Below are 56533 nucleotides of genomic sequence, written 5' to 3'. Positions count from 1 at the left end.
GACTGGACCGTCCGCGAGCTGCCGACCGACTGGACCCGTCCCGGCGTCTCGTCACCGCTGCCGCAGTGCCCGACGGACTGGACCCCGCGGCAGATCCCGACGGACTGGACCCGGTCCTGAACCCTGCCCGGTGACCGGCACCCGTGCCGGTCACCGGGGTTCCGGTTGCGCACGCCGCCACAACGTCGCCGCGCCGAGGGCGGCCACCACGCCGATCGCCCCGGCCCCGGCGACGACCCCGTGCGGCGCCGCGCGTTCGGCCGCCAGCCCGGCCAGCACCACGCCCAGCCCCTGCGACACCCGCAACGCCGTCAAGGCGAAGCCGAACGCCTGCGCGCGCTGGGTGTCCGGGGTCAGCTGGACGAACGTCGTGTTGGCGATGAGGTTGTACGAGCTGGCCACTCCGGACAGCGTCAGCAGCGCCAAGGTGGCCCCGAGGTCCGGCCGCAGCGCGCACCCCAGCAACGCGGCGCACGCCAGCACCGCCAGCGGCCCGAGCAGCCGGCCGCGCCGCTCGGCGGGAATCCGCGCCAGCGCGGCCATCCCGATCACGTTCCCCAGCGCGTACGCCCCGAGCAGCAGCCCGACGACCACCGCGCCGCCGCCGAGCTCCGCCGCGTACGGCGCCGCGATCGCCTCGCCCGCGATGTAGATCCCCGACACGCACCCCAGCGCGACCAGCGCGAGCCGGCGCCGGTCGCCGGCCACGACCGTGAACCCCGCCCGCACGTGCTGCCACCAGCGGACGCCCGAAGACTCCCGCGGTGGCCGGGACCGGACGCCGGTGACCAGGAACAGTGCCGAGGCCGCGAAGCTCGCCGCGTCCGCGAGCAGGGCGCCGCCGGTGCCGATGGCCGCGACCAGCAGCCCGCCGAGGGCGAACCCGGCGACCTGGCCGGCCTGGACGAGCATCATCAGCAGGCCCATCCCGGGCACGAACGTCTCACCCGGCAGCACCTGCGGCAGCAGTGCGGCGCGCGCGGAGTTCCAGACGGGGTTGAACAGCTGGACGCCGATGAGCAGGGCCGCGACCGCCGGCAACGGGAGGCCGGGCAACGCCATCACGGCGACCGCCAGCGCGCGCACGACGTCGGCCAGGACCATCACCGCGCGCGGCGGGTGGCGGTCGGCCAGCCCGGACAGCAGCGGCCCGCCCACGAGGTCCGGCAGGAACGTCAGCGCGTAGGTCAGCGCCGCCCAGCCGGGCGAGTTCGTCCGGTCGTAGACGAGGATCGACAGCGCGACCCGCGCGAGCTGGTCACCGGTGACCGAGACGAGCTGGGCGGAGAACAGCGCCCGGAACTCGGCCACCGCCAGGACGTCCCGGAACCCCACCGCGCGCGCCACCATGGGCACCCACGGTACCTCCGCGGGTGCTCAGCGTGAACGGCCGTTAGGAGGGCTCGCAGGTGATTTTCGGCTGCGGGTTGTAGCGGACGTTGCGGGTCGATCGGCTGACCTCACGGCCGGTCGCCGCGTCCTTCAGCACTCGGGTGTCGCTCGTGGTGAAGCCCGGCGCGCCGTTGGACGCGTGGCAGTTCTCCGCCGGGCCCGGCTTGGTCGGCGGGTCGGTCGGGTTGGAGCGGCCGCCCGGGATCGACTCGACGGTGTAGCGCTTGGTGCCCCACAGCTTCACGGTGATCGACGACGGCGACCAGATCGTCTGGATCGCGATGCCGGTCGGCGAGTCGTTGGTGAACTTGATGTCGATGACGCTGGCGCCGTTGGGGTTCTGGAACACCGTCGCCTCGCGCGCGGCGGGGTAGCGGCTGATGTAGTAGCTGTGTTCCTTGTGCCCCGCGTCCTTCATGCCCGAGAAGTACGACGCGTTGTACAGCGTCGTCGCGAACTGCGAGATGCCGCCGCCGACCTCGCGCGCCGGGGCACCGTTCTCGATCACGCCGGCCTCGACGTAGCCCTGCGGCTTGCCGCGCGGGCCGGTGAACCCGTTGAGGCTGAAGGTTTCCCCGGGCTTGACGATCGCGCCGTTGACCTTCTGGGCGACGACGCGGATGTTGGTGCCGGAGTCGGCCGCGAAGCCGCCGGTGGTGAACTCGCCGACGACCTCCTTGACGCCCAGCTGGTTCGCCTGCTCGGTCGTCACCTTCGCCGGGCTGTCCTTGTAGACCGCGGCGACCTCGCGGCCGTCGGTCTTCTTGAGGACGTCGGGCAGCGGCTTGAGGCTCGGGTCCCAGTCGATGGTCCGGCCGTCGGTGGACGGGTCGACCGTCGGCTTGCCGCCTTCGAAGACGATGGTCGCCTCCTTGCCCTCCTTCTCGGTGGACTTCAGCTGCGGCCCGGCGGCTTCGGCGATCTTGCCGTTGTCGATCTTCGGGGTCAGCCCGCCGCCGTCGGCGGGCTCGAAGCTCAGCGCCGCGGCGATCGCGTCCGGCTTCACGGTGGCGTTCTTGCCGTCGCCCTTGACCACCAGCGGGCCGGAGACGGCCGGGCGCGCGAACTGCTCCAGCGCGGCCTGGACGCCTTCGGGCGTGGTCCGGACCGGCGTGCTGGTGACGGGCAGCGCCAGGGTCTCCCCGCGCGCCCACTTCTCGACGACGGCGGCCTTCGCGGCCTCGACGTCGAGCTTCTGCCCGGGCTTCGGCGCGACGGCGACCGGGTTCGTGCCCTCGAACTTCACGGTGCCCTCGGCGGGCTCGCGGTCGACTTCGCCGCGGAGGCTGTCGAGGGCGGCGGCGAGCTTGGTTTCGTCGGCGTGGCTGACGACGCCGACCTCGCGGCTGGAGAACAGCGACGCGAGCCGCGTGAACGGGTTCAGCGGCTGCTCGCCGGCCTGGTCGAGGGTCTGCGGCCAGTCGAGCTTCAGCCCGGCGATGGTCGGCGACAGCGAGCCCTGGACGTCGCCGGCCGTCACGGCCAGCGGACGGGTGAGCCGCGGCTCGATCTGCCCGCGCAGCTCCTGCTCGGCGGCCTGGCGGTCCATCCCGCCGACGTCGATCCCGGCGACGGTCACCCCGCGCGGGACGCTGCCCTGGCTGACCAGCAGGTCGATGCCGTAGATCGCGACGAGCACGGCGAAGGCGCCGCCGGCGATCAGCCCGGTCTTGCGCAGGTTGATCCGCCGGGCGAGCTTCTGGGCCGGGGTGAGGGCCGGTTCCGGCTCGGGCCGGACGACCGGCAGGACGTCCGTCTGCTCACCGTGTGACTCGGGCCAGCGCGGTTCGTACGGCAACTCTCCACCCCTTCAACGCGGCACCGGATCGCGCCGGTGACGACGTCAGCGTACGGGGCACCCGGACAAGCCGTACGACTCGCCCTAACGGGGGATGAACCGGTCACGTCCGGCGAACGGACGGGGTACTCAGCGGGCGTCGGGTTCGGGATTCGCGCCCGCCCGGGCCAGGAAGTCGAAGTCACAGCCTTCGTCGGCCTGCGTGATGTGCTCGCTGTAGAGCGCGCCGTAACCGCGCTCGAACCGGGGCGGCGGCGCCACCCACGACTCCCGGCGCTTCGCCAGTTCCTCGTCGGGCACCTCGAGCCGCAGGACCCGCGACGGAACGTCCAAGGTGATCAGGTCGCCGTCGCGGACCAGCGCCAGCGGGCCGCCGACGTGCGACTCCGGCGCCACGTGCAGCACGCACGCGCCGTAGCTGGTGCCGCTCATCCGCGCGTCGGAGATCCGGACCATGTCGCGGACGCCCTGCTCGAGCAGGTGCGCGGGGATCGGCAGCATCCCGTACTCGGGCATCCCGGGACCGCCGAGCGGCCCGGAGCCGCGCAGCACCAGCACCGAGTCCGCGGTGATCGCCGGGTCGTCGATCCGCTTCTTGAGGTCCGGGTAGTCCTCGAACACCACGGCCGGCCCGGTGTGCGTGAGCAGGTGCGGTTCGGCGGCGATGTGCTTGATCACCGCGCCCGACGGCGCCAGGTTGCCGTGCAGCACCGCGACCCCGCCCTCGGCGGCCAGCGGGTTGTCCCGCGGCCGGATGACGTCGTCGTCGTGCACCTGCGCGGCCGAGAGGTCCGCGCCGAGCGTGCGGCCGGTGACGGTGGGCCGGTCGAGGTGCAGCAGGTCGGTCAGCCGCGACAGCAGCCCGGGCAGGCCGCCCGCGTAGTAGAAGTCCTCCATCAGCCACGTGCCGCCCGGGCGGATGTTCGCCAGCACCGGCACGCGCCGCGCGAGAGCGTCGAAGTCGGCCAGCGAGACCGGGATCCCGCTGCGCCCGGCCATCGCGATCAGGTGGATCACGGCGTTGGTCGACCCGCCCAGCGCCAGCACGGTCGTGATCGCGTCGGCGTAGGCCCGCTTGTCCAGGACCTGCGTGATCGTCAGGTCCTCCCAGACCATGCCGACGATCCGCGCGCCGCTCGCCGCGGCCATCCGGTGGTGGGCCGAGTCGACGGCGGGGATCGACGCGGCGCCCGGCAGCGTCATGCCGAGCACCTCGGCGGCCGACGTCATCGTCGACGCCGTCCCCATCGTCATGCAGTGCCCGGGCGAGCGCGCGAGGCCGCGCTCCAGTTCGGACATTTCGGCGTCGCCGATCAGCCCGGCGCGCTTGTCGTCCCAGTACTTCCACATGTCGGTGCCGCTGCCGAGGACCTCGGTGCGCCAGTGCCCGCGCAGCATCGGCCCGGCCGGGACGAAGATCGCGGGCAGCCCGGCGCTGGCCGCGCCCATCAGCAGGGCCGGCGTGGTCTTGTCGCAGCCGCCCATCAGGACGGCGCCGTCGATCGGGTAGGACCGCAGGATCTCCTCGGTCTCCATCGCGAGGAGGTTGCGGTAGAGCATCGGGGTCGGCTTCTGGTAGGTCTCCGACAGCGTGGCCACCGGGAACTCCAGCGGGAAGCCGCCGGCCTGCCAGACGCCGCGCTTGACCTGCTCGGCGCGTTCGCGCAGGTGCATGTGGCAGGGGTTGATGTCCGACCACGTGTTGAGGATGCCGATGACCGGTTTGCCGAGGTGCTCTTCCGGGTTGTAGCCGAGCTGGCGGCTACGGGCGCGGTGGCTGAAGTTGCGCAGTTCGTCGCCGCCGAACCACCGGTGGCTGCGGAGCTCCTCGGGTGCTTTCATGCGATCCAGTATGGCATCTGATATATGATCTCGGGGGCCTGGTTGAATGGACTTCGACACGATGTGAGGGAGCACCATGACGGGGACGTTCAGCCTGCCCGCCTCCCGGACCGAAGTGGTCCTGGAGGAGATCCGCCGCGGCATCCTCACCCGCGAGCTGGTGCCCGGCCAGCCGCTCGTCGAAGCGGAGCTGGCCGCGCGGCTCGGCGTGTCGAAGACGCCGGTGCGCGAGGCGCTCAAGGTGCTCTCCAACTCGGGCCTGGTCACGTTCAGCCCGTACAAGGGCGCCTCGGTGGTCCTGGTCGACGCCGAGCTCGCGAAGTCCGTCTACGACGTGCGGATGGTCCTGGAGCCGGAGGCCGTCCGCCGGACCGTCGCCCAGCACGACACCGCCCTGCTCGACGACGCGGCGGAGGCGCTCAAGGAGGCCTCGACCGCCATCGCGGACAAGGACCAGGCCGCGCTGAGCCTGCTCAACCGCCGCTTCCACCGCGCCCTCTACCGCGGCTGCGGCAACCCGCTGCTGGTCTCGATCCTCGACGACCTCAAGGACCGCGCGGCGCTCATCAGCGTCGTCGGCTGGGAGGCCAACCCCAGCTGGAAGAAGGAGTGGACCGAGCACAAGGCCGTCCTCGCGGCGGCCAAGAAGGGCGACGCCGACGGCGCGGCCGCCCTCCTGCGCGACCACATCGGCGGGTTCCTGGACCGGGTCCTCAAGGCCATCGGATGAGGCTGCTGCTCATCTCGGACACCCACGCCCGCGCGCTGCCGGAGCAGGTGTGGGCCGAGGTGACCGCGGCCGACGTCGTCGTGCACGCGGGCGACTGGGTCGAGCCGGATCTCCTGGACGAGCTGGAAGCGCGCGGCAAGCGGCTGATCGGTGTCCACGGCAACAACGACGGTGCCGACCTGCGGGCGCGGCTGCCGGAGATCGCCCGGGCGGACCTCGACGGCGTGCGCCTGGCCGTGGTCCACGAGACCGGCGCGAAGCAGGGCCGTGAGCAGCGGTGCGACGCGCAGTTCCCGGACACCGACGTGCTGGTCTTCGGGCACAGCCACATCCCGTGGGACACGACGACCCCGGCGGGCCTGCGGCTGCTCAACCCCGGTTCGCCGACCGACCGCCGCCGCCAGCCGTTCTGCACCTACCAGACGGCCCGGATCTCGCAGGGTGCGCTGGTGGACGTTGAGCTGCACGAACTGCCCCCGAGGGGGTAGACAGGTCCCATGGAGCCGGCATGGGCGTTGCGGGAGATCGCGTTCCAGCTCGAACGCGCGGGAGAGCCGACCTACCGCGTGCGCGCGTTCCGGAACGCGGCCGCGACCGTCGACAAGACCGATGCCGGGCAGCTGAAGCAGCTGGCCGAGAACGGCACGCTGACCTCGCTGCCCGGCATCGGGAAAGCCACCGCCGGCGTCATCGAGGACGCGCTGGCCGGCCGCGACCCCGCGTATCGGGGCAAGATCGTCGAGAAGGAGCTGCCTTCCGGCGAGCCGCTGCGCTCGGCGTTGCGCGGCGACTGCCACACGCACTCCGACTGGTCCGACGGCGGCAGCTCGATCGGCGAGATGGCCGTCGCGGGGCGGGAGTTGGGCCACGACTGGATGGTGCTGACCGACCATTCGCCGCGGCTGACCGTCGCGAACGGCCTTTCGCCGGACCGGCTGCGGACGCAGATGCAGATCGTCGCCAAGGCCAACGAGCTGATGGCCCCCTTCCGGCTGCTGCAGGGCATCGAGGTCGACATCCTCGACGACGGCTCCCTCGACCAGGAAGAGGAATTGCTGGGGGAGCTGGACTTCGTCGTCGCGAGCGTGCACTCGAAGCTGCGGATGCCGGCGCGGGACATGACCCGGCGGATGCTCGCCGCGGTGCGGAACCCGCACGTCCGGGTGCTGGGGCACTGCACCGGACGGCTGGTCGTCGGGAAGGGCCGCCCGCAGTCCGAGTTCGACGCCGAGGCGGTGTTCACGGCGTGCCGCGAGAACGGTGTCGCGGTGGAGATCAACTCGCGCCCGGAACGGCTCGACCCGCCGATGAAGCTGCTGCGCCTGGCCGCGGAGATCGGCTGCGAGTTCGCCATCGACAGCGACGCGCACGCACCGGGCCAGCTCGACTGGCAGGGCTACGGCTGCGAGCGTGCGATCGAGGCGGGCATCGGGCCGGAGCGGATCATCAACACCCGCACGGCGGAGGAACTGCTCACCCGCTGATCTCGATGACGGGGTGTCTCGCCGGATCGAGCCAGCGCAGCAGGACTTCGAGGTCGGGCTTCGGGATCGCGACGCAGCCCGCGGTCGGCCTGCCGTCGGCGACGTGCAGGAAGAACGCCGAACCGGCGCCGGGGACCACGGGGTCGCGGTTGTAGTCGATGACGACGGCGTGGGCGTAGGCCGGGCCGGCCGCGCCGAGGTTCTCCCCGGCCGTCTCGTCGAACGGGCAGGTGCCGGCAGTGCCGGAGAAGTGCGTGTTGTAGCAAGGGGAATCGACGTCGGACACCCACCAGTCGGCGGTGGTGACCCGGCGGTAGGGCAGCCGGGTTTCCACCGGCTCGGTGCCGAACGCCTCGGTCAGCGGCCACACGCCGGCCGGGGTGTGCGCGGTCGACTCACTGGCCCGGCCGACGCCGTCGCGCCCGATCCACGCGGGGATCGGGCCGAGCACACGGATCCGGCCGGTCGCGGTGCGTTCCCAGGCGGTGAGGACGGCGGTGGCCGCCGTCGCTTCGTCCGCGACGACGGCCACCACCTGCCTGCTCATCAGTTGATCGTGTACGAGTCCCCGTAGACCTTCCACTTCAGCGGGGTGTGCAGGTCGAAGTTGCCCGCGTTGAGGAACACCAGCTGCTCGGTGTCGACGCGGGAGGTGTCGGCGTGCGCCTCCTCCTGCTTCATGATGACCTTGCGGGCGTCGAAGAACGCCTTGAGGTAGGTCGTCTCGTTGCCGCCCTGCGCCGGCGTCTTCGCCTTCTTCATCGCGGCCTTGCGGATGCCGCCGAAGCTGTCGGAGCTGTCGCCGGGGCCGTGCATGACGATGGCGTCGTAGTAGGCGAACTGGCCGAGGTTGCTCAGGCCGTCCGACTTGCCCTGGCTCACCGCCGGGTTGAAGTACACGCGGTCGCGTTCGCTGTTCTGGGCGTTCTGGAACTCCGTGGTGGCCGCGGCCTGCTTCCACGCGCTCTCGAACGCCGAGCCGAGCCCGCTGTGCGAGTCGGTGCCGTTCACCTTGCGCAGCGCGGGAAGGTACTTGGCGAGCGGGTTGTTCGGGACCGAGTTCGTGTACGCCTCGACGAGCTCGAGCATGTCGCCGGTGCCGGAGCAGAACCCGATGATGCCCGCGGTGTAGCCGCGGCCGTCACCGATGTCCTCGATGTACTTGTACTGCGCTTTCCAGTCCAGCGAAGAGTTTTCCGCGCTGGAGACCAGCTTCATCGCGATCTCCTTCTTCGCCGCGACCGAAAGGTCGCCGACGGCGAGGGCGTTCGCGCTGGTCGCGGCCAGTGGAGCGGGAGCCGCGGTGGAGAGTGCGGGGGTGGTGATCACGAGGGCGGCTACCGAGGCCGCGCCGAGCGCGCCGATGAGAACCGGCCGCAACTTCTTGCTCATGGGAAACCCTTTCCGCGGGGGCGGCCGTGGGGGAGCACGGCCCTTTTCGAAATGGTGCTGCGGCGTAGCGCCACGGTAGCGAAGGGTGAAGGGCTTCACAAGGGGCGGAAGATGTTCACGTTCCTGAACAGCGCGTTTCCGTCCTCAAAGGACTCGGATTCGGCAATTAGGTAAATCCGGGAAGGGAAAGCAGACTATTTCGCCGGGATCAGCGGCCGCCGGCGAACAGGCGGATGACGTCGGGCAGGACGTTGACCGGGATCGTCGGGTCGATCGCGCGCTGGACGCCGAGGCCGATGCCGAGGCTCAGCAACGCCGTCGCGGCCTCGTCGGGCGGCATCGGGAGCGTGATCCCGAACCGCTCGGCGTACCCGGTGAGCAGGCCGGCGATGGTGTCGCGGATGGCCTTGTCCCGCGCGGCCAGCTCGGCGCGCACGTGCGGGTTGCGCCGGGCGTTCGTGGCGAACTCGACTTCCAGCGCGGTCCACGCCTCGTCGCCGATGCTGTGCTCGGCCCAGGTCTGGAGCGCCGCCAGCAGCCCGTCCATCCCCTCGGCGCCGACGAGCGCCCCGGCGACCAGGGCGACCTGCTCGTCGTGGATCCGGTCGAGCACCGCGAGGCAGAGCTCGTCCTTGTTGCGGAAGTTCGAGTACACCGCGCCCTTCGAGTACCCGGCCTCGTCGGCGACCTTCTCCAGCGACGTCACCGAGTAGCCGTCGCGCAGGAAGAGCTGCTTGGCGGTCTCGATGAGCTGTTCGCGGGTGCGCGCCTGGCTTTCCGCGCGGGTGAGTCGGGCCATGCGACCACTCTAGTCAGGTGTGGAATCGGGGTACCGTCAGTATTGAGATACTGCTAGTCTCCGAAAATGGAACAACGCCACTTCGCGGTCCTCGTCGTCGGTGCCGGGGCGTCCGGGCTGGGTGCGGCCATCCGGCTGGGCCAGGCCGGCGTCGACGACCTCGCCGTGCTGGAGAAGGCCGACGCGCTCGGCGGGACCTGGCGCGACAACACCTACCCGGGCTGTGCCTGCGACGTCCCGTCCGCGCTGTACTCGTACTCGTTCGCGCCGAATCCCGGGTGGACGCGGGCGTTCGCCGGGCAGGCCGAGATCCGCGCGTACCTGGCGGACACCGCGTCGCGGTTCGGGGTCACGTCGAAGATCCGCTACGGCATCGAAGTGACGCGGGCGCAGTGGACCGGTTCGGTGTGGGAGCTGGAGACGACCCGGGGGCCGTACACCGCGCGGATCCTGGTCGCCGGCACCGGGCCGTGGCACGAGCCGCTGATCCCGGACCTGCCGGGGCTCGCGGACTTCCCGGGCGAGGTCTTCCATTCGGCGCGCTGGAACCACGACTACGACCTGGCGGGCAAGCGGGTCGCGGTGATCGGCACCGGCGCGTCGGCGGTCCAGTTCGTCCCGCGCATCGTCCCGGAGGTGGGGCGGCTGCACCTGTTCCAGCGCACGGCGCAGTGGGTGCTGCCGAAGCCGGACCACCCGGTGCCGGGCGTCGAGCGGTTCCTGCTGCGGCGGTTCCCGGCGCTGCAGCGGGCGTTGCGCGGCGCGGAGTACGGGGCCATGGAGACGCTCGGGTTCGGGTTCCGGCACCCGTGGCTGCTGCGGCAGGTGCAGAAGATCGGGCTGGCGCACCTCCGGCTGGCGGTGCGCGACCCGGCGCTGCGCCGCGCGTTGACCCCGGACTACACGCTCGGCTGCAAGCGGCTCCTGATGTCGAACACCTACTACCCGTCGCTGACCCGGTCCCATGTGGACGTTCATCCGACGGCGGTGCGTTCGGTGTCCGGCAGCCGGGTGATCGGCGCGGACGGGTCGGTGTCCGAAGTGGACGCGATCATCTTCGGCACCGGCTTCCACATCCTCGACATGCCGGTGTCGTCCCGGGTGTTCGACGCGGACGGCCGCAGTCTCGACGACCACTGGAAGGGCAGCCCCCAGGCGTACGCGGGGACGACGGTGGCCGGGTTCCCCAACCTGTACCTGCTGCTGGGCCCGAGCTTGGGGACGGGTCATTCGTCGGCGTTCATGATCCTGGAGGCCCAGCTGCGGCACACGGTTTCGGCGGTGACGCGGACGTTGGGTTCGGGGTGGGGTTCGGTTTCGGTGCGGGCGTCGGCTCAGGAGGCGTTCAACGCGGAGGTCCAGGCGGCGCTGCCGGGCACGGTGTACCAGTCCGGCGGGTGTTCGAGTTATTACACGGACGTCAATGGGCGCAACAGTTTCAGCTGGCCGTTTTCGACGGGACGGTTGCGGTCGCGGGTGGGTTCGTTCGACGAGAGCGACTACGAGATCGGGAGGGTCCATGCGGTATCCGGCGATTGAGGTCCGCGGCGCGGTGGTCGCGATCACCGGCGGCGCCAGGGGGATCGGCCGCGCGACGGCGGCGGAGTTCGCCGCGCGCGGGGCGACCGTATGTGTCGGTGACCTCGATGCGACCTCGGAGGTGCTCCCGCTGGACGTCACGAACCGCGAGTCCTTCGACGCGTTCACGGCGGCGGTGACCGAGCGGTTCGGGCGGATCGACGTCCTGGTCAACAACGCGGGCGTGATGCCGCTGGGTGACTTCCTCGAGGAGCCGGACTCCGTGGGCCGCACGACCCTGGACGTCAACGTGCTGGGGCTGGTGCACGGGCTGCGGTCGGTGCTGCCGGGGATGATCGCGCGCGGGCGGGGGCACGTCGTGAACGTCGCGTCGATGGCCGGGAAGATCCCGCTGCCGGGGATGGCGGTGTACAACGCGAGCAAGTTCGCGGCGGTCGGCCTGACGGCGGCGGTCCGGCGCGAGTACGCGGCGTCCGGGGTCAGTCTCAGCGCGGTGCTGCCGAGCGCGGTCCGCACCGAACTGGCCTCCGGCGTACGGCTGGGCGGCGCACTGCCCACAGTGGACCCGGAAGACGTGGCCAAGGCGATCGTCGGGACGTTGAGGACCCGCCGAGCGGAGACGGCGGTCCCGAGGTGGCTCGCCGGCTGGGACCTCCTGGCCGCCCTCGTCCCGGAAGGCTTGATGACCCTCGCCCGCAAGGCAATCGGCGACGACCGTGCGCTGACCGAGCTCGACTCCGCTGCCCGGGCGGCGTATGTCCGGCGTGTCGGGGAGCAGGTTCAGTCCCACTCCCAGCACATGCCGTAGACCCCCGGCTGCGCGTCGAGCACCGCGATGTGGCTCGTCGAACTCGGTCCCACCGGGAGTTCCGGCCGGTCCGGCGCCGGCGAGCCCTCGTGCGGCCGGTGGTAGCGGTAGCACCGCACCGGCACCGCCGCCGGGTCGAAGCACGCCTGCAGGACGATCTGCCGGGCCGGGGCGCGCACGCCGAACTGCAGGTAGCTCGTCTCCGGCGGCGTTCCGTCATAGCCGAACTCGAAGTCGAACACGTACGTCTCGCCCGCCCGCAGCGGGTAGTCGAAGCGCAGCTCCAGGGCCACCAGCTCGGAATCCGCGTCGCGGCGGACGCGGCCCGGGCGGCAGCAGTGCGCCGACCGCAGCACCGGCTGGTGGCCGCCGCCGTCCTGGGGACGGAAGAACGACACCCAGCGGTCGACGCCGTCCGCGCGGCTGGTCACCACCAGCTCCGTGCGGACCGACCGCTCGGTGCGGTCCGGGCCCAGCGTCGCCCGCTGGTGCACCGACGCCAGCGCCAGCCGCGCGTTGCCGTCGAGGTCGATGCCCTCGCACGAGGCCAGCTCGGTCGGCTCCGAACCCAGCGCGCTGGCCAGGCTCACGCCCCCGGGCCACAACGCAGCGGAGCGCACCCGCGGCCGCGTGACCAGCGCGGTCAACGTGTCCGCGGGCAGGCCGAGGCAGCCTTCCGCGACGCCCACCGCGTGGAGCGAACGGTGTCCTTCGGGGTGCCGCCGGCCGCGGCGCCAGTAGCTCAGCGTCGCCAGGCTGACCTGGGCGCCGCGGCCGGCCATCCGCCGCTGCAGGGCCTCCAGGCTCAGCCCCCGGTGCCGGATCGCCAGGTCGAAGGCCACCTCGAACGGTCCTTCCCGGATCGCTGCGGCGACCGCGGTGTCGTCCTCGGGGAACGCTTCCATTCGGGTAAGCATGAATACCGGACGCATCCGGCGCAACGAGGCCTGCCACCAAAGTAGGGGGCAGGCCTCGTCGGGGGGATCAGCCGAGCGTGACCGCCGTGTCGTCCACGGCGAACGACGTCTGCAGCGACTGGTCCTCCGTCCCGGCGAACTTCAGCGTGATCGTCTGGCCCGCGTACGAAGACAGGTCGAGCGTCTTCTGCGCGTACGCCGAGTTCCGGTCGAGGTTCGAGTACGTCGCCAGCGTCGTCGAGCCCGCGGACACGACGAGCTTGTCGTACGCGACGTTCTCGGTCTCCGCCGTCCACACGCGCAGCCAGAACGTCAGGCTCGCCCGGCAGCCGGCGGGGATGGTGACCGCCTGCGAGAGCGTGTCCGTGTGCGCCGAGCCCCAGCCGCCGAGCCAGGAGTCGTAGCTGCCCGAGCGCGCCGGCGCCTGGCTGCCCCACTGGCCGATCGTCGCGTTCGGGTCGGTCCACGACGCCTTGCCGGACTCGAAGCCCGGGTTCTGCACCGGCTGGCCACTGCACCCGCCCGGGGGAGGCGTGGTGGTCGTCGGCGGGGTGGTGGTCGTGGTCGGCGGCGTCCCGCTGCACGTCGGGTCACCGGACTGGGCCGGGACGCTCACCGCGTTCCACGCCGCCTTCACGGCGTCGAACTCGGCGCAGCTGTCCGGGTACAGGTTCTTCGCGGCCTGCAGCGTCCACGTCCGGTACCGCAGGTACGAGCTGCCGGACGTCTTGAGCTGCACGGCGCCGTGCATGATGTTGATCGCCTTGCGGATGCCGATGCCGGCCACCGTGCTGTTGTTGCACGTCGAGCTCGCCGGCTGCCCGTTGGTCGGGTTGCTGCCCTCGGCGAGCAGGTAGAACCAGTGGTCGCCGGGCCCGGCCGCCTTGTGCACCTCCGCGTTCGGCGTGGAGCTGGAGTAGCAGTTCGGGTCGCCGACCTTCGACGGGTCGTACATGTACCGGATCGCGCCGGTGCCGACCAGGTTGACCTCTTCGCCGATCGCGTAGTCGGGCGGGTCGTACTGCGACGGCTCGTTCGCGTAGAACTCCGTCGCCGTGCCGAAGGTGTCGGCGATGAACTCCTGGGTGCCGCCGCCGGAGAAGCCGCCGGAGCCGGAGTAGTCGTCGATGCCGTGGCCCATCTCGTGGCCGAGGATGTCCAGCGAGCCGACCCACTCGCCGCTCGGGTTGTGCCCGAGGTTCACGTACGCCGGGCGCGAGTTGTAGTAGTACGCGTTCTCGTCGTCGAGGCCGACGCGGATCTTCCACGCGCCGCCGTTGCCGGTGAAGCCGTTGCGGCCCACCCACTCCGAGAGCATCTTCTTCTCGGTCTGCGCGACGAACAGCGCGTCCGCGCAGCCGGTTTCGATGTTCGTGCCGGTGCCGTTGCCCCAGCTGTCGTCCGGTCCGGTGAGGACGGTGTCGCTGCTGTAGTTGCGGCAGTCCAGGTTGGCCGTGTTCGGGTCGGCCATCGAGTACGTGCTGCCGGACTTCGTCGTGTTCAGCGCCAGCGGCGACGGCCCGTTCCACTTCCCGGTGCCGGTGCCCGCGGCGACGTGCTGCACGGTCCGCAGCACGCGCCCGTCCACGGCGTCGACGTAGACGCTCAGGCTGCTCGGCTCGCCGTGCTCGTCGGTGCCTTCGACGTTGCTCTCGTACGCGAGCCGCCCGCTGCCGTCGGCGACCACGACGAGCTTCCCGCCGGGCAGGCTCTTCGGCCCGCGGACCTGCCGGCGCGCCACGGCTTCGGCCTGCGCGGCGGTGAGCTTCGCGCCGTGGACGTCGAGGTCGCCCAGGGTGTGCTGCTGCGCGACGGAAGTGGTCTTCACGGTGCCGGCGGCGTCGGTGGCGATGACGAGGTCGCCGCCGATCACCGGCAGGCCGTCGTAGGTGCGGTCGTAGACGACGTAGGACAGGCCGGCCGCCGAACGCACGTCACGCTGGACGAACTTGTCGTGCGTCCCGGCGAACAACGCGGCCGGCCGGGCGTTGACGAGCCCGGCTGCCGCGCTAGTGGCGTTGGCCTGGGCCTGCGCGGCGGACGGAGGTGGCTCGGGGGCGGGCTGCGCGGGCGCGGCGACGGCGATGCCGACCACCACCATGCCCGCCGCCGTCGCCCCGCCGAGCGCGGCGAACCGTTGCGGCAATCTCATGACGCTCCTCGGGAAAACGCGATGGGGGAAGGGAGAACCCGATCGACGCTAACCGCGGCCGAGGAGCGGCAGAAGATTCATCACAGCGGCAAACTTTCACGCCGCGGCACTGTGAAAGCGTGAAAGTCAGAGGGTCGCGAACCGCATCCCCGCTTTGGTGAGCCGGTCGATCAGCGCGTCGCCCATCGCCGTCGCCGTGGTCACCTGGCCCGCCGTTTCCGGGAGGTCGTCGGTCGCGAGGCACAACGCCGATTCCGCGAGCATCTTCGCCGTTTCGTCGTAGCCGGGATCGCCGCCGGACACCTCCGTCACGACCCGCGAGCCGCCACCTTCGCCGATGAACCGCACCGAGAACCACGACCGGGCACGGCGTTCGGGGCTCGGGCCGTCGCCGGGGGCCAGCAGCCGCGAAAGCCCGCGCCGTGCGGGCGGCACCTGGGCGGCCGCGAACAGCGCGCCGACGCCGAGCGCGCCGCCGGCCAGCACCGGCAGGTGCTTGACCGCGGCGAAGTGCCGGTAGGTGAAGTCCGGCCCGTAGCGCTCGGACGCGGCCGCCGACCGGCGGACGATCTCGGGGTCGATCGTGGGCAGCGGCACCGCCCACCAGCCCGCGTCGGCGACCCGGTGCGGCCGGCCGAACGGCGCCCGCGAGAACCGGCCGGCGGGCCGGGGCTCGGCGGCCGTGCGCTCCTTCGCGACCCGCGCCCCGGCCGGCAGCCGGGACATGATGGTCAGCGCGCTGAGGAACGTCCCGCCCGAGGGCATCCCGCTGGCCCGGACGTAGCCGTCGACCTTCAGCGGCACGCCTTCCGGCAGCTGCTTCACGGTGAAGTACGCGCCGAGGTCGTGCGGGATCGAGTCGAACCCGCAGGCGTGCACCAGCCGCGCGCCGGTCTCGCGGGCCCGCCGGTCGTGCGCGAGGTACATCCGGTCGACGAACTCGGGCTCGCCGGTCAGGTCGACGTAGTCGGTGCCGGCCGCGGCGCAGGCGGCCACCAGCGGTTCGCCCTGCGTCAGGTAGGGGCCGACGGTGGTGATCACGACTCTGGTGGCCTCCGCGACGGCCCGCAGCGACGCCGGATCACCGGAGTCGGCGACCAGCAGGTCGAGGCCGGCGAACCGGTCGTCGATCTCCGCGAGCCGCGCCCGGACGGCTTCGAGCTTGCCGCGGTTGCGGCCGGCCAGGGCCCAGCGCAGGTCCGCGGGCGCGTGGCGGGCCAGGTACTCGGCCGCCAGCCCACCGGTGAACCCGGTGGCGCCGAACAGGACCACGTCGTGCGCGCGCATGTCTCCTCCAGGGGACGTCGACGGCGGACGCGCCCAGGTTACCCGCGAGTCACATCCGGCACCGATGTCGATGACGCCCGCCACACCGCGGCGTCGCTTCCGGTCGCCGATCCCGTGGACGGCCGCCGCGGGGGATTTCCGGTCGCCGGCGCGGGCGACGGTTGCGGTGATCCGGCGGGTCGTGCCGGCCGGCGCCTCGCTTCCCGCCGCTGATCCGGCCGACGCTCGCCCCGGTTACTTCCGGTCGCCCGTGTAAACGACCGCCGCCGCGACCGCGGCCACCCCGGCGACCACGTCCGAGATGCGGCGCGGCAGGCCGTGGTGGGTGTCCTCCATCCACGCGCGCACCTGCGCCCGGCCGAGCTCCGGCCGGCACAGGTCGTCGACCCCCGCCGTCCACGCCAGCAGCGCCAGGCACGCCGCGTGCGGGTCGGGCCGGTCGACGCCGAACACCGCCGCCCGCGCCTTGCTGCGGGCCGCCGTCGAGACGAGCAGGTCCTCCGGCGGGTAGCGGTGGCGGCGCCGCAGGAGCATCGGGGCCTGCCGGACGAGCCCGAGCGCGACGAGGTTCCCGGCGGCGACCGACGGCAGTTCCCCGCGCAGGTGGTCCACCCAGTCGCGCACGCTGTGCGTCCCCGTTTCCGAAACGATTTCGGAAAACACGTGATCGGCCGTCGGAATACCCGCGGGCCGTCCCGCGATCGCGCGGACCTTCCGGTTCTCGACCGTGATCCGGTCGGTGAAGAGCAGGTCGCACAGCGCCGCGCCGGCGAGGCCGATGCCCAGCGACGTCCGGCTGAGCGACGGGCGCCCGGTGAACTCGTCGTGCCCGAGGAAGAAGAAGGAATCGACCAAGGTGAGCCGGCGCATGACGGAAAAGGGCCCCCTGGGCGGTCGCGGTGAGGATGCCGAAGATAGCGGTCCGGCCTCGCGACGCTTTCGGTGCCATCACGTTTTACCCCGAACGGACGTACCGCCGTCCCGCGCGCACCCCCTACTCTGGGGCGCCGCGCCCAAGATCACCTACGGGCGCGGGGGAAGGTTCATGGGTACCCAGTCACCGGGGCGCGGCCTCGGGAAGCGGCGGCTCGGCGCCGTCCAGATCGTCTTCTTCGTCGTCGCGGCCGCCGGTCCGCTGTACGCGATCGCCGGCGGGGTCTCGGCCACGTACGGGGTGACCGGCAGCATCGGCGTGCCGTTGTCGTTCGTGCTGCTGGCCCCGGTCCTCGCGCTGTTCGCCGTCGGGTACGCCGCGATGAGCCGGTACGTGACGAACGCCGGCGCCTTCTACCCCTATGTGGCACACGGGATCGGGCGCTCCGCGGGCACCGCCGTCGCCTACGTCACGGTGCTCGCGTACAGCTGCATCCAGACCGGCATTTTCGGCTTGTTCGGCCTCTCCTTTTCGACCTGGCTGAACGCGAAGTTCGGGTGGCACCTGCCGTGGTGGCCGGTCGCGCTGCTGATGGTGCTGGTCGTCGGCGCGGGCGGTGTGCTGCGGATCGATCTCGACGCGAAGGTGCTCGGCGTGGCGCTGGGCCTCGAGGTCGCGGTGCTCGCCGTCCTGAACTTCGCGCTGTTCAGCCACCCGGCCGGGGGCTCGGTTTCGTTCGCCCCGCTGACGCCGTCGAGCCTCTTCACGGCCGGGGCCGGCGCCGTTCTCGCGTTCTCCATCGCGGTTTTCCTCGGCTTCGAAGGCGCCGCGACCTACGGCGAGGAGTCCCGCGACCCGCGCCGGACGGTCGGCCGCGCGACGTACGCCGCGATCGGGCTGACCGCCGTCCTCTACATCGTCTCCTCGCTCGGGATGGCCGTCGCGACCGGTCCGGACGACATCGTCGAACGCGCGGTCGCCGAGGGCCCGGGCCTGCTGTTCGGGCTCGGCGGCCGGTACGTCGGCACGGCGTTCGCCGACACGGCGTACGTGCTCTTCCTGACCAGCCAGTGCGCCGCCCTGCTGAGCCTCCACAACGCCGTCGCGCGGTACTTCTTCGCGGTGGGCCGGGAAGGGCTGCTGCCGGAGGGCTTCAGCCGCACCAGCAAGCGCACCGGCGCGCCGATCGGCGGCTCGCTGGTCCAGACCTCGATCGGCATCGTCGTCGTCGCGCTCTTCGCGCTGGCCGGGCGCGACCCGTTCACCGAACTGTTCACCTGGACCGGCGTCACCGCTTCGACCGGCGTCACGATCATCATGATCGCGGTGTCGCTGTCGGTCATCGGGTTCTTCCGCCGCCGCCCCGGGCAGGAGACGTGGTGGCGGCGCGCGGGCGCGCCCGCGCTCGCGGCGGTGACGCTGACCGCGGTCCTGGTGCTGATCATCGCCGACTTCGATGTCCTGCTCGGCTCGGCGGGCACGGTCCCGCTGCTGCGCTGGGGCCTGCCGGGGTTGCTGATGCTCGCCGGGCTCGCCGGCTTCCTGCGGGCCGAGGCGCTGCGCACCCGGCGACCGGAGGTCTACGCGGGGATCGGCGGCCCGCTGCGCGAGGGCGAGCTCGTGGAGGCGCGGCGTGCTCCGGCCTGAGCCGTTACCGGCGGGTACAGTGCGCGTTCGAACGCGAGGAGGAAGCCCGTGACCGAACGCTTCGGCAGCTACCAGAACGAGCTCTACCTGCAGGGACTCGGTGGGGTGCTGCCGCCGTGCTCGACCGACGCGACGAAGCTCGAAGCGTCGGCCCGCGAGGTCATGGCGCCCGGCCCGTTCTCCTACGTCGCGGGCTCGGCCGGCTCCGGCGCGACCGCCCGCGCCAACCGCGAGGCGTTCGACCGCTGGCGCGTCGTGCCGCGGATGCTCACCGGCGCCACCGACCGCGACCTCTCGACCACAGTGCTCGGCACCCGGCTGGCCGCGCCGGTGGCCGTCGCGCCCGTCGGCGTCCAGTCGATCGTCCACCCCGACGCCGAGTCCGCGACCGCCCGCGCCGCCGCCTCGACCGGGCTCCCGTTCATCCTGTCCACGGCGTCGTCCACCGGCATCGAGGCCGTCGCCGAGGCCAACGGCGACGGCCCGCGCTGGTTCCAGCTGTACTGGCCCGGCGACCCGGACGTCTGCGCGAGCCTGCTGGCCCGGGCGAAGGCGGCCGGCTACACGGCGCTGGTCGTCACGCTCGACACGTGGACGCTGGCCTGGCGGCCGTCCGACCTGGACCAGTCGTACCTGCCGTTCCTGCAGGGCGAGGGGCTCGCCGTCCCGTTCACCGACCCGGTGTTCCTGTCCCGGCTGGAGAAGACGCCGGAGGAGGACCGCGGCACGGCGATCCTGACGTGGATCGGCATGATCACCGGCACCGACCGGACGTGGGACCAGCTGCCGTTCCTGCGCGAGCACTGGGACGGCCCGATCGTCCTCAAGGGCATCCAGCACGTCGCCGACGCACGCCGCGCGGCCGAGGCCGGAATGGACGGCATCGTCGTGTCGAACCACGGCGGCCGCCAGGTCGACGGCGCGATCGGCGCCCTGGAAGCGCTGCCCGGGATCGTCGCGGCGGTCGGCGACCGCCTGGAGGTGCTGTTCGACTCGGGCGTCCGCACCGGCGCGGACGTGCTGAAGGCGATCGCGCTCGGCGCGCGGGCGGTGCTGGTCGGCCGGCCGTGGGTGTACGGGCTGGCGCACGCGGGCGAGGACGGCGTCCGCCACGTCCTGCGCAGCCTGCTGGCCGACTTCGACCTGACGATGGGACTTTCCGGCCACCGCACCCTCGCCGACCTGGGCCCGGACTCGCTCCAGCGGACGTGAGGTAACAAAACGGGAAAACCGGGGACTTCGGGGAACCCGGCCGCTATCGTTCGAGTCCCATTGCGGGCCGTCGGGGCGGCCGGCTTCCCGGTTTTCCTTTCCTGTTGGGGGTTTTCCATGTCCATCATGGTGCGCATCGGTGCGCTCTTCGCGTTCCTCGGCTTCGGCTCGCTCGTCCTCAGGCAGCTCGGCCGCACGTTCATCCTGATCGAGTGGGCCGACGACATGCAGCCGGTGTTCGGCATCGCACTCGGCGTGGGCGGTCTGGTGCTGATCGCGGCCGGGCTGCTGCTCGGGCGGAAGAAGTCCGCGCCGCAGCCACAGCAGCAGTTCGCCCAGCAGCCGCCGGCGCCGGGTGGGCAGTTCCCGGGTCAGCAGCCCTACCCCGGCGGCCAGCCGCAGCAGCAGTACCCGGCCCAGCAGCAGTACCCGCAGCAGCCCGGCCGGCAGGGCTGAGCTCGGCCTCGACGGCCCCGCGCCACCCCGGTGCGGGGCCGTCGGCGTGCGCCCGGTCACGCGGCGGGGATATTGGGAGGCCCGCGTCGTCACGCACGGCTATCCTCGGACCGAGCATGTCCACGTCATCCCCTTTCGAAGCGCTGCGTGCGCGCCTGCCCGAGCTGATGCCGCGCGACGAGCACCGGCTGCGCCGGCGGCTCGACGGCGCCCGCAAAGCCCGTGATCGCGACGCCGCCCTCGCGCAGATCTCCGCCGACATCGACAAGGCCGAGCTGCGCCTCGCGTCGCGCCGCGAAAGCGTGCCCAAGATCGAGTACCCCGAAGAGCTGCCGGTCAGCAAGCTCAAGGACGAGATCGGCGCGGCGATCGACAAGCACCAGGTCGTGATCGTCGCGGGGGAGACGGGCTCGGGCAAGACCACCCAGCTGCCGAAGATCTGCCTCGAGCTCGGCCGTGGCATCCGCGGCCAGATCGGCCACACGCAGCCGCGGCGGCTGGCCGCCCGCACGGTCGCCGACCGGATCGCGAGCGAGCTGAAGACCGAGCTGGGCGACGCCGTCGGCTACAAGGTGCGGTTCACCGACCAGTCCGGGCAGGACACCCTGGTCAAGCTGATGACCGACGGCATCCTGCTGGCCGAGATCCAGACCGACCGCTCGCTGCGCCAGTACGACACGCTGATCATCGACGAGGCCCACGAGCGCAGCCTCAACATCGACTTCATCCTCGGCTACCTCAAGCAGCTGCTGCCCCGCCGTCCCGACCTCAAGGTCATCATCACCTCGGCGACGATCGACCCCGAGCGGTTCTCGAAGCACTTCGACGACGCGCCGATCGTCGAGGTCTCCGGCCGCACGTACCCCGTCGAGGTGCGTTACCGGCCGCTGGTCGACCCCGACGATCCCGAAGGTGACGACGAGCGAGACCAGACCCAAGGCATCCTCGAAGCCGTCGAGGAGCTGTGCGCCGAGGGGCCGGGCGACGTCCTGGTGTTCCTCTCCGGCGAGCGCGAGATCCGCGACACCGCCGACGTGCTCAACCGCGCCGACCTGCGGGGCACCGAGGTCCTGCCGCTGTACGCGCGGCTGTCGGCGGCCGACCAGCACCGCGTGTTCCAGCAGCACACCGGGCGCCGGGTGGTGCTCGCGACCAACGTCGCCGAGACGTCGCTGACCGTGCCGGGCATCAAGTACGTCGTCGACCCGGGCACCGCGCGCATCTCGCGCTACAGCCACCGCACCAAGGTGCAGCGGCTGCCGATCGAACCGGTGTCGCAGGCGTCGGCGAACCAGCGCAAGGGCCGCTGCGGCCGGACGTCGGACGGCATCTGCATCCGGCTCTATTCCGAAGAGGACTTCGAGGCGCGGCCCGAGTTCACCGACCCCGAGATCCTGCGGACCAACCTGGCCTCGGTCATCCTGCAGATGACGTCGCTGGGGCTGGGTGACATCGCGGCGTTCCCGTTCGTCGAGCCGCCGGACCGCCGCCAGGTCACCGACGGCGTCGGGCTGCTGCAGGAACTGGGCGCGTTCGACAGCGCGGCCGCGGGCAACAGTGACCGGCGGCTCACCGACATCGGCCGCAAGCTCGCGCAGCTGCCCGTCGACCCGCGGATGGGCCGGATGGTGCTGGAGGCCGCGAAGAACGGCTGCGTCCGCGAGGTCATGATCATCGCGGCGGCACTGTCCATCCAGGACCCGCGCGAGCGGCCGGCGGAGAAGCAGCAGGCGGCCGACCAGCAGCACGCGCGGTTCGCCGACCCGACGTCGGACTTCCTCGCCTACCTCAACCTCTGGGAGTACGTCGCCGAGCAGCAGAAGGCGTTGTCCGGCAACCAGTTCCGCCGCATGTGCCGCACCGAGTACCTGAACTACCTGCGCCTGCGCGAATGGCAGGACATCTTCAGCCAGCTGCGACAGCTGGCGAAGCCGCTCGGCATCTCGCTGAACACCAACACGACCCCGGCCGACCCGCAGCGCGTGCACACGTCCCTGATCGCCGGGCTGCTCTCGCACATCGGGCTCAAGGACCCGGCCAAGGGCGACTACCTGGGCGCGCGCGGCGCCCGGTTCGGCATCTTCCCCGGTTCGGCGCTGTTCAAGAAGCAGCCGCGGTTCGTGATGTCGGCCGAGCTGGTCGAGACGTCGCGGCTGTGGGCGCGGGTGAACGCCCGCATCGAGCCCGAGTGGGTCGAGCCGCTGGCCGGGCACGTCGTCAAGCGGAACTACTCCGAGCCGCACTGGGAACGCAAGCAGGGCGCGGTGATGGCGACGGAACGGGTGACGCTGTACGGCGTCCCGCTGGTCGCCGACCGCCGCGTCAACTACGGCCGGATCGACCCGGAGATGTCGCGCGCGCTGTTCATCCGGCACGCGCTGGTCGAGGGCGACTGGCAGACGCGCCACCACTTCTTCGCCGAAAACCGGGCGCTGCTGGAAGAGGTCGAGGACCTCGAGAACCGCGCGCGGCGCCGCGACATCCTGGTCGACGACCAGACGCTGTACGAGTTCTACGACGCCCGCGTCCCGGCCGACGTCGTCTCGGTGCGGCACTTCGACACGTGGTGGAAGAAGACCCGCCACACCGACCCCGATCTGCTGTCGTTCGAGAAGTCCATGCTCATCAACGAGTCCGCGGGCGGCGTCCGCGAGGGCGACTACCCCGACTCGTGGACACAGGGCACGCAGGTCTTCACGCTGACCTACCAGTTCGAGCCGGGGGCGGACGCGGACGGCGTCACCGTGCACGTCCCGCTGCCGGTGCTGAACCAGGTGACGCCGGACGGGTTCGACTGGCAGGTACCGGGGCTGCGCGCCGAGCTGGTGACGCAGCTGATCAAGTCACTGCCGAAGGCGTTGCGGCGCAACTTCGTCCCGGCGCCGGACACCGCCCGGGACGTCCTTTCGCGAGTGTCCCCTTCGGACGGTCCGCTGCTGGAGGTGCTCGGCCGCGAACTGCGGGCGTTGCGGGGTGTCCTGGTGCCGTATGCGGACTGGGATCTCGGGTCGGTGCCGGACCACCTGAAGATGACGTTCCGGGTGGTCGACGAGCGCGGCAAGCGCGTCGCCGAGGGCAAGGACGTCTCGGCGTTGCAGCGTCAGCTGGCGCCGAAGGTCCGGGCGACGATCTCGAAGGCGGCCAACACCCTGGAGAAGGCCGGGCTGACGAAACCGTCCTTCGGTTCGCTGCCGCAGGTGTTCGAGTCGACGCAGCGCGGCCACGACGTCAAGGCGTACCCGGCGCTGGTGGACGAGGGCGCGTCGGTGGCGGTGCGGCTGCTGGACACCCCGGCCGAGCAGCGGCACGCGATGTGGGCGGGCACGCGCCGGATGCTGCGGCTGAACCTGAACTCTCCGATGAAGTTCATCACGCGGTCGCTGTCGAACTCGTCGAAGCTGGTCCTGAACCGCAACCCGCACGGAAGCGTGGCGGCGCTGCTCGAGGACTGCGTCGACTGCGCGGTGGACGCCCTGATGACGACCGGCGGCGGCCCGGCGTTCGACGAGACGGGCTTCAAGGTGCTGCTGGAGAAGGTCCGCGCGGGCCTGCACCCGGTGGTGCTGGACGTGCTGACGGACGTGGAGAAGATCCTCCGCGCGGCGAACGACGTCGAGGTGGCCTTGCCGTCTACGCGCGGGCCGGCGGAGTCGCTGGCCGACATCCGGGCCCAGCTGTCGGGCTTGGTGTACCCGGGTTTCGTGACGGCGACGGGTGCTTCGCGGCTGCGGAACGTGGTCCGGTACCTGCAGGGGATTTCCCGCCGGCTGGAGAAACTGGCCTCGGAGCCGACCCGCGACCTGCAGCGCACGGCGGACATCGCGTGGATCACCGGCGAGTACTCCGACGCGCTGGCTTCGCTTCCGCCGGGGACGTCTTCGCCGGCGTTGAACGAAGTGCGGTGGATGATCGAGGAGCTGCGGGTTTCGTTCTTCGCGCAGACGTTGGGGACGGCGCACCCGGTGTCGCTGAAGCGGATCACGAAGGCCATCGACGACGCCTTGGCCTAGAGGAAGACCCGGGCGACCTCAAGCCACTTGCGCGCGTCGTCGCCCACTGCCGTGAGGTCGGTGCCGTCCGGCGGACGGCGCTGGGTGACCCGGAGGCAGAAGTCGAGCGCACTGCCCCGGATCCGCTGCGCGGCGTCTTCCGGGCCCCACGTCCAGGTTTCGCCGCCGGGGCCGGTCAGTTCGACGCGGAACGGTTCCTCCGGAATCGGCAGCCGGGCCGCGTAGAACGACAGCGCCCGGCCTTCCACGCCGAGGGAAATCTCGGGGTCACCGCCGAACCGTGCCACGGGAACTGCCGGTCCGGCGGCAGGTCACGCAGCGCCGCCGCCAGCTCGGCCCGGCCGGTACGCCGGCGTTCCAGCAGTTCCGCGCGAGGGCGCGCGGCTCCCGCGGCGGCCAGGTCGGGCAGCGCGAGGGCGGGGTCCACCGCGGACAGGTCGAGGCCGTAGTCGATCACCGGGCCGACGTTACCGAAAACGGCATGTCCGGATCCGGACTTCCGTCGGTTGACCGCCCGGTCGGGTGGGTCAAGCCTGGGGCGGCCGAAGTCCCTCCTGGGAAAGGACCGTCCGATGTCCTTGGGTGATTCGTCCGCCAAACGAAGAATCTTCGCCACGCTCACCGCGCTCGTCGTGCCGCTCGCCGTCGTGCTCGCGCCGGCCGCGCACGCCGCCGGCGGCGGACCGCCGCTGCCCGTCGAATCCGCGCACGGCAAGCACAAGATCGCCGAGGCGCGCCACGACGTGCCGAACCCGCTGCTCAAGGAGCAGTTCGCCGAAGAGGAAGAAGAGGACGGCGACGATCCCGCCTTGTCCGCCCTCTGCCAGACCTACATCGGCAAGCCGAACCCCTACCGGCCGCTCGCGCCCAACCAGGACGTCATCGCCGGGGACACCATCGTGCCCACCGGCAGCCAGACCGGCTGCAGCACCGCGCAGAACGAAACGACCATCGCCGTCAACCCGGAGAACCCGCGCAACATCGTCGCCGGCTCGAACGACTACCGGCTCTACAACACCCGCGAGGCCCGCAACGACTCCGGCGGCTTCGCCTACACGTCGTTCGACGGTGGCCGGACCTGGGCGAACGTCCAGCTGCCGCACCTCGACTTCCCGACCGGGGCGGCCGCGCCACTGTCCTATATGGACGCCGCCGGTGACCCGGCCGTGGCGTTCGGGCCGCACAACACCGTCTACTACGCGACGCTCGTGTTCAGCCGGGCGGCGGTCCCGGACGACGAGCAGTCCGCCAGCGGCATCGCCGTGTCGGTGTCGCACGACGGCGGCCGCAGTTTCGGCGACCCGGCGATCCTGCACCTCGACGGCGTCACGCCGGCCGGCACCCCGACGCCCGCGAACATCTTCAACGACAAGGAGTGGATCGCCGCCGACCCGGTGACGGGCACGGTGTACGTCACCTGGACGCAGTTCACCTACGACGCGGACGGGAACTTCGTCGAGTCGCCGATCGTGCTGTCGAAGTCGGGCGACTTTGGGCGGACGTGGTCGCCGATGCGCCGGGTTTCGCCGTCGCTGACCGGTTTCCACGGCGGGATCACGCCGTTCGGCAGCGGCTCGAACCCGGTGGTCACCCGGGACGGGACGCTCCAGATCGCGTACGAGACGTCGGTGTGCGCCAGTGTGGCCTGCGATCAGCCCGCGGACCACGACGCGGTGGTGGTGGCGACCTCGCGCGACGGCGGCCGCACGTTCCGGCACGCCGAGGTGGGGCTCGACTTCGACTTCCCGGTGAACGAAGACGTCGCGAACAACGCGCTGACCGGGGAGAACTTCCGCGTCAACAGCTTCCCGCAGCTGACCTACGACCGGGTGACCGACCGGCTCTGGGTGACCTGGGCCGACGACCGCAACGGCACCTACCGCGACGGCGAGTCGGTCAAGACGAACGGCGACGCGTTCCTGAGCGGGTCCGACGGCCGCCACGGCTGGTCGAAGCCGGCGAAGCTCGGCACGGGCGCCGACGAGGTGTTCCCCGCCGTGGCGGCGCTGGCCGGCCGCGTCGCGGTCACGTTCTACACGCGCGCCTACGACCCACGCGGCATCGGTCTCGACTACGCGTACACGACGGGCTGGGGCGGCGGCGCGGGTTCGGCACCGATCCGGCGGATCACCACGCAGACGGCGAACCCCCAGGTGCAGTTCGTCGCAGCGGGCGCGGTGACCGGCAAGGAACTGCAGGGAGTATTCATCGGCGACTACACGGCAGCAGCGGTCGGCACCGACTTCCGCCTGCACCCGTGCTGGACGGACTTCCGCGGCAACCCGGGCAAGACGCTGCCGAACCAGGACGTCGGAACGCAGACGCTGGCGATGTTCCCGTAGGCGACCGGCCGGCCGCTCCGAGCAGGAGAGCGGCCGGCCCGGCTCACTTCGCGTCGGCGAAACGGATTACAACGACGAGCCGGCGTCACTTGGCGATCAAGGTCACGGTTGCCGCGCACGCGGAAGCCATTCCGGCAAAGGCGGAGAAGGTCGCGGCTTGCCCGCCGACACTGCTGAACACCCGGCGGCTCAGCTTTCCCCAGTATTGCTGCCGGACAGCCATCTTGACCTTCTGCCACTTGTGCTGGCGCAAATGGCAGCCGAGCAGAATGCCGTACGCGTTGTTGCGACACGGTGCACGGCTGCGAGTTTCGGCGCAGCACCACATGGGCGCTTGGAACAAGGTGTAGAGCACCACCAGCGCCGACAAAATGGCGATCACGCCGGGACCGATCGATGGCAGGAACCACAGCCAGAGCACCGCAGCCAAAAGCAGGTATCCCCAGAGGCTTCCCAGCAGCTTTCCGATCGATTTCTTCGCCATATGAGCTGAACGTAGTCAGTAGTCTTCACCTCGGGAAAGCGCTGGTCGGTTGGTTCACTGCCACTCGACCGGCGGTTCGGCTCACAGGCAGCGATCCCGATTGCGCCAAAGGGGTACTCCGGTGATCGCCCATGTGGTCACTGATCAGAGCGGTGGCAAAGTTACTTGGCGTCGGCGTAGGTGTCGACTGGGGCGATGTGCAGTGGGAAGCGGACCGGGCACGCCGGGCCGAACAGCATTCTTGCCGCCTCCGTCACCGAGTCCGTGATTGCCGAGGACACCTCCGCAGCCAACTCCGCCGGCGTGTGGACGATGACCTCGTCGTGCTGGAAGAACACCAGGTGCGCCGGGTCCGGGAGGCGTTGGCGCAGCGTGGCCAGCATCACCGCCGTCATGTCGGCCGCGCTCGCCTGGACGACGAAGTTGCGCGTGAACCGGCCCCAGCCGCGGGATGCCCGGCGGGCCTTCACCTCGCCGGCTTCGTCCGATGCCAGCCCGCCCGTCAACGCCCGCCACGCCGCCGACGGTGCCGGCGACGTCCGGCCCAGCCGGGACCGGACGCGCTCGCCGCGTTCGCCCGCCTGCGCGGCACGCTCCACATAGGACACCGCGTCCGGGAACCGCTGGCGCAGCAACGCAAGCAGAGGTCCCGCTTCGCCGGACGTGCCGCCGTACATCGCCGAGAGCATCGCGATCTTCGCCCGGGCCCGGTCGTCGCGGTCGTCGTCCGGTGACAACGGGACCCAGCGGGCGCCCGAGAACAACGCCTCGCCGAGGCGCGCGTACAGGTCCGTCGCCGCCGCGACGTCGGCCAGCCTGCGGTCGCCCGACAACGCCGTCAGCACCCGCGGCTCCAGCTGGGCCGCGTCGGCCACCACCAGCTTCCAGCCCGGGTCCGCGCGCACGCACGTGCGCAGCACCTTCGGGATCTGCAACGCCCCGCCGCCGCGGCTGGCCCACCGCCCGGACACCACTCCGCCGACGACGTAGTGCGGACGGAACCGGCCGTCGGTGACCCACTCCTCGAGCCACGCCCAGCCGTTCGCCGCGTACAGCCGGGACAGCTCCTTGTACTCCAGCAACGGCGCGACCGCGGGGTGGTCGATGCCCTTCAGCAGGTACTTCCGCGCCGCCGGCACCTCGATCCCGGCCCAGGCCAGCGCCTTGACCACGCTCGGCGGCGAGTCCGGGTTCACCGGCCGCCCGCCGAACGCCTCGCTGATCTTCGCCGCCAGCTCCACCAGCACCTTCGGCCGCTCCCCGGGGCGCACCCGCGGGCCGAGCCGGGACACCAGCAGCTCCTCGTGCAGGTCGGCGCGCCACGGCAGGCCGTCGGCCGACATCTCCACCGCGGCCAGCGCGCTCGCCGACTCCGCGGCCAGCAGCAGCCGCAGCCGCTCGGGGTGCTCGGCCGCCGCCACCCGCCGCTCCTGCTCCGCGAGCACGCGCCGGACCGCCGTGACGACCGTCACGCCCTGGGGCAGCGTCGGCACCCGGGTCTCGAACAGCGTCGGCTGCGCCAGCTCGACGGCCGTGGAATCGGGTGGCGGCTCCTCGCCGTTCGCCCTGGCCCAGGCCGCGCGCAGGCTCCGCGACTGCCCCTCCTGCCCCTCGTACGCCAGCAGCAGTCCCTCGGCCAGCGCGAGGTCGTAGCAGCGCCCGACCCGCAGCCCGGCCCCGACGAGCACCGGGTACACGCCCTCCACCGACGGGAACACCCAGCGCGGCCGCAGCGACGTCTCCAGCTCCCGGGCCAGCGCCGCGAACCCCGCGGCGTCCAGGCCGTTCGCCGTCGACGCCGGCGACTGCACGGTGAAGCTCCCGTCCTCCTCCCGCCCGGCGATCACCTGCACTAAGACATCATGACGGCCACCACCGACAGTTTCGGCGCGCGCACGTCTGGTGCGCCGGGCGCGCGCTTGGTTTACTCTCCAGTAGCCCCCATACCGCCGGTACGCCCGCCGTCGGCGTGGGCTCTCTTCCCGCAGCAACGGAGGTGCCTGGATGAGTCTGGTCGCGCTCGCCACGCAAGTGGCCGACAAGGTGGCCGAGACGGCCCGCAGCGTCGACGTCATGCGCCGGGCCGGCCTCGTCCCCTTCCCCAGACTCGACGAAGGGGTCCGGTCACTCGTCGCGCTCCGCAAGTTCGGCCCGTTCGCCGGCGCGAACCACATCTCCGCGCGCCGCGACCCGACCGCCGTCGGCATCGTCGACGAGCTCGGCCCGCTGACCTACAAGCAGCTCGACGACCAGTCGAACGCGCTGGCCCGGGCCTGGTCGCAGCGCGGGATCAAGCCGGGCCAGGTCGTCGCCGCGCTCTGCCGCGACCACCGCGGCCTGGTGATCACGATGGCCGCGTCGGGCAAGCTCGGCGTCCGCCTCCTGCTCATGAACACCGGCTTCGCGAAGCCGCAGCTGGCCGACGTCGCCAAGCGCGAAGGCGTCACCGCGCTCGTGTACGACCAGGAGTTCACCGGCCTGCTCGACGCCATCCCCGCGGGTGTCGAGCGCTACCTCGCCTGGGTCGACCCGGACAGCGACCTGGCCGACCGGGACGTGCCGGTGCTGTCGGAGATCATCGCCAGCACCGACGACCGGCCGTGGCCCGCGCCGGCCAAGCCGGGCGGGTTCGTGCTGCTGACCAGCGGCACCACCGGCACGCCGAAGGGCGCGCCGCGGCCGCACACCTCCGCGCTGGCGTCCGCGCAGTTCCTCGACCGGATCCCGCTGCGGTCCAACGAGGCCACCTACATGGGCGCGCCGCTGTTCCACGGCACCGGTCTTTCGCAGTTCATCCTCTCCTTCGCGCTCGGCTCGAAGGTCGTGATGCGCCGCAAGTTCACGCCGGAAGAAGCGCTGCGCGGCGTTGCCGAGCACAAGTGCACCGCGCTCGTGCTGGTGCCGACCATGCTGCAGCGCATCGTCGACCTGCCGAAGGACGTCCGGGAGAAGTACGACACGTCGGCGCTGCGCATCATCTTCGTCGCGGGTTCTGCGCTGTCGCCGGACCTCGGCAACCGCGCCAACGAGGCGTTCGGCCCGGTCGTGCACAACCTCTACGGCTCCACCGAGGTCGCCGTGGCGACGGTCGCGACGCCGGAGGACTGGGCGAAGGCGCCGGGTACGGTCGGCCGCGCGCCGGTCGGCTGCAAGGTGGCGCTCTACGACGAAAAGGGCGGCAAGATCACCGAGCCGAACGTCACCGGCCGGGTGTTCGTCGGCAGCGGCCTCAGCTTCGGCGGCTACACCGACGGCCGCCACAAGGAGATCATCGACGGCCTCCTCTCCAGCGGCGACGTCGGCCACTTCGACGGCGACGGCCTCCTCTTCATCGACGGCCGCGACGACGAGATGATCGTCTCCGGCGGCGAGAACGTGTTCCCGATCGAGGTGGAGAACCTCCTGGTCGAGCGCGAAGACGTGCTGGAAGCGGCGGTGATCGGCGTCGAGGACCCGGAGTTCGGGCAGCGGCTCAAGGCGTTCGTGGTACTGGCGGACGGCGCGAAGCTCGACGTCGAGGGCGTCCGTGACTACGTCAAGGCGAACCTGGCGCGCTACAAGGTCCCCCGCGACGTCGAGTTCCTGGACGAGCTGCCCCGCAACGCGACCGGGAAGGTGCTGCGGACCAAGCTGTCATGAGCCCCGCTGGACGTTGACGATCAGCCAGCGTCCAGCGCGCCGCGCCGCGACCACCGTGCAGCCGGTGCCGTCGCGGTGCCCGGTCGCCACCCCGACCGATGGCGTCACCCGCAGGCCCGTCCACCGGAACGCGCTCGCGGGGGCCCGGCCGGGCCAGGCGTCGCGGTCGAGCACGCGGCCGTCCGGGCCGTCGCCGCGGAAGTCGGCGGCCAGCAGCGGCTCCCACGCGGGCGCGTCGCCGCGGGCCTCGGCGTCCCGCCAGCGGGTCAGCAGCTCTTCGAACGTCTCCACGTCCTCGAAGGTCGCAGCCGCGGCGCGCCGGGACATCTGCCACCTGGCCGAGATTCGCTGGCAGACTGGCCGGGCCATGACCGAGACGAACCTCCTCCCCACGGGCACGGTCACGATCCTGTGCGCCGGTGACGCGCCCCCGGCTGTCTTCACGACGCCCGGCGAAGCGCTCAAGAACCTGAACGGCGGGCCCGCCGCCCTGCACACCGGCGAAGCGCTGGTCCGCGACGACGGCACGCCCACCGGCCCCGCCGTCCGTCGCTGCGAACAGCTGCGGGAGCTGGCCGGCGACGGCCGGACGCTCGTCTCGGCGCCCGCCGCCGCGGCCCTGACCGGCGTCACGCTGCACGACCTCGGCGTCCACCGGCTGCCGGACCTCACCGCGCCCGAGCGGATCTTCCAGCTCGGCGGCACCCCCGCGCCGCTGCGCTCGCTCGACGCGGTCCCGAACAACCTGCCGGTGCAGCTGACCGGGTTCGTCGGGCGCGAGACCGAGGCCGGCGAGGTCCGAGGCCGGCTGGCCGGTGGCAGGCTCGTCACGCTCGCCGGGCCGGGCGGCAGTGGCAAGACGCGGCTGGCCGCCCAGGTCGCCGCCGCCGCGGCCGGGCGCTGGCCCGACGGCGTGTGGTGGGTCGAACTCGACGCCGTCAGCGGCCGCGCCGAGGTCGCCGAGCTGGTCGCCGCGACGCTCGTCGTGCCGGTGGAGCCGCACGCGGGCGCCGCGCGCTCGGTCGCGACGGAGCTGCGCGACCGGCGTGTCCTGCTCTGCCTCGACAACTGCGAACAGGTCCTCGACGGCGTCGCGGACCTCGCCGTCGCGCTGCTCCGGTCCTGTCCCGAGGTCGCGGTGCTGACGACCAGCCGGGAACCCCTGGGAGTGCCGGGGGAGACGGTGTGGCGGGTGCCGCCGCTGGCCGTCGAGGAGGCCGTCGCGCTGTTCGTCGAACGGGCCGGCGCGGTCCGGCCACTGTTCACTTTGGACACGTCGAGCGCGGCCGCCGTCCGGTCGGTCTGCACGCGGCTCGACGGCATCCCGCTGGCCGTCGAGCTCGCCGCCGCGTGGCTCGGAACCCTGACCCCGCACCAGATCGACGCCGGCCTCGACGACCGGTTCGCCCTGCTCACCCGCGGCCCGCGCGGCGTGCCGGCCCGGCAGCAGACCCTCGCCGCGTCCCTCGCGTGGAGCCACGACCAGCTCGACGACGAAGACCGCGCGGTGTTCCGCCGGCTTGCGGTGTTCGCCGGCGGGTTCACCCTGGACGCGGCCGGCGGCCCGGCCGTGCTGCCCGCGCTGGGCCGGCTCGTCGACAAGTCCTTGGTGCTGGCCGAAAACGGCCGCTACCGGCTGCTGGAGACCCTGCGCGAGTACGCGGCGGCCCGGCTGGCCGAGGCAGGGGAGGCCGACGCCGTCCGCGACCGGCACCTCGACCACTTCCTCGCCCTCGCCGAGGCCGCCGAACCCGACCTCGACCTGGACAAGGACGCCTGGCGCGCGCGGGTGGAACCGGAGCGCGACAACTTCCGCGCGGCCCTGGAATGGGGGCTGGGTAAGGAAGATCCCACGCGAGGCCGCCGGCTCGCCGCCGCCGTCGCGTGGCTGTGGAACCTGCGGGGCCGCGGCCACGAAGGCCTGGCGTACCTGAAGCGCGCGGTCGCCCGCTGTCCGGACGAGCGTTCCCCGTTGCAGGCGCGGCTGCTGACCGGGATGGGGCTGGTCGCCGACACGACGGCGCCGTTCGATGTCGAAGCCGCGCGGCTGGGCCTGGAGATCGCCACCGAAGTCGGCGAAGCGGGGTTGCGCGCGCGATGCCTCTCCCTGACCGCTCTAGGGCATCTCTACACGGACTTTGACGCTGCCTGGGACCTCGCCCTCGAAGCCGAGAAAGCCGCGGGAGACGACGGCTTCGCGCGTGACAGTGCGTTGATGCTGCGCGGGATCGTCCTCCACGCTCGCGACCGCTACGACGAATCCGAGCCCCTGCTCGCCGAAGCGGCCGAAGGACTGCTTCGCCGGGGCGACCGCGGGCTCGCTTCGACGGTCCTCAGCGCCCGGTCGGCGAGCGCGCTCGTGTCGGCGGATCTGCCGCGGGCGCGCGAACTGGCCGAGCACGCCGTCGAGGTCGCCGCGCCGCTCGGGGACTTCCACCGGGTCAACACGACGCTGTGCCGGCTGGCGATGGTGCACTGCCTGGCCGGCGACGTCGACGCCGGGTTCCGCGTGATGGAGCCGTTCCTGCGGCTCCTCGAGACCGCGGGGGACGTCTTCGTGCCCGGCATGGCCGGGGTGATGGGCGAGCTGCACCGGCGGCGCGGCGAGTGGGACGAAGCCGCGCGCTGGTTCGAACGCGAAGCCATTCCCGGGACGTACCTGGCGTCGCAGGGGCTCACCGAACGCGGTGCGGTGCTGCGTGCGCAGGGCCGCACCGACGAGGCCGCGGCGGTGCTCGCCACCGCCGTCGAGCTGACCCGGCGCTGGGGCCTGCGGTCGGCCCTGGCCGACGCCTTGGACCAGCAGGGGTACCTGGCCGGGCCGGAGCAGGCCGCCGAGCTGCACCACGAGGCGCTGACGCTGCGCGTCGACCACGGCCTGCGCCTGGGCGTCCTGGGCAGCCTGGACGCGCTGACCACGCTCTTCGCCCGCACCGGCCGCGAGGCCGACGCCGCCCGGGTGTTCGTTTCGGCGTCCCGTATCCGCGCTGACCTGGGCTTTCCCCGGCGCGCCGGGGACCAGGCCGAGCTGGAGGCGCTCGGGCTGGCGACGGACGAAGCGCCGATGAGCCTCGACGACGTCGTCGCGTTCGTCCGCCGGACCCGGGGCGCGCGCGGCCGCCCGTCGAGCGGCTGGGGCAGCCTGACGCCGACCGAGCGCGAGGTCGTGAAGCTCGCGGCCGAGGGCTGCACGAACCCGGAGATCGGCGCCCGCCTGTTCATGAGCCGCGGCACGGTGAAGACGCACCTCGCGCACGTCTACGCCAAGCTGGGCATCGCGAACCGCACAGAACTGGCCACGGCGGCCGCCGCCCACCTCGGCTGACGCCGTACCGGAAGGGTCGGTTCGCGTACCTGAGGGGTCGGCTCGCGTACCTGGAGGGTCGGCTCACGAACCGACCGTCCGGGTACGCGAGCCGACTGTCTGGGTACGCGAGCCGACAGTCTGGGTACGTCAGTCCCAGTCGATGCCGAAGACGCCGGGGCCGAAGTCCAGCGCCACCGCGTGCACGCCGTCGCCGCCGTCGAGCTTGAGCTGGCGGCGGGTGCCGGTTGCGCCGTTGCGGGCGTACTGCCAGCAGCGCTCGGGGGCCGTGCCCGGGGCGAACCGGACCTCCAGCAGGTACTCCCGCACCGGGCGCCGGAACTCGCGGTAGTACGTGTTGCGGCACTCCGGGTACGGCGGCCCGCCGTTGGTCAGCGTGTACTCGATCAGGTGCGTCTCGCCGCGGTCGATCGGCTGGTCGAAGATCAGCTCGGCGACGATCAGGCCGTGCGCCTCGTCGGTCTCGGCGCGCCCGACCCGGCAGTTGCGCACCGCGTGCAGCTCCGGCGCGCCGGCGGCCGGGTCGTCCTGGGTGTAGACGAGCAGCCAGCGGTCCTGGCCGTCCGCGCCGGCCTGGAACACCGCCCGCGCGGTGACCGCGCGCTGGCCGCCGTCCGCGGCGATTTCGCACAGGTCGTGCAGCCCGACCAGCTTGAGCGGGTGCTGGCGCTCGAGGGCGTCCGGCGCGCCGACCTTGTCCAGCAGCGGCTGGAGCGTTTCGAGGGGGAACGTCAGGGGCTCGCCGCCCGCCTGGCGCTTCCCGGCACCACCGCGGGGCCGGGGCGGCGGCAGCAGCCCGAGCAGGGACCCGGCGGGGACGTCGAGGATTTCTTCCAGCGTGCGGACGGCCGAGAGCGAGCTCTGCCGCTCGGGCTGGCGCTTGCCGGACTGCCAATAACTGAGGGCGGTGACGCTGACGACGACGCCGCGGGCGCGCAGCCGCGCCTGGATCCGGTCGAGGGAGAGCCCGCTGGTCGCGATCGCCGCGCGCAGGTGGGTGGCGAACGCGGTGCGCTCACCCTGCTGACCGCCCGCCGTGCTGCCCGCCATTGCCGACCCGCCCCGTAACGTCCCCCGACGATCCCCGACACGGTGCACGTTAGCAGTGTCCGCCAGCCCGTCGGCCGAGGTGGCCGGTGGCCGGGGACGCGGCGTCCACTCGGGCGAACGGGCTAGTACTGGCAACTGTGAACCATTGCCCCGGCCTGGGCGGACGCGCTTGTATGACTTGCCCGCGCCGGTGGCTCCGCCTCCCCCTCACGGCCCATCCGGGAGCGGGCGACAGCCGTGGACAACGGCTCCGGCTCACCCGGCCGCGTTGTGCGACCGGCCGGGCGGCCGCGCGATGACCGGTGGCCCGGCGACGCCCCCAGCGCCGGGCCACCGGTCTTATTACTTCCGGGTAGCATCCCGTCCATGACGGTCCGGAAGAACATCCTGATCACCGGCGCGAGCAGCGGTTTGGGCGAAGGCATGGCCCGCCGGTTCGCCGCCAAGGGGCGCAACCTGGCGTTGTGCGCGCGGCGCACCGACCGGCTCGAGAAGCTGGCGGCCGACCTGACCGCGGCGCACCCCGGGATCACGGTCGTCACGCGCAAGCTCGACGTCACCGACCACGACAGCGTCTTCACCGTCTTCGAGGAGTTCCGCGCCGAGCTGGGGTCCCTCGACCGGGTGATAGTGAACGCCGGGCTCGGGAAGGGCCAGCCGGTCGGGAAGGGCCGGTTCGACGCCAACCGGCAGACCCTCGAGGTCAACTTCGTCGCGGCCGCCGCCCAGATCGAGGCCGCCGCCGGGATCTTCCGCGCGCAGGGCGCCGGGCACCTCGCCGTCGTGTCGTCGTTCAGCGCCATCCGCGGCCTGCCGGGCAACCTCACCGCGTACGCCGCGTCGAAGGCCGGGATCTCGGCGTTCGTCGACGGCACCCGGCTGGAGCTCAAGCGCAAGGGCATCACCGTCACCGACATCCGGCCCGGCTACATCGAGTCGGAGATGAACGACCGGATCGGCCGGAACCCGTTGCTGGCCAAGGCCGAGAGCGGCGCGCGGGCGCTGGTCAAGGCGGTCGAGGCCGAGCGGGCGCGAGCCTACGTCCCGGCGTGGCCGTGGGTGCCGCTGAGCCTCGCGATGCGCGTGGTGCCGGCCTCGATCCTGCGGAGGTTCGCGTGACCACCGTCGAGGTGCGTGAGGAAGACGCCTTCGACGCCGCCGCGGTGCACGCCTGGCTGGCCGCGCGGGTCGAGGGCCTCGGCGACGAGCCGCCGAGCGTCCGGCAGTTCCCCGGTGGCGCGTCGAACCTGACGTACCTGCTGACCTACCCGGACCGCGAGCTGATCCTGCGCCGCCCGCCCGCCGGCCACAAGGCGGCGTCCGCGCACGACATGCGGCGCGAGTACCGGGTGCAGCACGCGCTGCGGCCGGTGTTCCCGTACGTGCCGCGGATGCTGGCGTTCGGCGACGACCCGGCCGTGCTCGGCGGCGACTTCTACGTCATGGAGAAGCTCGACGGCCTGATCCTGCGCGGCGACCTCCCCGAGGGCATGACGCTGACCCCGGAGCAGGCGCGGGCGCTGTCCGGCAAGGTCGTCGACCGGCTCGTCGACCTGCACGCCGTCGACGTCGAGAAGGCCGGGCTGGCCGACCTCGGCAAGGGCGCGGGGTACGTCGAACGGCAGATCCGCGGCTGGTCGGACCGGTACGTCGCGGCGCGCACGGACAACGTCGGCGACTTCGCCGAGGTCCGCACGTGGCTGGCCGAGAACCAGCCAGCCGAGGTCAAGATCTGCCTGATCCACAACGACTACCGCCTCGACAACCTGGTCCTCGACGGCCCGGAGACGCTGAACATCACCGGCGTCCTGGATTGGGAGATGGCCACGCTCGGCGACCCGCTGATGGAGCTGGGCAGCATGCTCGCCTACTGGGTCCAGGCCGATGACGACGACGTCATGCAGGCGAGCCGCCGCCAGCCGACGCACCTGCCCGGGACGTTCACGCGCGAGGAGTTCGTCGCGCGGTACGCCGAGAAGACCGGGCTTTCCATCGACGACTGGCGGTTCTACGAGGTCTACGGCCTGTTCCGGCTCGCCGCGGTGCTGCAGCAGCTGTACCGCCGCTACCACGACGGCGCCACCCGCAACCCGGCGTTCAAGGACTTCTGGCAGTTCGTCGGCTACCTCGACTGGCGCTGCCGGGAGATCATCGCGAAGGGGAGGGTCTGAGTGGGCGCGATCTACCTGGTCCGGCACGGGCAGGCGTCGTTCGGCGCGGAGGACTACGACGCGCTGTCGCCGCGCGGCTTCGAGCAGTCCACTGTGGTCGGTGCGGAACTGTTGCGGCGCAGCGTCTCCTTCAGCCAGGTCCGGTCGGGAACGCTCGCGCGGCAGCGGGACACCGCGGCGACGGCGCTCAAGGTCGTCGGCACCGACGTCCCGGTCGTCGAGGACCCGCGCTGGAACGAGTACGACCACGTCGACATCGCGCGGCACCACGCCGGAGGCGCGCCGCAGGAGGATTCCCGTGCGTACCAGGGGCTTCTGGACGCGGCGCTGACGGCGTGGATTTCGGCGGGCGACGGCGGTCCGTGCGCCGAGACGTGGCCCGCGTTCCTCGCGCGCTGCCGCGAAGGCCTCACGGACCTGGTGGCGTCGCTGGGCAAGGGCGAGCACGCGGTCGTGTTCACCTCCGGCGGCGTGATCGCCACGATCTGCGGCCTGCTGATGGGAACCCCCGAAACCGGGCTGCTCAAGCTCAACCGCGTCACGGTCAACGGCGGCATCACGAAGCTGGTGTCCGGCCGCGGCGGCGTCACTATGCTGTCCTTCAACGAACACCCGCACTTCGAGGCCGAAGCGGCTTCGCTGCTGACCTACCGGTAGGAGACGTCCGATGCGGTTCGGCGAGGTCACGGTCATCCCGGTCAACGGGCACGGCCCGGAAGACGTCGTGGTCGACGGCGAAGGCCGGATCTACGCCGGCGTCGACGACGGGCGCATCCTGCGCGTGTCGCCGGACGGCCGGCGCATCGACGTCATCGCCGACACGGGCGGGCGGCCGCTCGGGCTGGAGCTGTACGGCGAGGACGAGCTGCTGATCTGCGACGCGCGGGCCGGGCTCTTGGTGGTGCCGCTGTCGGGCGGCACGCCTTCGGTCCTGGCGACGTCCGCGTTGGGTCTCGACTTCGTGTTTTGCAACAACGCGGCGGTGGCGGCCGACGGGACGGTGTACTTCACGGACTCGTCCCGCCGCTTCGGCATCGACAACTGGCGCGACGACCTGATCGAGCAGACGGGCGGCGGCAGGCTCCTCCGGCGCTCCCCGGACGGCTCGATCGACCTGCTCCTGGACGGCCTCCAGTTCGCCAACGGAGTGGCGCTGCCCCCGGACGAGTCGTTCGTGGCGGTGGCGGAGACGGGCGCGTTCAGCGTGTCCCGCGTCCGCCTTTCGGACGGTCACGTCGATCCTTTGATCGAGAACCTGTGGGGCTTCCCGGACAACATTTCGACGGGCTCGGACGGGCTGATCTGGATCACCCAGGCATCCCCACGCGTGCCGGCCCTGGACGTGGTCCGCCGCCTGCCGGCGTTCCTGCGAGCCGGCGTCCGGGCGCTCCCGACGTCCCTGCAGCCGAGCCCGGGCCGCGAGGTCGGCGTCCTGGGGGTGTCCCCGGACGGCAAGGTGGAGCGAGAGTTCCGCGGCGAGATCGACGGCTTCCACATGCTGGTGGGCGTGCGCGAGTGGCAGGGGAAGCTGTACTTCGGTTCGCTGGAGGAGGACGCGATCGCGGTGACCCGGCTCTAGCGCCCGGTCCAGCGTGGCTCGCGGCCCGCGGACCACGCCGCGTAGAACTCCTTGTGGTCCTTTGCCGTCATCAGCAGGGCCTGGGTCATCGCTTCCAGCTCGATCGCACTGCCCAGGTCCATGTCCAGCTCGCGCGTCAGCAGCACCTTCGTAGTCGCGTACGCCAGCGCCGGGCCGTCCGCCAGCCGTCGGGCCAAGGCCGTAGCGACAGAAGGCAAGTCGGCATCCGGCACCACCTGCGAAGCCAGCCCGATCTCCAGCGCCCGGGCGGCCGGCAGCTTGTCGCCCAGGATCAGCAGTTCCGTTGCGCGCCCCAAGCCCACCAGCCGCGGCAAAAGATATGCCGAACCCATGTCGGCCCCCGCCAAGCCCACCTTCGTGAACAGGAACGCGAACTTCGCCGACTCCGCCAGCAGCCGGAAGTCGCTCGCCAGGGCGATCACCGAGCCCGCGCCCGCCGCGACGCCGTTGACCGCCGCGATCACCGGCAGCGGGCATTCGCGCAGCGCCTTCACCACCGCGCCCGTCATGCGGGTGAACTCCAGCAGCTGGGCCGTCTCGAACTTCTGCAGCTCGCCGATGATCTCCTCGACGTCGCCGCCGGAGCAGAACCCGCGGCCCTGCCCGGTGATCACCAGCACCCGCACGTCCTCGTGCTGCGGCAGCTCCAGCACCAGGTCCCGCAGGTCGGCGTAGACGTCGAACGTCAGCGCGTTCAGCTTCTCCGGCCGGGTGAACGTCACCGTGGCGACGCCGTCGTCCACCGAGAACCCGAAGTGGTCCCACTCCTTCGTCAGCGGTGCGGTCGCGCGGAACGGGCTCATGTCTGGATTCCTCCGCCGTCGAGTACGAGGGTCTGGCCGTTGATCGCGGCGGCTTCGGGTGCCGCCAGGAAGGAGACGGCGAACGCCACCTCCGAAGGTTCCAGGAGCCGGCCGAGCGGGGACGCCGCCGCCAGCGCCGACTCCGCGTCGTCCACGGAACGCCCGGTGCGCTCCTGGATCCGCGCCACCGAAGTCGCCGTCATGTCCGTGCGGACGAACGCCGGGCAGACCGCGTTCGCCGTGACGCCGGTGCCGGCCAGCTCCGCCGCGACCGCCCGCATCAGCCCGGCCGCCGCGTGCTTCGACGCCGTGTACCCGGCCGTGTAGCGGTAGCCGACGTGCGACGCCGTCGACGCCACCGTGACGATCCGGCCGCGGTCCCGCGAGCGCATCCCCGGCAGCACCGCGCGGGTGCACAGGAACGCGCCGGTCGCGTTGACCTCGATCTGCGCCCGCCAGTCGTCCAGCGAAGTCTTCGAAAGCGGGGCGCTCGAAGAAATCCCGGCGTTGTTCACCAGCACGTCCACCGGGCCCGCCGCCGCGAAGTAGGCCGCGACGGCGTCCTCGTCGGTGACGTCGCATTCGGCGCGACCCGGCGCGAGCACGGTGTCTCCGGAGGCGGCGAACCGGGCGGCGATCGCCGCGCCGATGCCGCGGGTGCCGCCGGTGACCACGACCAGGCGGCTCACGACCGGCCCGCCAGGGCACGCCGGTCGAGCTTTCCGTTGGCCGTGCGGGGAAGTTCCGTCATGAACACCACTTCGCGGGGATACTTGTGCTTGGCCAGCCGGGCTTTCGCGTGGTTCTTCAGCTCGTCCGCGGTCACCGGGGCGCGCACCACCACGTACGCGCGCGGCACGATGAGGCCGCCGACGTCCTGGCCGACCACCGCGCAGTCGACCACCGAAGGGTGCCCGAGCAGGCAGTCCTCGATCTCGCCGGGCGCGACGAACACCCCGCCGACCTTGAGCAGCGCGTCCGCCCGGCCGTGGTGCCGGAAGAACCCGTCGGAACGGCTGAAGAGGTCACCGGACGTCAGTGTGTCGCCATCGAACGTCCGCGCCGATTTCTCGGCGTCGCCGAAGTACTCCAGTGCGATCGTCGGCCCGGTGACCCGCAGCGGCCCGATTTCCCCGTCGGGCAGCGGATTCCCGAGTTCGTCGACAACCTGCGCGTGGTAGCCGGGCACCTCGGTGCCGAGCGTTCCGGGCCGCGCCGAGCCCGGGCGGTTCGACAGGTAGATGTGGTACGCCTCGGACGAGCCGATCCCGTCGACCACCGGCACCCCGAACATCGCGTCCCACTTCCGGTGCAGCTCCGGCGGCAGCGCCTCGCCGGCCGACGTCGTCATCCGCAGGCAGCTCAGGTCCTGCGCCGCCGCGTCCGGGTGCGCGACCATCGCGCTCATCATCGTCGGCACGTTCACCAGCACCGTTGGGCGGTATCGCGCGATCAGTTCGAACATCAGGTCCGCCGTGCTGCGCTCGGGGAAGGCGATCCCGGCCGCGCCGACGCCGAACGGGAACAGCGCCACCAGGTCGCGCGCATAGCCGAAGAACAGCTTGGGCACGGCGAGCACGCGGTCGTCTTCCTGCAGCCCGAGCACCTGGACGGCGTACCGCTCGAAGCTCTCTTTCGCACTGCGCAAGGGATGTACGCACGCCTTGGGCGCGCCGGTGCTGCCCGTGGTGAACTTCCAGATCCCGACATCGTCCACAGTGGTCGGTGCGGCTTCCAAAGCGTCCGGCGCCGCGTCCACGAGGGACCGGAAGGGACGTTCGCCCGGCAGCAGCTCGTCTTCGGGCACCCCGGTGACCAAGAGCCCGGTAGCGCCCGCCTCGCGAAGAGCGGGCAGCGTGACGGCGTCCGCGATCACCGCGACGGCCTCGGTGTAGCCGAGGTAGTACGCGTAGTCCTTGGGCTGCAGGAACGGGTAGACCTCGGCGGTGACCGCGCCGATCTTCTGCGCGCCGTACCAGGTCGCGACGAACTCGTCGCCGTCGCTCAACGCCAGCAGCACGCGCTGTCCTCTTCGGACCCCGGCGTCGAGCAGCACGTTGCCGACGCGGTTGGCCAGCCGCGCGAGTTCCGCGTAACTCACCGACCGATCCCCGACGACCAGGGCGGTCCGATCGCCCCGCCCCGAAGCCACGTGCCGGTCGAGGAAGTGCGTGGCGAGGTTGAACGGCTCAGTCACGGGCCAGCTCCCGGATCGCTTCCACCAGCAGGTCGGTCAAGGTCGAGAACGTCTCGATGCCCTCTTCCGAGGTCGCCTCGGCCGGTGAACCGCAGTACGCCTCGGTCATCCCCATCTCGGCGAAGCCACCATCGGAAGGAGCCGAAGCAAGACTCACCGGCACGTGCGGCAACGTCCGCATCAGCGGCTGGTCGACCAGTTCGGGCCGGTCGGCCAGCACGAGCGACGTCTCGTAGCGGCCCGCGTGGCACTCGCCCGAGCGGAACTCCTCGGTCAGCCGCTGCGCGTGCCGCCGCCGGACCAGGTCGAGCAGCGCGACGCGGCCGTCGTAGGCGAAGTTCAGCGTCTCGGCCGCACGCCGCAGCGTGACCAGGTGCGCGGGCTCGAAGTGGTTGTTGACCAGCAGGATCCGCCGGAGCCGCTGGCCGATCAGCGCCGCCCCGATGTCGACGAGCAGCGAGTGCAGCGTCTCCTCGCCGATGTGGACCCCGCCGGCGAACCCGGCCGCGAACCGCGTCACGCCGTAGGGCACCTCGGGCAGCACCAGCACGTGGACGTCGTCATCGGCCGCCAGCCGCTCGGCCGCGCGCTCGCACATCCCGCGCGAGATCAGCGGGTCGGTGCCCAGCGGCGCGTGCGGGCCGTGCGGCTCGATCGCGCCGAGGGGGAGCAGCAGCACCGGCGTGCGGCCGCCGTCCGCCAGGGCCGCGACCTGCCGCGAGCTGAGGTCCGCGAAGTACGTCACGCAATTCAAGCTACACCGCAGCGGCCTGAGGTGTATAGAGTTGCGCCATGCCCGGAGACGCCTTCGACGCCAGCCCCCAGGAGCTGGTCGTGACGTTGCTGGGCAGCTACGTGCACCCGCGCGAAACCCGCCGGGTGTGGTCGGGCGGCCTGGTCGCAGCCCTCGCCGAGCTGGGCTTCTCCGACGGCGCGGCCCGGATCGCGCTCACCCGCGTGGTGCGCCGCGGCCTGCTCCAGCGCCACCGCGAGGGCCGCACCGTGCACTACTCGCTGACCCGCCGCACCATCACGCTGCTCGCCGACGGTGACCACCGGATCTTCTCCCTCGGCCGCCGCGAGCGCCCCGCCGGCGAGTGGACCGTGCTGTGGCAGAGCATCCCGGAGAGCCGCCGCCAGGCGCGGGAACGCCTGGTCAGACGGCTGCGGTTCCTCGGCTTCGGGCCCTACCAGGACGGCACCTGGATCGCCCCGCACGACCGCGAGGCCGAGGTCGTCGCCCTGCTGGGCGAACTGGACGTCACCGAGCACGCCGGGCTGCTGCTCGGCCGGCCCTCGGCCGCGCTCGACGTCCGCCGCTTCGCCGGCCGGGCCTGGGACCTCGACGACCTCGCCGCGCGCTACACGGCGTTCGTCGGGCAGTTCGGCGGGCACGCCGGCGCGGAGCTGCCCGACAAGACCGCGTTCGACGTCCGCACGCGGCTGGTGCACACGTTCCGCGCGTTCCCGTCGCTCGACCCCGAACTGCCCGCCGACCTGGTGCCCGCGCCGGATCACCGGGCGGCGGCGGTCGAGTTGTTCCACGATCTGTACACCGCGCTGGCTCCGGCCGCTCAGCGCCATTTCGACGAGGTGACCCAGGGATGACCGAAACCAGCCAAGCGACTCAGGAAGCTCTGAGCTACACCTCGTACCTCGCGCTGGACGAGGTGCTGGAGGCCCAGCGCCCGCGTTCGGACGAGCACGACGAGCTGCTGTTCATCGTGATCCACCAGGTGTACGAGCTGTGGTTCAAGCAGATCCTGCACGAGGCCGAGTTCCTCCAGCGCAACCTGGAAAAGGGGAACACCGCGCACTCGATCCGGATCCTGCGGCGGATCCTGACGATCCTCAAGGTCGCCGTCGCGCAGATCGACGTGCTGGAAACCATGACCCCCAGCCAGTTCACGAGTTTCCGCACCCGTTTGGACGCTTCGAGCGGCTTCCAGTCGGCCCAGTTCCGCGAGCTGGAAGCCGTGCTCGGGCGGCGTGACGAGCGCGTGTTCGCGCACTACCCCGAAGGGGGCGAGCAGCGGAAACGCATTGCCGAAGCGATGGCGCGACCGTCGTTGTTCGACTCTTTTCTCGCGTACCTCAAGGTTTCTGGCTACGCGGTCGGGTGTGACCGAGACGTCACTCGACCGGTGGAGCCCTCCCCGGCCCTGCAGGCGATATTGCTGGACGTGTACAGCGACGACGGCGGACCGTCGGTCGTCGCGGAATGTCTGGTGGATCTCGATGAAGGGATGCAGGAGTGGCGCTACCGGCACGTGAAGATGGTCGAACGCACCATCGGCGACAAGACCGGGACGGGAGGATCATCCGGCGCGACCTACCTGCGTACCACGCTCTTCCAGCCGATGTTCCCGGATCTCTGGGCCGTACGGAGCCGACTGTGACCACTTTGGACGACCTGCGCGGTGACCACAACGCGCTCGCCCCGCATTACTCCCGGTTCGGGGTCGCCGAACGCCTGCTGCTGTCCGGGCACTCGCACCAGGCGTGGCCCGACGTCGCCGAGGAGGGCTTGCGGGAGTCCTTCACGGACGCCGCCCGCGACGTCGACGAGAAGTGGGAGCGTGCCTTCGCGAAGGCCGACGAGCTGCGCGCGGGGTTCCGCCTGCTGCTCGGCGACCCGCACGGCGAGTACGCCCTCGGCGCGAGCACGCACGACCTGGTGCTGCGCTTCCTCTCGGCGATGGAGCTGCCGCGAAGACCGCGCCTGGTCACCACCGACGGCGAGTTCCACACCCTGCGCCGCCAGCTCGCCCGCCTCGAAGAGGAGGGCGTCGAGGTCGTCCGGGTGCCCCTGGACCCGGTCACGACGCTCGCCGAGCGCGTCGCCGCCGAAGTGGACGACAACACCGCCGCGGTACTCGTCTCGGCCGTGCTGTTCGAGACGTCGCGGCTGGTGCCGGGGCTCGCGCACCTGGCCGACTCGTGCCGCGCCCGGTCCATCGAGCTCGTCGTCGACGCCTACCACGCGCTCGGCGTCGTGCCGTTCCCGCTGCACGACCTCGGGCTCACCAACGCCTGGGTGCTCGGCGGCGGCTACAAGTACCTGCAGCTCGGCGAGGGCAACTGCTTCCTGCGGCTGCCCGCGCACGCCCAGGAGCTGCGGCCGGTGATCACCGGCTGGTACGCGGAGTTCGGCGCGCTCGCCGACGAGCGCCACCCCGGCGCGGTGCCGTACGCGATGGGAGGCGACCGGTTCGCCGGCGCCACCTACGACCCGGCCAGCCACTACCGTGGCGCCCGGGTCCAGCGGTTCTTCGCCGAGCAGGGCCTCACGCCGGAGTTCCTGCGCGAGGTCTCGCAGCACCAGGTGGGCCTGCTCGCGTCGGTGTTCGATGCGCTCGCCCTCCCGGAGGACGTCGTCACGCGGGATCGCTCGGTGCCCTTGGACCGGCTCGGCGGGTTCCTCTCGCTGCGCTGTGCCGACGCCGGCGGCCTGCAGGCGGCGCTTGCCGCCCAGGGGGTCTGCACCGACAGCCGGGGGCCGTACCTGCGCTTCGGGCCGGCGCCGTACCTCTCCGACACGCAGCTCGAGACGGCGATGACCGCACTCGGCAAGGTGGTCCGCGGCTGATCTCCGCTGTGCCTTCCGGGGCCGAGCCCCGGACCCCGGCCGGGGGGCAAACCACCCCGGACCCCCGCAAGATCGGTTACTCGTCCGTATCCCGGGACCTCTGCTGGTTCCCCGGGCGGAGAGGATCTAGGTTGGTGCCGGGAAGCACTCGGGCGGACGACCTCCGCCCCGGCCTCCTGCCACCCTTGAAGCGCGTCCCGGCCACGAACCGGGCGCGGGAGACAAAGGAGTCACCACCGTGACCGAAGGAGTGTTCGCCCGGGGCACCGGGCACGAACAGGTCGTGTATTGCCACGACCAGGCCAGTGGCCTGAAGGCCATCATCGGCATCTACTCCACCGCGCTCGGACCCGCACTGGGCGGGACGCGCTTCCACCCCTACGCCACCGAAGCGGACGCGCTCGACGACGTGCTCGCGCTGTCCAAGGGCATGGCGTACAAGAACGCGCTGGCCGGGCTCGACCTCGGCGGCGGCAAGGCCGTCATCCTCGGCGACCCGAAGACGCTCAAGTCCGAAGCGCTGTTGCGCGCGTACGGGCGTTTCGTGCAGTCCCTGGGCGGCCGCTACATCACAGCGTGCGACGTGGGCACCTACGTGCAGGACATGGACGTCGTCGCCCGCGAATCCGACTTCGTCACCGGCCGCTCGCCCGAGGACGGCGGCGCCGGCGACTCCTCCGTGCTGACGGCGTTCGGCGTGTTCCAGGGCATGCGTGCCTCGGCCGAGCACCTCTGGGGCAGCCCGGACCTGGCCGGCAAGCGCGTTGGCGTGGCGGGCGTCGGCAAGGTCGGGCACATCCTCGTCGGGCACCTCGTGGACGCGGGCGCGCAGGTGACCATCACCGACGTCTACGAGCCGGCGATCTCGCGCACCCACTCGATCTACCCTTCCGTTCAGGTCGTGTCCGATGTGGACACCCTGCTGCGGGCGGAACTGGACGTCTTCGCGCCGTGCGCGCTCGGCGGCGTCCTGAACGACACGACGGTGCCGGTGCTGGGTGCTCGCATCGTCTGCGGTGCGGCGAACAACCAGCTCGCGCACGCCGGCATCGACAAGCAGCTCGCCGACCGCGGTGTCCTGTACGCGCCGGACTACCTGGTCAACGCCGGCGGCGTGATCCAGGTCGACGACGAGCGCCACGGCTTCAACTTCGAGCGCGCCAAGCGCAAGACGACGGCCATCTTCGACACGACGAAGGCCGTGTTCGCACTGGCGGAAACCGACGGCGTGCCCCCGGCGACGGCGGCCGACCGCCTCGCGGAGCGCCGGATGGCGGAGGTCGGGCGGCTGCGGTCCATCATGACCGTGTGAGTCCTGAGGAGATTTTCGCGGCGGCGGGCGTGCGGGGGTTCCTGCACGCCCGCCGTCTCGGTTCCGCTGCCTCCGTCGAGGTCGACGCCGACGCGCCGGTCGTGCTGGCTTCGGTGGTGAAGGTGGCACTGGCGTTCGAGTTCGCCCGGCAGGTGGCGGCGGGCCAGCTCGACCCGACGGACCGGGTGCACGCTTCGGCGGCCGACCGCCTGGGCGGCAGCGGCTCGGCGGGGTTCGCCGACGACGTTTCGTACAGTCTGCGAGACACGGCGCTGCTGGCGTTGTCGGTGTCGGACAACACGGCCGCGGACCTGCTGTTCGACCGGGTGGGCGTGGAGAACGTGCGGTCGTTGCTGGCGGAGCTGGGCTTGTCCCGGACGTCGGTCATCGGCGCACCGCGTGATCTGCTGCGCACGATCATCGACGACACGGCCGCGGGAGTTCCCTTGCGGGCGCTGGATCCATTGCGGACTTCGTCGACCACGGCGCGGGAGATGACTTCTTTGCTGGCGGCGATCTGGAATGACCCCGGACCGGGGGCGCAGGTCCTGGAGTGGATGTCGGCACAGGTGAGCTGGCACCGGCTGACGGCGGGGTTCCCGCCGGAGGTGGCCGTGGCGGCCAAGACGGGCACGATGCCGGGGATCCGCAACGAGATCGGCATCGCGACGTACCCGGACGGGCAGGCGTACGCGGTGGCGGTGTTCACGGCAGGCGGAGCGGAGACGTTGCGACGCCCGGACATCGACCGAGCAATCGGCAACGCGGCGCGAGCAGCGGTGGATCAGCTGCGCTCCCCGTAATGCCCTTCCAAACACGCGTGATGCCCGCCGGATCACGCGTGATGCCCCAAGCCGCCGTCAGCTGCGCTCGTAGAACACGTCCCACGGCCGCGCGCCGCCCGGGTCCGGTGGCACCAGGCGCGAAACCCCGTCGTCCCGGAGCACCCCCGCCGCGATCTCGGCCAGCTTCGCCGCCTGCGGGTGCGGGCTCGTCGAGGGCCAGGCGAACGCCATCCGTTCCCGGAGGACCTGGTCGGCCAGCGGCCGCCAGACCACCCGCGGCTCCTTGCGGGCGCGCGGCTCGAACGCCACCCCGTGCCCGGCCAGGACCAGGCCGAGCGCGAACTCCGGGTTGCGGGCGTGCCGGACCGCGGCCGGGCGGAAGCCGTGGTCCCAGCACGTGCGCAGCAGCGCGTCGTAGCTCCCCGGCGCCGCCGCGCGGGGCGCGTGCACCAGGCCTTCGCCCGCCAGGTCGGCCAGCGACAGCGAGGAAGCGCGGGCCAGCGGCGAATCCCGGGGGAGCACCACGCCCAGCGGTGTGTCGACGGCCGGGCCGAGGTCCAGTCCCACCACGTCCACCGGCAGCTGCAGGAGCCCGGCGTCGAGCTCGCGGTCGGCCAGGAGCCGCGTCTGCTCGGCGGTGGTCAGCTCCTGCAGGTCGAGCCGGACCGCCGGGCACTCGTCGGCGAACTTCGTCAGGATCGCGGCGAGCACCCGTCCCGGCAGCTCCGGCGGCACGCCCGCGCGCAGGGCGTCCATCTCGCCGCGCTCGGCCTTCGCGACCAGCGCTGTCATGCGGTCCCAGCGGCTCAGCAGGTCGCGGGCCTCGGCGCGCAGCACTTCGCCGGCCTCGGTGAGCGTGACGCGGCGGCCGCGGTCGAACAGCTTCGCGCCCAGCTCGGCTTCGAGCCGCTTCACCCGCTGACTGAGCGGCGGCTGCGCCATGCCGAGCCGATCGGCGGCGCGGCCGAAGTGCAGTTCTTCGGCCACGACGAGGAAGTAGCGCAGCGAACGGAGGTGGTCCACGCTGCGACGATACCCGTCCGCATATCGACATGCCGACGTCCCGATCTTGGACAGCGCCGCCGGGGCCGTGGTCGAGTGCGCGTCATGAACACAGGACTCAGCAGACGGGGGCTGTTCGGCGCGGGCGCGGCGGCGGCCACGATCCTCGCCGGGGTTTCGGCGGCTTCGGCGGCGCCGGTGCGCCAGGGGACGTCGCGGATGACGCTGCGGTGGTGGGGGAACAACGGCTGGGAGATCCGCGTGCCGGGCTCGACCGGGACCAAGACGGTCCTCATCGACCCGTGGCTGACGCGGTTCAAGACCGGCACGTACACGCCGGCGGGCGCGGACCCGCGCACCCCGCTCTCGGTGAACAAGGCGCTGATCGACGGCTACGTCGACCGCGGCGAGCTGCGCGCGGACCACATCCTCGTGACGCACGGCCACTACGACCACCTCACCGACGTCCCCTACCTGGCCCAACGCACCGGAGCGACGGTGGTCGGCACCGAGACCCATTTGAGTCTCATGGCGGCACTGGGCGCGCCGGAGGACCAGCTGTCGATCGCGAGCGGCGGCGAGGACCTGACGTTCGACGGCTACTCGATCCGCGTCCTGCGGTCCCTGCACTCGGCGACGGGCGAACGGGCCCGGGTGCCGTTCCCCGGTTCGCGGCCGCTGTCCCGCCGGGATCGCCCCCGGGTGATCGAGGACCTGCTCGAGGGCGGAACGCTGGCGTACCAGGTGACCGGCGGCGGGGCGAGCGTCCTGGACTTCGGCGGCTCGAACTACGTGGAGTCCGAGCTGGCGGGGCTGCGCCCGGACGTGGTGTGCGTGCCGGTGGGCGGCGCGAAGGTGACGCAGTACGTGCCGAGGCTCCTGCGCACGCTCGGCAACCCCGCGCACGTGGCGGCAACGCACTGGGACGACTTCGACCTGCCGCTCGGCCAGGCGAAAGATCCCAACGGCGGCTTGGAGGTGCTGCGCAAAGCGGTGGCGGCGGCGAGCCCGGCGAGCGAGTTCGTGGTGCTGGAGCACCTGGGCGAGTTCACGCCGTAACCACGACGAAGGCCCCCACCCTGAGCAGGTGGGGGCCTTCGAGGCGGAAACCTCAGCCGCTCTTGCGGCGGAACGTCCTCTTGTTGGCCGCCGGGCCGTGGGCGTGCTGGTTCTTGCCGCCGCCGTTCTCGTGGGATGCGCCCGAGCGCGTGTGGGCCTGCTTGCGCTCCAGCGCCTCCCGGAACTTGCGCTTGACGTCGTCCTCCTCGCCGCTGGGCGACGGATTCGGTTCACTCATGCTTACCTCCGGAACTGACGACGTGTGACCGCTCCAGCCTGGCATCAGACAAACCGCTTGGCGAGTCGATTTGGTCACCCGCTCAGCGTTTGGGGGTCGGCACTCCGCCGAACTGCACCGACTTGCGGGTCAGCGGCCGGCCGCAGTGGTCGCACAGCAGCATCGGCTGCAGCCGGTTGCCGCATTCGACGTGGTGCAGCGTGATGTCCGGCTCCTGGCCCGCCACCTCGAACCCGCGCGACCACTCCGCGATGAACGCCAGCGCCGGGAAGAACGCCAGCCCCTTCGCCGTCATCCGGTAGTCGCGCGCGTCCGTGCGGGTCTTGGCCGTGCCGGTGCGCAGCACGCCGACCTCGACGAGCTTGCTCAGCCGGGCCGACAGCACACTCGGCCCGATCCCCAGCTCCCGCTCGAACTCCGAGAAGTGCCGGCAGCCGAGCAGCGCGGACACCAGAAGCCCCGTCGACCAGCGGTCGCCGAGCAGCTCCATCGTGTCGGGGAAGAACATCATCGGGTCGCCGGCCAGGGATTCCGCGTCCTTGCGGCGGAAGCGCTTGGACGCCGTCGCCGCCGCGACGCCGGTGCTGTCGAGCCGCGAAGCCCGCACGTCACGGGCGTCGACCCGGCGGCCGCACGCCCCGCAGCCGAGGGGCGCTGATGTAGCCAGCTCGCAGTCGAGGTGGATGAGCGTCGGCAGCACCTCGCGGCGGCCTTCGACCCACTCGCGCTCCCAGGCCCAGATCGAAATCAGCAGCGGCCACAGCTGCAGGCCGCGCTCGGTGAGCCGGTACTCGTGCCGCGTGCGCCGCGCGTCCCGGTACGGCACGCGCGTGAGCATGCCCGCTTCCACCATGTCCCGCAGCCGCCCGGACAACGCCGTCGGCGAGATGCCCAGCCGCAGGCGCAGCTCCTCGTACCGCCGGAAGCGCAGGAACAGGCTCTGCAGGATGAGCAGCGTCCACTGGTCACCGACCAGTTCGAGGGCTCTCCGGAGCGGATCACCCGCCGGCCGGATGCGTTGTGCGGTCGCCTCGGTCACCGAAATCCCCCTTGTAACTCGCTGCCTCAGCGTACACCTGACTACAGCAAAAGAAGCCTATTGACACCTGACTACACAAATCATAGTCTCATCCCCATCAGCCAGCGCGGTGAGCCCGACATCCAGGGAGAAGCCCGATGACCAGCACCTCCGAACAGCCGCTGATGGTGGCCCGGACGGCGGACACCGGCGAGGCCAACCCCTACCTGCTCGGCGTCTACGCCCCGGTCGACACCGAGATCGACGCGGAAGACCTGCAGGTCATCGGCGAGATCCCGAAGGACCTCAACGGCGTCTACCTGCGCAACGGCCCCAACCCGCGGTTCGCCCCGGAAGGCCGCTACCACTGGTTCGACGGCGACGGCATGATCCACGCCGTCCACCTGGAGAACGGCAAGGCGCGCTACCGCAACCGCTGGGTCCGCACGAAGGCCTTCGAGGCCGAGTCCGAGGCCGGCAAGGGCCTCTGGACCGGCGTCATGGAGAACCCGAAGGGCAACCCCTTCGGCAACACCCACGGCCTGGGCCTCAAGGACAACGCCAACACCGACGTCGTCTTCCACCGCGGCCGCGTCCTCGCGACCTGGTACCTGTGCGGCTCGCCGTACGGCATCGACCCGCTCTCGCTCGAGACGCTGGGCGCCGAAGACTTCCTCGGCACGCTGGTCGGCGACATGATGGCCCACCCCAAGGTGGACGAGGCCACCGGCGAGCTGTTCTGGTTCGACTACGGCCCGCGGCCGCCCTACCTGCGCTACGGCGTGATCAGCGCCGACGGCCAGGTCGTCAAGAGCACCGAGATCGAGCTGCCCGGCCCGCGCCTGCCGCACGACATGGCCATCACCGAGCACTACGCGGTGCTGATGGACCTGCCGCTGGTCCAGGACCTCCAGGCCGCGAAACAGGGCCGCCACAAGCTGCACTTCGACCGCTCGATGCCGAGCCGCTTCGGCGTACTGCCACGCTACGGAGACGGTAGCCAGATCAGGTGGTTCGAAGCGAGCCCGTGCTACATCTACCACGTCGTCAACGCCTGGGAAGAGGGCGACGAGGTCATCCTCGACGTCTGCCGCGTGCGCAAGCCCGCCCCGCGGGCCGACGCGCACACGCCGCTCGCGAAGATGCTCTCCTACCTGCGCCTCGACGCCCAGCTGCACCGCTACCGCTTCGACCTGCGGACCGGCGCGTGCCGCGAGACGCCGCTCGACGACGCCAACACCGAGTTCCCGACCGTCGACTCCCGCAGGGTCGGCGCGCGGAACCGGTACTCCTACGCGGTGCACATCTCGCCCGAGTCGACGCTGAAGTTCGACGGGCTCGTGCGCTACGACAATCTTGCCGGCTCCAAGACCGAATACCGGTTCGGTCCAGGTCGGTGGGGCAGTGAGGCGCCCTTCGCACCCCGCGATGGCGCATCCGTCGATTCGGCGGACGGTTACCTGGTGACGTTCGTGCAGGACGAGCGTGATGGACGCTCGGAACTGGACATCTTCGACGCCGCCGAGCTCGCTGCCGGACCCGTGGCCAGGGTCCTGTTGCCCCAGCGGGTTCCGCTCGGTTTTCACGCGACCTGGGTCCGGGCGGACCAGCTGGAAAACCTCCGTTCATGAGATGCCATCGAGAGGGTCGCGCCCGGGATTTCCGGGCGCGGGGATGGTGGAGTGCGGAGACGATCGACCGGCTCGTGAAGGAGCGGGTCAGTGCCGACCCGGAGGGTCTCGCGCTGGTCGATCCACCGAACACCGCCGCACTGGTCGGACGCGACCCGGTGCGGTGGACCTGGAACCGGCTCGACGAACGTGTCGACGTCCTGGCCGCGTTCCTGCTCGCCAGAGGGGTGCGAGCAGGTGACGTCGTGGCCGTGCAGCTGCCGAACTGCTCGGCCCTGGTCCAGGCGTTCCTCGCGATCGTCCGGCTCGGTGCCGTGGTCACCCCGTTCCCGGTGTCCTACCGGGAGCACGAGATGGGTCCGATGTGCCGGCGCACCGGGGCCGTCGCGGTGGTGACCGCATCCAGATACGGCGAGCACGAGCTCGCCGGGGCGGCCCTTGGGCTAGGCGCTGCGGCGCCGTCGGTCCGGTTCGTCGTCGCCCGGGGGGACGACGAACCGGCCGGCGCCCTGGCCTGGCCCGAAGAACCACTGTCCACAGCGGAGAAGTCTGCTTTGGACGACCACCTGTCCACACTGGACACCGACGTCGACGACTGCGTCACGATCTGCTGGACGTCCGGCACCGAAGCCGAGCCGAAGGCGGTCCCGCGCTGCCACGGCGACTGGCTCGCGACGGCCGCCGGCTGCGCCCAGGCCGCCGGGATGACCCGCGACGACGTCCTGCTGTCGCCGTTCCCCATGACGAACATGGCCGGCATCGGCGGGATGTTCCTGCCGTGGCTGCTGACCGGCGCCGTGTTCGTCCCGCACCACCCGTTCGACCTGCCGGTGTTCCTGGGGCAGCTGGCGGCCGAACGCGTGACGTACACGCTGGCGCCACCGGCGTTGCTGACCATGCTGCTGCACAACGAAAAGATCCTGTCCGGAGTGGACATCGCCGCCCTGCGGAAGATCGGGTCCGGCTCGGCGCCGCTCTCGCCGTGGCTCGTGCGCACCTGGGCCGAGCGGTACGGCATCGACATCATCAACTTCTTCGGCTCCAACGAAGGCACCGCGCTGCTGTCCGGCCCGGTCGACATCCCGGACCCGGACCAGCGGGCGAGCTACTTCCCGAACTACGCCTCGGATGTCACGTGGTCGACGCCCGTCGCCGGCTGGACGTCGGTGCGGCTGCACGACCCGGTGACCGGCGAGCACGTGACCGAACCCGGGCGGCCCGGTGAGCTGCACATCGCGGGGCCGACGGTGTTCGCCGGCTACCTCAGGGAGAAGGGCGAGCCGCTGGACACGTCGTCGTTCGACGACGACGGGCACTTCCGCACCGGCGACGTCTTCGAGATCGCCGGGGAGCGCGGGGAGTTCCTCCGGTACGTCGACCGGATGAAGGACCTGGTCATCCGCGGCGGCATGAACATCTCGCCCGCCGAGGTCGAAGGCCTGCTGGCCGGGCACCCGGACGTCGCCGACGTCGGGGTCGTCGGCGTGCCCGACGACGTCATGGGGGAGCGGGTGTGCGCGATCGTCGTGCCGGGCGCGCGGAAGCCGTCGCTCGACGAGCTGGTCGCGTACCTGCGCGAGAAGAAGGTGGCCGCGTTCAAGCTGCCGGAACGCCTCGAGTACGCCGACGCCTTGCCCCGCAACCCGGTGGGGAAGATCCTCAAGCGGCAGCTGAGGGAAAGTCTGGAGTGAGGCCATGACCGTGTTCGTGCTGGGCGGGGCGCAGACCGACTTCGCGCGCAACTACGCGAAGGAGGGGCGCGGGATCCTCGAGCTGTTCGCCGAGGTCGTGCCCGCCGCCCTCGCGGACGCCGGTGTGACGGCGGCCGACGTCGGGGTCGCGCACGTCGGCAACCTCGCGGCCGAGCTGTTCACCGGGCAAGCTCAACTGGGCGGGCTGCTGGTGGCCGCGGTGCCGGAGCTGGACGGCGTGCCGTCGACCCGGCACGAAGCCGCGTGCGCGTCCGGCAGCACCGCCGTCCTCGCCGCGTGCGCCGACCTCGAGGCGGGCCGCTACGACCTGGCGCTCGTGGTCGGGGTCGAGCTGATGCGCAACGTCGACGGGCAGCGCGCCGCCGAGCACCTCGGGTCCGCCGCGTGGGCCGGGCACGAAGCCGTCGCCGCGAAGTTCCCGTGGCCCGCGCTCTTCGCCGACGTTGCTTCCGCGTACGACTCGCGCTACGGCCTCGACCCGGACCACCTCGGGCAGTTCGCGTCGCACGCTTTCGACCGCGCGGCCAGGAATCCGCTCGCCCAGGCCCGCGACTGGCGCTTCCCGGCCGGCGCGTTCGGGCCCGACGACGAGCTGAACCCGGTGATCGAGGGCAGCCTGCGCAAGCAGGACTGCGGCCGGATCACCGACGGCGCCGCGGCGGTCCTGCTGGCCTCGCCCGCGTTCGCCGAGCGGCTCGGCGGCGGCTTCCCGCGCATCGCCGGGTTCGGCCACCGGACCTCCCACATCGGCCTCGCCGAGAAGCTGGCGTCCGATGGCGAGTACCTGTTCCCGCACCTGCGCGGCGCGGTCGTCGACGCCTACGAGCGCGCGGGCGTGGCCGGGCCGGACGCGCTCGACGTCGTCGAACTGCACGACTGCTTCACGATCACCGGGCTGGTCGCGCTGGAGCACCTCGGCGTCGCGCCGCCCGGGGACGGCGGCAGGTTCATCGCCGACGGCGGCCTCGACGCGGCCGGGATCAACCCCGGTGGCGGCCTGATCGGGCTGGGTCACCCGGTCGGCGCGACCGGCGTCCGGATGCTGCACGACGTCACGCGGCAGGTGACCGGGAAGGCGGGCGAGACGCAGGTGGAGGGCGCGAGTACGGCGTTGACGCTCAACGTCGGCGGCTCGTTCACCACGGTCGTCACCCTGGTGGTCACCGCATGAGGCTTTCGGTGTCGCTGGGGCTCTGGCAGGACCGCCCGCCGGAGGAGGCGCTGGACACCGCGCGCGCCGCCGAGGCCGCCGGGTACCCGGAGCTGTGGATCGGCGAGATGGCGACGTGGGACGCGTTCGCGCTGGGGACCGCGATCGGTGCGGTGACTTCGTCTCTGTCGCTGACCTTCGGGCCGCTGGCGGTGACGGTGCGGGACCCGGCGACGATCGCGATGGGCGTCGCGTCGGTCGCGGCGCTGACCGGCCGGACGACCGGCGTCGCGCTCGGCACGTCCAGCGACGTCGTGGTGCGCGGGTGGCACGGCCGGTCCCGGGCCCGGGCCGCGACCGCCCTGGCGGAGTCGGCGATCGCCGTGCGGCAGCTGGTTTCCGGCGAGAAGTCCACTGTGGACGGATCGGTGGTCGGTTCCCAGGGGTACCGGTTGCGGCTGGCCGCGCCGAAATCCCCGCTGACGATCGCCGCGTTCGGCCCGCGCGCCCTCGACGTCGCCGCACGGCACGCCGACCGCATGGTGGTGAACCTGGTGAGCCCGGCCGCGGCGGCGACCTTGGTCGCTGGGCTGCGGGAGGCGGCTGCGCGCGCGGGAACCACGCCGCCGCCGGTGGCCGCGTGGGTGGTCGGCGCGGTCGATCCGGACCCGGCGGCGCTCGAACAGCTGCGTCGCGGCGTGGTCGGCTACCTGGCGGCGCCGGGCTACGGCGAGATGTTCCGCGCGGCGGGGTTCGGCGACCTGGTCGACTTCGCGCGGACGCGGCCGCACCCGCGTGAGCTGCTGGCGGCGGTGCCGGTGGAGGCGATCGCGACGGTGGGCCTGCTGGGCTCGCCGGCGGAGATCGCCGCGAAGGCGCGGGAGTACGCCGAAGCGGGGATCGACGAGCTGGCGATCGTGCCCGCCACCAGCGACAACGACCCCGGCGGCGAGAAAACTCTCGCCGCGTGTCGATCCGCCGTCGTCCCGTTCGACGCGTAAGCATGACTGAACCGACGAGCACCAAGAACCTCGACCAGAACGGGAACCCGGCGCTGCCGTGGAGCCGGGCTCGCGACCTCCTCGCG

Annotated in this window: 51 protein-coding genes (2 of these 51 running past the window's edge); 28 read left to right on the top strand and 23 right to left on the bottom strand. The window is 71.8% G+C overall.

Annotated features, from left to right (window positions below):
• Positions 1-120: the end of a hypothetical protein gene (locus QSK39_RS00490; RefSeq protein ID WP_284740912.1), read on the top strand. It extends 165 nt beyond the left edge of the window; only the last 120 of its 285 coding nucleotides appear in the window; its start codon lies off the left edge, out of view; it ends in the stop codon at positions 118-120.
• Between the two features lie 30 nt (positions 121-150).
• Here the strand turns inward: QSK39_RS00490 and QSK39_RS00485 are convergent, their stop codons facing one another.
• From QSK39_RS00485 to araD, 3 genes are all read right to left on the bottom strand, one after another.
• The gene (locus QSK39_RS00485) at positions 151-1350 is read right to left on the bottom strand and encodes an MFS transporter (RefSeq protein WP_285477888.1); all 1200 of its coding nucleotides are present in this window, start codon (positions 1348-1350) and stop codon (positions 151-153) included.
• A 43-nt stretch (positions 1351-1393) separates the two neighbouring features.
• A complete protein-coding gene (locus QSK39_RS00480) occupies positions 1394-3190 on the bottom strand; it encodes a VanW family protein (RefSeq protein WP_285475671.1) in 1797 nt (598 codons plus the stop codon).
• Between the two features lie 129 nt (positions 3191-3319).
• A complete protein-coding gene (gene araD, locus QSK39_RS00475) occupies positions 3320-5032 on the bottom strand; it encodes an L-arabinonate dehydratase (RefSeq protein ID WP_285475670.1) in 1713 nt (570 codons plus the stop codon).
• Between the two features lie 76 nt (positions 5033-5108).
• On the opposite strand from araD, the gene QSK39_RS00470 reads away from it, so the two are divergent.
• The 3 genes from QSK39_RS00470 to QSK39_RS00460 are packed head-to-tail and all read left to right on the top strand — an operon-like array spanning position 5109 to position 7246.
• The gene (locus QSK39_RS00470; RefSeq protein ID WP_285475669.1) at positions 5109-5762 is read left to right on the top strand and encodes a GntR family transcriptional regulator; all 654 of its coding nucleotides are present in this window, start codon (positions 5109-5111) and stop codon (positions 5760-5762) included.
• Positions 5759-6250 carry a metallophosphoesterase family protein gene (locus QSK39_RS00465; RefSeq protein WP_285475668.1) on the top strand — a complete coding sequence of 164 codons (492 nt, stop codon included), beginning with the start codon at positions 5759-5761 and terminating at the stop codon, positions 6248-6250. The genes QSK39_RS00470 and QSK39_RS00465 overlap by 4 nt, the downstream gene beginning before the upstream one ends.
• Positions 6251-6259: 9 nt before the next feature.
• Positions 6260-7246: a PHP domain-containing protein gene (locus QSK39_RS00460; RefSeq protein WP_285475667.1), complete on the top strand. Its 987-nt coding sequence runs from the start codon at positions 6260-6262 to the stop codon at positions 7244-7246.
• Here the strand turns inward: QSK39_RS00460 and QSK39_RS00455 are convergent.
• The 3 genes from QSK39_RS00455 to QSK39_RS00445 form a co-directional block, all read right to left on the bottom strand.
• Complete coding sequence (locus QSK39_RS00455) at positions 7236-7793, bottom strand: L,D-transpeptidase family protein (protein ID WP_285475666.1); 558 nt, start codon at positions 7791-7793, stop codon at positions 7236-7238. The two genes, QSK39_RS00460 and QSK39_RS00455, sit on opposite strands and share 11 nt — an antisense overlap.
• Positions 7793-8638, bottom strand: coding sequence for a chitosanase (locus QSK39_RS00450; RefSeq protein ID WP_285475665.1), 846 nt, complete (start codon positions 8636-8638; stop codon positions 7793-7795). Before QSK39_RS00450 ends, QSK39_RS00455 begins: the two co-directional genes overlap by 1 nt.
• 208 nt (positions 8639-8846) lie before the next feature.
• Positions 8847-9437, bottom strand: a complete 591-nt coding sequence (locus tag QSK39_RS00445; protein WP_285475664.1) for a TetR/AcrR family transcriptional regulator — start codon at positions 9435-9437, stop codon at positions 8847-8849.
• Positions 9438-9503: 66 nt separating this feature from the next.
• On the opposite strand from QSK39_RS00445, the gene QSK39_RS00440 reads away from it, so the two are divergent.
• Positions 9504-10976 carry a flavin-containing monooxygenase gene (locus QSK39_RS00440; RefSeq protein WP_285475663.1) on the top strand — a complete coding sequence of 491 codons (1473 nt, stop codon included), beginning with the start codon at positions 9504-9506 and terminating at the stop codon, positions 10974-10976.
• Entirely contained in the window at positions 10957-11784 is an 828-nt protein-coding gene (locus QSK39_RS00435; protein ID WP_285475662.1) for an SDR family oxidoreductase, read from the top strand. The genes QSK39_RS00440 and QSK39_RS00435 overlap by 20 nt, the downstream gene beginning before the upstream one ends.
• Here the strand turns inward: QSK39_RS00435 and QSK39_RS00430 are convergent.
• From QSK39_RS00430 to QSK39_RS00415, 4 genes are all read right to left on the bottom strand, one after another.
• Positions 11757-12689 carry a hypothetical protein gene (locus tag QSK39_RS00430; RefSeq protein ID WP_285475661.1) on the bottom strand — a complete coding sequence of 311 codons (933 nt, stop codon included), beginning with the start codon at positions 12687-12689 and terminating at the stop codon, positions 11757-11759. The two genes, QSK39_RS00435 and QSK39_RS00430, sit on opposite strands and share 28 nt — an antisense overlap.
• Before the next feature lie 79 nt (positions 12690-12768).
• On the bottom strand, positions 12769-14853 hold the full coding sequence (locus QSK39_RS00425) for a M4 family metallopeptidase (protein ID WP_285475660.1): 2085 nt from the start codon (positions 14851-14853) through the stop codon (positions 12769-12771).
• A 126-nt stretch (positions 14854-14979) separates the two neighbouring features.
• Complete coding sequence (locus QSK39_RS00420) at positions 14980-16140, bottom strand: saccharopine dehydrogenase family protein (protein ID WP_285475659.1); 1161 nt, start codon at positions 16138-16140, stop codon at positions 14980-14982.
• A 234-nt stretch (positions 16141-16374) separates the two neighbouring features.
• Positions 16375-17010: a GOLPH3/VPS74 family protein gene (locus QSK39_RS00415; RefSeq protein WP_285475658.1), complete on the bottom strand. Its 636-nt coding sequence runs from the start codon at positions 17008-17010 to the stop codon at positions 16375-16377.
• 175 nt (positions 17011-17185) lie between these two features.
• Here QSK39_RS00415 and QSK39_RS00410 point away from each other — a divergent pair, with 175 nt between their 5' ends.
• The 4 genes from QSK39_RS00410 (at position 17186) to hrpA (ending at position 24339) form a co-directional block, all read left to right on the top strand.
• A complete protein-coding gene (locus QSK39_RS00410) occupies positions 17186-18661 on the top strand; it encodes an APC family permease (protein ID WP_285475657.1) in 1476 nt (491 codons plus the stop codon).
• Between the two features lie 48 nt (positions 18662-18709).
• Positions 18710-19873, top strand: coding sequence for a lactate 2-monooxygenase (locus QSK39_RS00405; RefSeq protein ID WP_285475656.1), 1164 nt, complete (start codon positions 18710-18712; stop codon positions 19871-19873).
• Positions 19874-19990: 117 nt separating this feature from the next.
• Positions 19991-20329 carry a hypothetical protein gene (locus QSK39_RS00400; RefSeq protein WP_285475655.1) on the top strand — a complete coding sequence of 113 codons (339 nt, stop codon included), beginning with the start codon at positions 19991-19993 and terminating at the stop codon, positions 20327-20329.
• A 116-nt stretch (positions 20330-20445) separates the two neighbouring features.
• Entirely contained in the window at positions 20446-24339 is a 3894-nt protein-coding gene (hrpA, locus tag QSK39_RS00395) for an ATP-dependent RNA helicase HrpA (RefSeq protein ID WP_285475654.1), read from the top strand.
• Here the strand turns inward: hrpA and QSK39_RS00390 are convergent.
• Together QSK39_RS00390 and QSK39_RS52955 are read right to left on the bottom strand one after the other, a co-directional pair.
• On the bottom strand, positions 24336-24626 hold the full coding sequence (locus tag QSK39_RS00390) for a hypothetical protein (RefSeq protein WP_285475653.1): 291 nt from the start codon (positions 24624-24626) through the stop codon (positions 24336-24338). The two genes, hrpA and QSK39_RS00390, sit on opposite strands and share 4 nt — an antisense overlap.
• A complete protein-coding gene (locus QSK39_RS52955; protein ID WP_353051047.1) occupies positions 24515-24766 on the bottom strand; it encodes a maleylpyruvate isomerase N-terminal domain-containing protein in 252 nt (83 codons plus the stop codon). Before QSK39_RS52955 ends, QSK39_RS00390 begins: the two co-directional genes overlap by 112 nt.
• A gap of 145 nt (positions 24767-24911) precedes the next feature.
• On the opposite strand from QSK39_RS52955, the gene QSK39_RS00385 reads away from it, so the two are divergent.
• A complete protein-coding gene (locus QSK39_RS00385; RefSeq protein ID WP_285475652.1) occupies positions 24912-26681 on the top strand; it encodes a sialidase family protein in 1770 nt (589 codons plus the stop codon).
• 85 nt (positions 26682-26766) lie between these two features.
• On the opposite strand, the gene QSK39_RS00380 is transcribed toward QSK39_RS00385, so the two are convergent.
• Positions 26767-27165, bottom strand: coding sequence for a hypothetical protein (locus tag QSK39_RS00380; protein ID WP_285475651.1), 399 nt, complete (start codon positions 27163-27165; stop codon positions 26767-26769).
• Positions 27166-27326: 161 nt separating this feature from the next.
• Positions 27327-29018, bottom strand: coding sequence for a bifunctional 3'-5' exonuclease/DNA polymerase (locus QSK39_RS00375; protein WP_285475650.1), 1692 nt, complete (start codon positions 29016-29018; stop codon positions 27327-27329).
• A gap of 151 nt (positions 29019-29169) precedes the next feature.
• On the opposite strand from QSK39_RS00375, the gene QSK39_RS00370 reads away from it, so the two are divergent.
• A complete protein-coding gene (locus QSK39_RS00370) occupies positions 29170-30804 on the top strand; it encodes an acyl-CoA synthetase (RefSeq protein ID WP_285475649.1) in 1635 nt (544 codons plus the stop codon).
• Here the strand turns inward: QSK39_RS00370 and QSK39_RS00365 are convergent.
• On the bottom strand, positions 30799-31131 hold the full coding sequence (locus QSK39_RS00365; RefSeq protein WP_285475648.1) for a nuclear transport factor 2 family protein: 333 nt from the start codon (positions 31129-31131) through the stop codon (positions 30799-30801). The genes QSK39_RS00370 and QSK39_RS00365 overlap by 6 nt on opposite strands.
• Positions 31132-31171: 40 nt before the next feature.
• Between QSK39_RS00365 and QSK39_RS00360 the strand changes: the two genes are divergently transcribed.
• On the top strand, positions 31172-34129 hold the full coding sequence (locus QSK39_RS00360) for a helix-turn-helix transcriptional regulator (RefSeq protein ID WP_285475647.1): 2958 nt from the start codon (positions 31172-31174) through the stop codon (positions 34127-34129).
• A 129-nt stretch (positions 34130-34258) separates the two neighbouring features.
• Here the strand turns inward: QSK39_RS00360 and QSK39_RS00355 are convergent, their stop codons facing one another.
• On the bottom strand, positions 34259-35179 hold the full coding sequence (locus tag QSK39_RS00355; RefSeq protein ID WP_285475646.1) for a hypothetical protein: 921 nt from the start codon (positions 35177-35179) through the stop codon (positions 34259-34261).
• Positions 35180-35545: 366 nt separating this feature from the next.
• Here QSK39_RS00355 and QSK39_RS00350 point away from each other — a divergent pair, with 366 nt between their 5' ends.
• Genes QSK39_RS00350 through QSK39_RS00335 form a run of 4 tightly spaced genes read left to right on the top strand, consistent with a single transcriptional unit; the run spans position 35546 to position 38929 of the window.
• Entirely contained in the window at positions 35546-36298 is a 753-nt protein-coding gene (locus QSK39_RS00350) for an SDR family oxidoreductase (RefSeq protein ID WP_285475645.1), read from the top strand.
• The gene (locus QSK39_RS00345; protein ID WP_285475644.1) at positions 36295-37350 is read left to right on the top strand and encodes a phosphotransferase family protein; all 1056 of its coding nucleotides are present in this window, start codon (positions 36295-36297) and stop codon (positions 37348-37350) included. Before QSK39_RS00350 ends, QSK39_RS00345 begins: the two co-directional genes overlap by 4 nt.
• Complete coding sequence (locus tag QSK39_RS00340; protein ID WP_285475643.1) at positions 37351-38007, top strand: histidine phosphatase family protein; 657 nt, start codon at positions 37351-37353, stop codon at positions 38005-38007.
• A 10-nt stretch (positions 38008-38017) separates the two neighbouring features.
• Positions 38018-38929, top strand: coding sequence for an SMP-30/gluconolactonase/LRE family protein (locus QSK39_RS00335; RefSeq protein ID WP_285475642.1), 912 nt, complete (start codon positions 38018-38020; stop codon positions 38927-38929).
• Here the strand turns inward: QSK39_RS00335 and QSK39_RS00330 are convergent.
• The 4 genes from QSK39_RS00330 to QSK39_RS00315 are packed head-to-tail and all read right to left on the bottom strand — an operon-like array spanning position 38926 to position 42695.
• Positions 38926-39753: an enoyl-CoA hydratase family protein gene (locus tag QSK39_RS00330; protein ID WP_285475641.1), complete on the bottom strand. Its 828-nt coding sequence runs from the start codon at positions 39751-39753 to the stop codon at positions 38926-38928. The two genes, QSK39_RS00335 and QSK39_RS00330, sit on opposite strands and share 4 nt — an antisense overlap.
• On the bottom strand, positions 39750-40442 hold the full coding sequence (locus tag QSK39_RS00325) for an SDR family NAD(P)-dependent oxidoreductase (protein ID WP_285475640.1): 693 nt from the start codon (positions 40440-40442) through the stop codon (positions 39750-39752). The genes QSK39_RS00330 and QSK39_RS00325 overlap by 4 nt, the downstream gene beginning before the upstream one ends.
• Positions 40439-41950 carry a benzoate-CoA ligase family protein gene (locus tag QSK39_RS00320; RefSeq protein ID WP_285475639.1) on the bottom strand — a complete coding sequence of 504 codons (1512 nt, stop codon included), beginning with the start codon at positions 41948-41950 and terminating at the stop codon, positions 40439-40441. Before QSK39_RS00320 ends, QSK39_RS00325 begins: the two co-directional genes overlap by 4 nt.
• Positions 41943-42695 carry a creatininase family protein gene (locus QSK39_RS00315; RefSeq protein WP_285475638.1) on the bottom strand — a complete coding sequence of 251 codons (753 nt, stop codon included), beginning with the start codon at positions 42693-42695 and terminating at the stop codon, positions 41943-41945. The genes QSK39_RS00320 and QSK39_RS00315 overlap by 8 nt, the downstream gene beginning before the upstream one ends.
• A gap of 47 nt (positions 42696-42742) precedes the next feature.
• Between QSK39_RS00315 and QSK39_RS00310 the strand changes: the two genes are divergently transcribed.
• From QSK39_RS00310 to QSK39_RS00290, 5 genes are all read left to right on the top strand, one after another.
• Positions 42743-43558, top strand: a complete 816-nt coding sequence (locus QSK39_RS00310) for a PaaX family transcriptional regulator (protein ID WP_285475637.1) — start codon at positions 42743-42745, stop codon at positions 43556-43558.
• Positions 43555-44349 carry a tryptophan 2,3-dioxygenase gene (locus tag QSK39_RS00305; protein ID WP_285475636.1) on the top strand — a complete coding sequence of 265 codons (795 nt, stop codon included), beginning with the start codon at positions 43555-43557 and terminating at the stop codon, positions 44347-44349. The genes QSK39_RS00310 and QSK39_RS00305 overlap by 4 nt, the downstream gene beginning before the upstream one ends.
• Positions 44346-45539, top strand: coding sequence for a kynureninase (locus QSK39_RS00300; RefSeq protein WP_285475635.1), 1194 nt, complete (start codon positions 44346-44348; stop codon positions 45537-45539). Before QSK39_RS00305 ends, QSK39_RS00300 begins: the two co-directional genes overlap by 4 nt.
• 238 nt (positions 45540-45777) lie before the next feature.
• On the top strand, positions 45778-46851 hold the full coding sequence (locus tag QSK39_RS00295; RefSeq protein WP_285475634.1) for a Glu/Leu/Phe/Val dehydrogenase dimerization domain-containing protein: 1074 nt from the start codon (positions 45778-45780) through the stop codon (positions 46849-46851).
• Positions 46848-47654 carry a serine hydrolase gene (locus tag QSK39_RS00290; protein WP_285475633.1) on the top strand — a complete coding sequence of 269 codons (807 nt, stop codon included), beginning with the start codon at positions 46848-46850 and terminating at the stop codon, positions 47652-47654. The genes QSK39_RS00295 and QSK39_RS00290 overlap by 4 nt, the downstream gene beginning before the upstream one ends.
• A gap of 57 nt (positions 47655-47711) precedes the next feature.
• Here QSK39_RS00290 and QSK39_RS00285 read toward each other — a convergent pair whose 3' ends face one another.
• Positions 47712-48659: a LysR substrate-binding domain-containing protein gene (locus QSK39_RS00285; RefSeq protein ID WP_285475632.1), complete on the bottom strand. Its 948-nt coding sequence runs from the start codon at positions 48657-48659 to the stop codon at positions 47712-47714.
• A gap of 84 nt (positions 48660-48743) precedes the next feature.
• On the opposite strand from QSK39_RS00285, the gene QSK39_RS00280 reads away from it, so the two are divergent.
• Positions 48744-49697, top strand: coding sequence for an MBL fold metallo-hydrolase (locus QSK39_RS00280; RefSeq protein ID WP_285475631.1), 954 nt, complete (start codon positions 48744-48746; stop codon positions 49695-49697).
• 52 nt (positions 49698-49749) lie between these two features.
• Here the strand turns inward: QSK39_RS00280 and QSK39_RS00275 are convergent, their stop codons facing one another.
• Positions 49750-49935, bottom strand: a complete 186-nt coding sequence (locus QSK39_RS00275; protein ID WP_285475630.1) for a DUF5302 domain-containing protein — start codon at positions 49933-49935, stop codon at positions 49750-49752.
• A gap of 82 nt (positions 49936-50017) precedes the next feature.
• Positions 50018-50974 carry a winged helix-turn-helix transcriptional regulator gene (locus QSK39_RS00270; protein WP_284740955.1) on the bottom strand — a complete coding sequence of 319 codons (957 nt, stop codon included), beginning with the start codon at positions 50972-50974 and terminating at the stop codon, positions 50018-50020.
• Between the two features lie 137 nt (positions 50975-51111).
• Between QSK39_RS00270 and QSK39_RS00265 the strand changes: the two genes are divergently transcribed.
• The 5 genes in view from QSK39_RS00265 to QSK39_RS00245 are tightly spaced (at most 4 nt apart) and all read left to right on the top strand, a layout consistent with a single transcriptional unit that may run on beyond the window.
• The gene (locus QSK39_RS00265) at positions 51112-52584 is read left to right on the top strand and encodes a carotenoid oxygenase family protein (protein WP_285475629.1); all 1473 of its coding nucleotides are present in this window, start codon (positions 51112-51114) and stop codon (positions 52582-52584) included.
• Complete coding sequence (locus QSK39_RS00260; protein ID WP_353051027.1) at positions 52581-54275, top strand: class I adenylate-forming enzyme family protein; 1695 nt, start codon at positions 52581-52583, stop codon at positions 54273-54275. Before QSK39_RS00265 ends, QSK39_RS00260 begins: the two co-directional genes overlap by 4 nt.
• Before the next feature lie 4 nt (positions 54276-54279).
• Positions 54280-55467: an acetyl-CoA acetyltransferase gene (locus tag QSK39_RS00255; protein ID WP_285475627.1), complete on the top strand. Its 1188-nt coding sequence runs from the start codon at positions 54280-54282 to the stop codon at positions 55465-55467.
• Entirely contained in the window at positions 55464-56447 is a 984-nt protein-coding gene (locus QSK39_RS00250) for an LLM class F420-dependent oxidoreductase (protein ID WP_285475626.1), read from the top strand. The genes QSK39_RS00255 and QSK39_RS00250 overlap by 4 nt, the downstream gene beginning before the upstream one ends.
• A 2-nt stretch (positions 56448-56449) precedes the next feature.
• Positions 56450-56533 carry the 5' end (the start) of a pyridoxamine 5'-phosphate oxidase family protein gene (locus QSK39_RS00245; RefSeq protein ID WP_285475625.1) on the top strand. 435 nt of this gene lie beyond the right edge of the window, so the window shows 84 of its 519 coding nt (coding positions 1-84); it begins with the start codon at positions 56450-56452; the stop codon falls past the right edge of the window.

Origin of the sequence: Amycolatopsis sp. NBRC 101858 (assembly GCF_030269325.1) — a bacterium.
In the GTDB taxonomy this organism is placed as follows: domain Bacteria; phylum Actinomycetota; class Actinomycetes; order Mycobacteriales; family Pseudonocardiaceae; genus Amycolatopsis; species Amycolatopsis ponsaeliensis.
Note: the sequence above shows the minus strand (reverse complement) of the source record. Positions and strands in the feature narration are given on the sequence as shown.

What these genes read in the sequence shown, in the direction of transcription:
- QSK39_RS00485 (WP_285477888.1), bottom strand. Translation starts at nt 1,350, where the DNA reads ATGGTGGCGCGCGCGGTGGGGTTCCGGGACGTCCTGGCGGTGGCCGAG.
- araD (WP_285475670.1), bottom strand. Translation starts at nt 5,032, where the DNA reads ATGAAAGCACCCGAGGAGCTCCGCAGCCACCGGTGGTTCGGCGGCGAC.
- QSK39_RS00470 (WP_285475669.1), top strand. Translation starts at nt 5,109, where the DNA reads ATGACGGGGACGTTCAGCCTGCCCGCCTCCCGGACCGAAGTGGTCCTG.
- QSK39_RS00465 (WP_285475668.1), top strand. Translation starts at nt 5,759, where the DNA reads ATGAGGCTGCTGCTCATCTCGGACACCCACGCCCGCGCGCTGCCGGAG.
- QSK39_RS00460 (WP_285475667.1), top strand. Translation starts at nt 6,260, where the DNA reads ATGGAGCCGGCATGGGCGTTGCGGGAGATCGCGTTCCAGCTCGAACGC.
- QSK39_RS00455 (WP_285475666.1), bottom strand. Translation starts at nt 7,793, where the DNA reads ATGAGCAGGCAGGTGGTGGCCGTCGTCGCGGACGAAGCGACGGCGGCC.
- QSK39_RS00450 (WP_285475665.1), bottom strand. Translation starts at nt 8,638, where the DNA reads ATGAGCAAGAAGTTGCGGCCGGTTCTCATCGGCGCGCTCGGCGCGGCC.
- QSK39_RS00445 (WP_285475664.1), bottom strand. Translation starts at nt 9,437, where the DNA reads ATGGCCCGACTCACCCGCGCGGAAAGCCAGGCGCGCACCCGCGAACAG.
- QSK39_RS00440 (WP_285475663.1), top strand. Translation starts at nt 9,504, where the DNA reads ATGGAACAACGCCACTTCGCGGTCCTCGTCGTCGGTGCCGGGGCGTCC.
- QSK39_RS00435 (WP_285475662.1), top strand. Translation starts at nt 10,957, where the DNA reads ATGCGGTATCCGGCGATTGAGGTCCGCGGCGCGGTGGTCGCGATCACC.
- QSK39_RS00430 (WP_285475661.1), bottom strand. Translation starts at nt 12,689, where the DNA reads ATGGAAGCGTTCCCCGAGGACGACACCGCGGTCGCCGCAGCGATCCGG.
- QSK39_RS00425 (WP_285475660.1), bottom strand. Translation starts at nt 14,853, where the DNA reads ATGAGATTGCCGCAACGGTTCGCCGCGCTCGGCGGGGCGACGGCGGCG.
- QSK39_RS00420 (WP_285475659.1), bottom strand. Translation starts at nt 16,140, where the DNA reads ATGCGCGCGCACGACGTGGTCCTGTTCGGCGCCACCGGGTTCACCGGT.
- QSK39_RS00415 (WP_285475658.1), bottom strand. Translation starts at nt 17,010, where the DNA reads ATGCGCCGGCTCACCTTGGTCGATTCCTTCTTCTTCCTCGGGCACGAC.
- QSK39_RS00410 (WP_285475657.1), top strand. Translation starts at nt 17,186, where the DNA reads ATGGGTACCCAGTCACCGGGGCGCGGCCTCGGGAAGCGGCGGCTCGGC.
- QSK39_RS00400 (WP_285475655.1), top strand. Translation starts at nt 19,991, where the DNA reads ATGTCCATCATGGTGCGCATCGGTGCGCTCTTCGCGTTCCTCGGCTTC.
- hrpA (WP_285475654.1), top strand. Translation starts at nt 20,446, where the DNA reads ATGTCCACGTCATCCCCTTTCGAAGCGCTGCGTGCGCGCCTGCCCGAG.
- QSK39_RS00385 (WP_285475652.1), top strand. Translation starts at nt 24,912, where the DNA reads ATGTCCTTGGGTGATTCGTCCGCCAAACGAAGAATCTTCGCCACGCTC.
- QSK39_RS00380 (WP_285475651.1), bottom strand. Translation starts at nt 27,165, where the DNA reads ATGGCGAAGAAATCGATCGGAAAGCTGCTGGGAAGCCTCTGGGGATAC.
- QSK39_RS00370 (WP_285475649.1), top strand. Translation starts at nt 29,170, where the DNA reads ATGAGTCTGGTCGCGCTCGCCACGCAAGTGGCCGACAAGGTGGCCGAG.
- QSK39_RS00365 (WP_285475648.1), bottom strand. Translation starts at nt 31,131, where the DNA reads ATGTCCCGGCGCGCCGCGGCTGCGACCTTCGAGGACGTGGAGACGTTC.
- QSK39_RS00360 (WP_285475647.1), top strand. Translation starts at nt 31,172, where the DNA reads ATGACCGAGACGAACCTCCTCCCCACGGGCACGGTCACGATCCTGTGC.
- QSK39_RS00355 (WP_285475646.1), bottom strand. Translation starts at nt 35,179, where the DNA reads ATGGCGGGCAGCACGGCGGGCGGTCAGCAGGGTGAGCGCACCGCGTTC.
- QSK39_RS00350 (WP_285475645.1), top strand. Translation starts at nt 35,546, where the DNA reads ATGACGGTCCGGAAGAACATCCTGATCACCGGCGCGAGCAGCGGTTTG.
- QSK39_RS00335 (WP_285475642.1), top strand. Translation starts at nt 38,018, where the DNA reads ATGCGGTTCGGCGAGGTCACGGTCATCCCGGTCAACGGGCACGGCCCG.
- QSK39_RS00330 (WP_285475641.1), bottom strand. Translation starts at nt 39,753, where the DNA reads ATGAGCCCGTTCCGCGCGACCGCACCGCTGACGAAGGAGTGGGACCAC.
- QSK39_RS00310 (WP_285475637.1), top strand. Translation starts at nt 42,743, where the DNA reads ATGCCCGGAGACGCCTTCGACGCCAGCCCCCAGGAGCTGGTCGTGACG.
- QSK39_RS00305 (WP_285475636.1), top strand. Translation starts at nt 43,555, where the DNA reads ATGACCGAAACCAGCCAAGCGACTCAGGAAGCTCTGAGCTACACCTCG.
- QSK39_RS00280 (WP_285475631.1), top strand. Translation starts at nt 48,744, where the DNA reads ATGAACACAGGACTCAGCAGACGGGGGCTGTTCGGCGCGGGCGCGGCG.
- QSK39_RS00275 (WP_285475630.1), bottom strand. Translation starts at nt 49,935, where the DNA reads ATGAGTGAACCGAATCCGTCGCCCAGCGGCGAGGAGGACGACGTCAAG.
- QSK39_RS00265 (WP_285475629.1), top strand. Translation starts at nt 51,112, where the DNA reads ATGACCAGCACCTCCGAACAGCCGCTGATGGTGGCCCGGACGGCGGAC.
- QSK39_RS00260 (WP_353051027.1), top strand. Translation starts at nt 52,581, where the DNA reads ATGAGATGCCATCGAGAGGGTCGCGCCCGGGATTTCCGGGCGCGGGGA.
- QSK39_RS00255 (WP_285475627.1), top strand. Translation starts at nt 54,280, where the DNA reads ATGACCGTGTTCGTGCTGGGCGGGGCGCAGACCGACTTCGCGCGCAAC.
- QSK39_RS00250 (WP_285475626.1), top strand. Translation starts at nt 55,464, where the DNA reads ATGAGGCTTTCGGTGTCGCTGGGGCTCTGGCAGGACCGCCCGCCGGAG.